Source organism: Thermohalobacter berrensis (genome assembly GCF_003609645.1).
In the GTDB taxonomy this organism is placed as follows: Bacteria; Bacillota; Clostridia; order Tissierellales; family Thermohalobacteraceae; genus Thermohalobacter; species Thermohalobacter berrensis.
In genome coordinates, this window is the sequence record NZ_MCIB01000006.1 from 1 (window position 1) to 57,671 (window position 57,671).

The following is a 57,671-nucleotide window of genomic DNA, read 5'->3' on the forward strand; positions in this document are numbered from 1 at the left end:
TGAATTGATTATTAAAGTTACAAAATGAAATAGATGTGGTATAATATTATAAAAAATTATTTATAATGCAGTATACAAGAGATATTGAAATAATATTTTGATAAATTAATTTATTTTATTTATTAAATTAGTATATATTAAATATATAGTATAGTAGGAGCGTGGCTACAGTGAAGGAAGAGATAAGCTCGGGAGGTGTGGTTGTCTTTGGAAATGCCATCTTACTATTAAGAAAATATAATGGTGACTGGGTACTTCCTAAAGGTAAGGTGGAAGAAGGAGAAACTCTTAGACAAACAGCAGCTAGGGAAGTATATGAAGAAGGTGGAGTAAAAGCTAAGATAATAAAATATCTAGGAAAGATCCAGTATACATTTAGAAATAATAGAGACGAAGAAGAACTAATCCAAAAAACAGTCCATTGGTTTTTAATGGAAGCTAAAAATATGGAATGTATTCCATTAAAAGAAGAGGGCTTTATTGATGCTAAATTTATACATGTAAACAGGGTAGTTGAATTGGCAAAATATGTTGATGAAAAAAGAATAATAGAAAAGGCTATTAATGAAATATAGATAATTTTATTTAAGTCTATTTAGGCAAGGAGTAGATGTAGGATGTCTTTTTCATCAAAAACTAAAAATGAACTTTCAAGAATAGAAGTAGAGGATAAATGTTGTCAAATTGCTGAACTTTCAGCCCTTATTCGAATGAGTGGTTCAATACAAATAAGTGGTCTTGGAAAAATAAGTATTAAGTTTACTACAGAAAATGCTGCAATAGCAAGAAGAATTTTTAGTTTATTGAAAAAAATATATGATATTCATACTGAAGTAAGGGTTAGAAAAAATAGACAACTAAAAAAGAATAATAACTATTTAATGATCATTAATAATCCTATTGTTACAAATAAAGTACTTGCAGATACAGGGATTTATGAAAAAGATAAAGAACAATATTTTAATATAAATTATGGTATTCCTGAAAGATTAATTGATAAAAGATGCTGTAGACGATCTTATATAAGGGGGGCTTTCTTAGGAGGTGGCTCCTTAAGTGACCCTGAAAAGACCTATCACCTTGAATTTGTAACACATAGCAGTAAACATGCAAAAGATTTATCAAATTTGATTAATTCCTTTGATTTGAATTCAAAAATTGTTACACGAAAAGAAAATTATGTTGTATACTTAAAAGAAGGAGAACAAATTGTAGACTTGTTAAATATAATAGGTGCTCACTCAGCATTATTGAAATTAGAGAATATTCGTGTATTAAAAGAAGTTAGAAATAATATAAATAGAATAGTGAACTGTGAAACTGCAAACTTAAGTAAAACTATTAATGCTGCATTAAGACAAATAAAAAATATTCAATATATAGATGAAGTCATGGGGATTGAAAACCTTTCCAAAGGTTTAGCTGATATAGCTAGATTAAGATTACAAAATAGAGAAGCAAGTTTAAAAGAGTTAGGGCAAATGTTAAGTCCGCCCGTAGGAAAATCAGGAGTAAATCACAGACTAAGAAAAATAGAAGAGATTGCAGATAAATTAAGAATGGAGAGGGGGGAATACGATGCAATCAAAGAAGATAGTAATAAAAAATGAAGCAGGGTTACATGCTAGACCGGCTGCTTTATTTGTTCAAACAGCAGGCAAATTTATTAGTGATATTAAGGTTAAAAAAGATAATAAAGAGGCAGACGCTAAGAGTATTATGGGAATAATGGCCTTAGGTGTATCAAAAGGTGATGAAGTTCAAATAATAACACGTGGAGAAGATGAAAAAGAGGCTTTAGAGGCTTTAATAGATTTATTAGAAAATAAATTGAAAGGAGAGTAGGAAATTCCTACTCTTTTTTATTGTTTTATTGCTAGCAAAGTATAACGAGCTTTGCTCGCTTTTTTTAATTTTTTGTCAAAAAAGATGGGAATGGAGTCCTAAATTCACGAAAAATGAAAAAAATACCTTTACAGATGAAAAAAAAGGAAGAATTTGTATTATAATAAATAGTGTAGAAACAAAATTAAATAAAAAGGTTGATTGTACATGAAACACCTACCGATGAGTAAACTTAATAAAAGTATAGGATTACATAAAATTAAATATAAAGGCAGTGTAAATATGGAAATGAAAATTTCACAAGAAATAATAAAAGAAGCAGAAACACTTATAGATAGTATGATTAGTAATTTATCATTTGCAGATAATATACCAGAAGATGAAGTAAAGGATATAGTAAAGGAAGTTGTTAATTATATTTTACAAAATAATGAAATTATAAATAGACTTTATGAAATAAAGAGTATCGATAAATATACATTTAAACATAGTATAAATGTTTGTGTATTATCTATAATAACAGGAATATATTTAGATTATGGAATATATGAACTGATAGACCTTGGTATAGGTGCTATTCTTCACGATATAGGTAAAACTAAAATACCAAATAGTATTTTAAATAAGCCTGGTAAACTTACAGACGATGAATATGAAATGATAAAAAAACATTCATCATATGGTTACGAAATATTAAAATATAATATTGGATTAGATGAAAAAATAAGCAGAGTTGCATTACATCATCATGAAAAAGTAAATGGTAGAGGTTATCCATATGGGAAAAGGGAAAATGAGATAGATACATACTCTAAAATAGTAGCAATAACTGATGTATATGACGCTTTAACCTCTAATAGGATTTATAGAAAGAAAATGAAGACCTTTCATGCAGTTGACTATATTATTTCCATGGCTGGATATCAATTTAACAAAAGACTGGTTCAAACCTTTGCAAAAAATATACCAATTTATTCAAAGTCTAAAGGTGTAATGTTAAGTAATGGTCATAAAGGGATTGTAATAGATGTTAGAGAAGAGTTTCCAACAAAACCAGTAGTTAAGGTATTGTATGATAGAGACTGTAAATTAAAAAATCCTTACAATATAGATTTACTTGAAAGTAAAGTTATAACAGTAGTAGATACCCTAGATGATATATAATATTACTTTTGTTATAATAAAGATAGTGATATATTCACTATCTTTTTCTCATTTTTGTGGGATACCACTATTAGGAGTGTATAATAATGACGAAGCATGAAAAAATTCTTAAGTATATTGAAAACCTAGAAGTTGGAACTAAAATATCCGTAAGAAGTGTAGCTAACAAATTAAATGTTAGTGAAGGAACTGCTTATAGAGCCATAAAAGAGGCAGAAAGTATGGAACTTGTAAAGACTATGCCGAGGGTTGGAACTGTAAGGATAGAGAAAACAGAAAAAGGAAATATAGAAAAGCTTTCTTTTGCAGAAGTAGTTAATATAGTAGAAGGAACTATATTAGGTGGCTCAGAAGGACTTCATAAGATGCTCAATAAGTTTATAATAGGGGCTATGACCGTAAATGAAATGAAAAAATATTTATCACCAGGGAGTTTACTTATAGTAGGAGACAGAGAAGAGGCCTATGATATGGCACTAGATAATGGATGTGCAGTTTTAATAACTGGTGGATTTGATTGTAGTGACTATATAAAAAATAAAGCAAACAAAAAGAAATTACCAATTATATCTACTTCCTATGATACCTTTACAATAGCAACAATTATTAATAAAGCAATATTTGATAGAATGATAAAAAAAGAAATACTACTTGTGGAAAACATTATGAATAATAATCCGCCATATTTACACGAAAATCAATCTATAGGACATTGGAAAAACTACGTTATGAATAAAAAGACAAGCAATTTTCCTGTAGTAGATAGACAATTATCAGTAGTAGGAATTGTTACTCCTAAAGAAGTAGCAGGTTATGATGATGAGGTGTTTATAAAGGATGTTATGATTAAAAATCCTATAACAGTTGCTAAAACTACTTCAGTAGCTTATGTTTCTCATCTAATGATATGGGAAAATATCGAAATACTTCCTGTAGTTGAAAACAAAAAATTAGTAGGAATTGTAACTAGACAGGATGTTATAAAGGCATTAAGACATTTTAAAAGCCAACCACATTTAGGAGAAACTGTTGAAGATTTAGTTATAGATAATTTTGAAGTAGAAATAATGAATAATGGGTTAAAATTTAAAGGTAAAGTAGTACCACTCATGCTAGACCAGCTAGGTGCAGCTAGCTGTGGAAATCTAAGCTTATTAATGACAACAGCAGGTACAATTACTATTAAAGAGAAAAAGCATTTAGATGTATTTCCTGATAGTCTTATGGTATACTTTTTAAAACCACTGCAAGTAGATAGTGAAATTGAAATTGTAACTAATATAATTGATATAGGAAGAAGTTTTTGTAAAGTTGACATTGAAGTAATACATCAAAAGAAAGTTGTTGCTAAAGCAATGATGTCAACTAAAATATTGAAAAAGTAAAAACTAGACTTCTAAATATAACAAAACAGGAAGTGATGTTATGTCTAAAGATAAGTTTGTTCATTTACATGTCCATACTGAATATAGTCTTTTAGATGGAGCTTCAAGAATAAAAAATCTTATATCTAGGGTAAAAGAGCTAGGAATGGATAGTGTGGCTATTACTGACCATGGTGCTATGTTTGGTATAGTACAGTTTTATAAAGAGGCTGTGCGCCAAGGGATAAAGCCAATTATTGGCTGTGAAGTATATATATCTAAAGGCAAGTATACTGAAAAAGACCCTAAAAGAGATAAGAACCAATACCATTTAGTCTTACTAGCCGAAAATCAAAAAGGGTATTCTAATCTTATAAAAATTGTTTCTGAAGGATATGTAAATGGATTTTATTATAAACCTAGAGTAGATAGTTCTGTTTTAGAAAAGTATAATGAAGGAATTATTGCATTAAGTGCATGTCTTGCAGGTGAAGTTCAACATCATTTACTAAATAATAATTATAAAAAGGCAAAGGAAGTGGCACTAAGATATAATAATATCTTTGGTCAAGGAAATTTCTATCTTGAACTACAAGACCATGGAATAAGGGAACAAAAAATTATAAACCAAGAACTTATTAAGCTTAGTAGAGAAACTAATATTCCACTTGTAGCAACAAATGATGTTCACTATATTAACAAAGAAGATGCAAAAGTACATGATGTTTTACTTTGCATACAGACAGGAAAAACAATAGATGAAGAAGATAGAATGAAATTTCCTACATCAGAATTTTATTTAAAATCTCTAGATGAGATGGAGAAGCTATTTCCTAAAGAAGCTATAGAAAATACAGTTAAAATAGCAGAAAGATGTAATGTTGATTTTGATTTTAATACATTACATTTGCCTGAATATAAGGTACCTGAAGGTTATACTAACTCCGAGTATCTAAGGAAATTATGCTATGAAGGCTTAGAAAAAAGATATGAAACAGTGACTGAAGAAGCCAAAAAAAGACTTGAACATGAGCTAAATGTAATTGAGAGCATGGGCTATGTTGATTACTTCCTAATAGTTTGGGATTTTATCAAGTATGCTAAAGATAATAACATAATGGTAGGTCCAGGAAGGGGCTCAGCTGCTGGAAGTCTTGTATCATATTGCCTTGGTATTATAGATATAGATCCTTTAAAATATGGTCTTATCTTTGAAAGATTTCTAAACCCTGAAAGGGTAACTATGCCAGATATAGATATAGATTTCTGCTATGAGAGAAGAGAGGAAGTTATAGATTACGTTGTTAGAAAATACGGAGAAGATAGGGTTGCCCAAATAGCAACTTTTGGTACCATGGCAGCTAGAGGAGCAATTAGAGATGTGGGAAGGGCCCTTAATATTTCATATGGAAAAGTAGATTTAATTGCTAAGCAAATCCCTATGGAATTGGGAATGACTATAGATAAAGCCTTGGGAATAAATAATAAGTTAAAAGAAATGTATGAGGAAGATGAAGAAGTAAAGGAATTAATTGATTTATCTAGGGCAGTAGAAGGTCTGCCAAGACATACTTCCACACATGCAGCAGGAGTTGTTATATCTAAGCTTCCTGTAACAGACTATGTACCATTATCTAGAAATAATGATTGTATTACAACACAGTTTACTATGACTGAACTAGAAGAGCTTGGATTACTAAAAATGGACTTTTTAGGATTAAGAACCCTTACTGTAATAAGGAATGCAATAAATTTAGTAGAACAAAATCATGGTATAAAAATAGATTTTTCAAATTCTAATTATGATGATCCAAATGTGTACAAACTATTTAGCAAAGGAGATACACTAGGGATATTCCAGTTTGAAAGTAGTGGTATGAGACAGTTTCTTAAGGAACTAAAACCTACATCTTTTGAGAATATAGTTGCAGCAAACTCATTATTTAGACCCGGTCCAATGAAACAAATCCCAACATATATTGAAAATAAAAATAATCCAGAGAAAATAAAATATCTACACCCTAAGCTTGAACCTATATTAAGTGTAACATATGGTTGTATGGTGTATCAGGAACAGGTTATGCAAATTGTAAGGGATATTGGCGGATTTTCCATGGGCCGTTCTGATTTAGTTAGAAGAGCCATGGGTAAAAAGAAAATGGATGTAATGGAGAAGGAAAGAAGACATTTTATTTACGGTAAAAAGAATGAAAGTGGAGAAATTGAAATATCAGGAGCTATAAGAAATGGTGTCGATGAAGAAATTGCTAATAAGATTTATGACCAAATGATAGATTTCGCAAAATATGCTTTTAATAAATCTCATTCAGCTGCATATGCAGTATTGGCATATCAAACAGCTTGGCTTAAATATTATTATCCAGTAGAATTTTTTGCTGCTTTAATATCTAGTGTAATGGGAAATTCTAATTCAGTATCATTATATATTCAAGAGTGTAAAAGGTTAAGAATTAAAATACTTCCCCCTGATATTAATGAAAGCTATAGAGATTTTACTGTTTCTGATGGTAAAATAAGATTTGGTCTTGCGGCAGTAAAGAATGTTGGAGATTCAGCTATTGATGCAATAGTTAAGGAAAGGGAAGAAAATGGAAAGTTTATAAGCTTTACAGAATTCTGCCAAAGAGTAGATATAAAACATCTAAACAAAAGAACAGTAGAAAGCTTAATAAAATGTGGTGCCTTTGATTCACTAGGTGTATATAGATCTCAACTTCTAGCTATATACGAAAAACTGTTAGATGGAATACATCAAGATAAAAAGAGAAATATAGATGGACAATTTTCTTTATTTGATTCTTTAGATATTTCAAATGGTCCGAATATGATAGAAGATGATTTACCAGATATAAAAGAATTTCCAGAAAGAACCCTTCTAGCCATGGAAAAAGAAATGCTTGGAGTATATATAAGTGGCCATCCACTTTCTTCCTATAGTAGTGAATTAAAAAGAATATCTACTGTAAATAGTAGTGAAATAAATGAAATTAGTGAAAATGTTGAAGAAAAAAATCATGCTTCTACCCTTAAAGATGGTAGTCGAGTTATTATGGGAGGAATAATTGTTGAGAAAAAGAACAAAATAACAAAGAATAATAATATGATGGCCTTTGCAACATTTGAAGATTTATACGGGACTGTAGATTTAATTATATTTCCAGCAACATATGATAAATATTCCAAGTATATTGAAGAAGACAATATTGTGGTAGTAGAAGGAAGATTAAGTATAAGTGAGGAAGAAAATCCTAAAATTATTTGTGAAAAAATAACCCCACTTGTAAAAACAAATAAAGAAAAATTATACTTGAAGGTGCCAAGAAATAAATCCCTTAATTTATTAAATAACTTAAAAGTAATATTATCTAGACACTCAGGAAATATTCCTGTATATGTATATATAGAAAAGGATAAGAAAACAATAATGGCTGATAGAAATTACTGGGTTAATGTTGAAGATGAAAACTTAATAAGAGAATTAGAAAAAATATTAGGTAAAGATTGTATAAAAGTATGTTAATATATATCTATAGAAGCTGTTGCTGCTATAACACATACTATATCATCTAAAAAAGTATTAACTTTATTTTTAGAAAGCATTTTTCTTATCATATCTATTTTTTCTTTTTGCAAATAAGAATAATATATTATTGCTTCAGGTGTAAATTCATATAAAATACTAATTGCTAATACTTTGTCTAAATCAAAATATGTATTTTTATCACCTATTAATTGCTGAAGGGGGTCCGGTAGCAAATTATTTTCTGCATAAATATCTAGAATGACTCCTAAATGAATAAAATCTTGAATTACTTTAATTGATAAAACATTAGAAACTAGTTCTTTGTATTTTGCTTTATTCTTTTCTTCTTCATCATTTTTGAGTATACTAATTAGGGAATATATTTTACTTAATGATACTCCCCTATCATTAAGTAATTTGTTAACAAGATTATTCATGTACATTCCTCCAAAAATTAATATATTTTTTGCTCTTATGTTATAATATGCAAGAAGGAACAATTTTGTTAATTATTCTGTATTAAAATGTTGAAATTAATTTTTTTTTAAGTTAGAATTATAAATTATAGAAAGACTGTATTGCGGGGGGCAGAAAATGTGGACTGCTGTACATGTAGTTGAAGGAAAAAAGACTGCTAAAGAAATAGAAAAAAGGCTGATTGAAGAAGGATTTTTAGTAAAAGTAGAGCCCTTCAGCAAGGATGGAAACAGAGAGTTATATAAGGTATTAGCGCCTGAGTTTGAAGCTGAGGAAGTTCAATCAGTTATTCTAGATTTAGGTTTTTAAGTAATCTATTTTACAATAGGAAATAAATTTTTTTGGACAAATCGGGACATAACATGTCCAACATGGCAAAAAAATAAGGAGGTAAGAAAATGAAAACAATAGCTGTCTTAACAAGTGGCGGAGATGCTCCAGGTATGAATGCAGCAATTAGAGCTGTAGTAAGGACAAGTATTTACAAAGGCCTAAAAGTAATGGGTATCAAAAAAGGCTATAATGGTTTAATTAACGGTAATATTGAGGAAATGAACTTATCTTCAGTGGCAGACATAATCCATAGAGGAGGTACAATTTTAAGAACTGCTAGATGTGAAGAATTTAAAACTGATGAGGGTCTTAATAAGGCATTAAATGTTATAAAGGTATTTGGTATTGATGGAGTAGTAGTAATAGGTGGAGATGGTTCATTCCAAGGAGCTAAAAAATTAAGTGATGCAGGAGTACCAACAATTGGTATACCTGGAACAATTGACAATGATTTAGCTTATACAGATTATACTATAGGTTTTGATACAGCTGTAAACACAGTATTAGATGCTGTAAGTAAGATTAGAGATACTTCTACTTCACACGGAAGAGCAATTATTCTAGAGGTTATGGGAAGAGATTGTGGAGATATTGCACTTTATTCAGGACTAGCTGGTGGAGCAGAAAGTGTAATAGTTCCAGAAGAAGGTTTTGATATTGATGTTGTATGCAAAAAATTAATTCAAGGTAAAAACAGAGGAAAACTACATCATATCATTATAGTAGCTGAAGGTGTAGGAAAAGCATATGAGTTTGGAAATGAAATCCAAGAGAAAACAGGTATTGAAACTAGAGTTACTGTATTAGGACATATTCAAAGAGGTGGAAGTCCAACAGCATTTGATAGAATCTTAGCAAGTAAGATGGGTTCAAGAGCTGTTGAATTATTACTAGAAGGTAAATCAGGCAGAGTAATTGGTGTTAAAGGTAATGAACTATTTGATAAGGAAATAAATGAAGCTTTAAAGGTTGAGAGGGAATTTGATAGAGATATGTATGATTTAACAAGAATACTTTCTATATAGGAGTGAGGGGAAAATGAAAAAAACTAAGATAGTTTGTACAATAGGTCCTGCTTCTGAAAAAGAAGAAGTATTGAGAGATCTTATAAAAAATGGTCTTAATGTAACAAGATTAAACTTTTCACATGGAGATTTTCAAGAACATAAAAGTAGAATTGAATCAGTAAAAAAGCTAAGAGAAGAATTGAATAAACCTGTCGCTATTATGTTAGATACTAAAGGACCTGAGATTAGAACAGGAAAGTTTAAAAATGGAGAAGCTGAGCTTAAGGAAGGTCAAGAGTTCACTCTAACAACTAGAGATGTTTTAGGAAATGAGGAGATATGTAATATTACATACAAAGGGTTACCTAATGATGTAAAAGAGGGTGACACAATACTAATTGATGACGGACTAATAGCTTTAAAGGTAAAAGAAATTGTTGATGGTACAGATATAAAGTGTATTGTTGAAAATCCAGGAGTAGTTAAGAACAAAAAAGGTGTAAATGTTCCAGGAGTAAAAATTAATTTACCTGCTATAACAGAAAAGGACAAAAATGATATTGAATTTGGAATAGAAAATGGAGTAGATTTTATAGCAGCTTCATTCATTAGAAAGGCTGCAGACGTATTAGAAATAAGAAAGATTTTAGAAGATAATAATGCAGATGATATTCAGATAATATCAAAGATTGAGAACCAAGAAGGTGTTGACAATATAGATGAAATTATAGAAGTGTCAGATGGTATAATGGTAGCTAGAGGGGATTTAGGTGTTGAAATACCAACTGAAGAAGTACCTCTAGTGCAGAAAATGATAATAAAGAAATGTAATGAGGCAGGAAAGCCAGTTATTACAGCAACACAAATGTTAGATTCAATGATAAGAAACCCAAGACCTACAAGGGCAGAGGTTACAGATGTTGCAAATGCAATTCTTGATGGTACAGATGCAATAATGCTTTCAGGAGAAACTGCAGCTGGTAAATACCCAGTTGATGCAGTAAGAACAATGGCAAATATTGCAGAAAGAACGGAGTCTTCATTAGATTATGAAGATATATTAAGGTCTAAGAAAGTTGGAAAAGATATTACAATAACAAATGCTATAAGTCATGCTACTTGTGAAACAGCAAAAGATTTAGGTGCTGCAGCTATTATAACTGCTACATCATCTGGTTATACAGCTAAAGCAGTATCTAAATTTAGACCAGAATCACCAATTGTAGCAGCAACAGCAAGTGAAAAAGTTGCAAGAAGATTAGCGTTAGTTTGGGGAGTTTATCCTGTTATTACAGAACAAAGTGGTTCTACTGATGAAGTTATAGATATTTCTGTAAAGAAAGCCTTAGAAAAAGGACTAATAAATAATGGTGATTTAGTAGTTATTACTGCAGGAGTACCAGTTGGAGTTTCAGGAACTACTAACCTAATTAAGGTTCATATAGTAGGAGAGGTACTAATTAAAGGTACAGGTATAGGTAAAAAATCTGCAGTAGGAAAAGTTTGTGTTGCATTGAATGCTAAAGAGGTAGAGGAAAAATTCAATGAAGGAGATATTCTAGTAACTACTTCAACTGATAAAGACATGGTAAAATATATGGAAAAGGCATCAGCAATAATAACTGAAAAGGGAGGATTAACTTCCCATGCAGCTATAGTTGGTTTAAATCTAGGTAAACCAACTATAGTAGGAGCAGAAGGTGCAACTGAAGAATTAAAAGATGGAGAAACTGTTACTGTAGATAGTATAAGAGGATTAGTATATAGAGGAGAAACAAAAGTATTATAAAAAAGAGGCCAATTTGGCCTCTTTTTTATAATATATTAGGATTATATTTATTGTTATTTTACTTTTTTTACATAAAAATTTATAATAATATTAAAGTTTTACCTGTTTTAACAATAAACATATTATTGGAGGGGACAAAATGGTAAGTGAAACTAATATAAGAGCAAGGTATTCAGAAACAGACCAAATGGGGGTTATATATCATGCTAATTATTTAAATTGGTTTGAAATTGGAAGAACAGAGTTTTTTAGAAAACTAGGAAAGGATTATAGGGAACTAGAAGAAGAAAATGTATTACTTCCTGTAATAGATGTAGGATGTAAATATATAAAAGCTGCAAAATATGATGATGAAATAATAATTAAGACTAAATTAGTAAAACTTAAAGGAGTAAGGTTAGAGTTTAATTATGAAATAATTAGAAAAGAAGATAATGTTCTTTTAGCAGAAGGATATACAAAACATGCCTTTGTAGATAAACAGTTAAAGCCAATAAATTTCAGAAAGAAGTATAAAGATATATGGAATAAGCTTAAAGAAGTTTTAGAATAGGAGGTAGCTAATGTTATTAAAATTAATTCTTCTCTTTACATTAACTCCTTTAGTTGAATTATTTTTCCTAATAAAGCTTGCCCAGATTACAAGTACATGGACAACTATTGGAATAGTATTTTTAACAGGGATTGTAGGGGCTTATCTAGCAAAAAGTCAAGGAAAATTAATTTTAACTAGAATAAAAATAGAATTAAATGAAGGAAGAATACCAGGTAACCAATTACTCAATGGATTATGTGTATTAATTGGAGGGGCATTACTTTTAACCCCTGGAATTATAACTGATGTTTTTGGTTTTATGTTAGTTATTCCAGGAACAAGAGAAATATTTAAAACAATTATAAGAAGGAAATTTAAGAAAATGATAGAAACAGGTAATATAAACATTTATTTTAGGAGGTAATTAAATGGAAAAGAGGAGACTGGGAAGGACTAATTTTGAGATTTCTGTAATAGGTTTTGGGGGAATTCCTATTCAAAGAGTAGATAAAAAAACAGCTATAGCTTTAATAAAAAAAGCAAAGGAAGAAGGAATTAACTTTATAGATACTGCAAGGGTATACGGAAAAAGTGAAGAACTTATTGGATATGCCCTAGAAGAATGTGGAAGGGATAATTTTATATTAGCAACAAAGTCCATGGAAAGAGATTATGAAGGAATGAAAAAGGAAATTGAAATTAGCTTAAAGAATTTAAAGACAGATGTAATTGACCTATACCAAATACATAATGTAAAAAGTAAAGAGGAATACAAAAAAATAATGTCTGAAGATGGAGCATACAAAGCATTATTAGAGGCTAAGGAAAAGGGATTAATTAGGGAGATAGGAATAACAAGTCATAAGCTACATATTTTAGAAGAAGCAATTGAAACAGGTAAATTCTCTACAATACAGTTTCCATATAGCCCTGTTGAAAGACAAGCAGAGGATTTATTTAAAAGAGCTAAAGAATTAGATATTGGGGTTATAGTAATGAAGCCTTTAGCTGGTGGTGCTATTAAAAATGCAGAGTTATCTTTAAGGTTTATAGTTGAGAACTCCAATGTATCAGTAGTAATACCTGGAATGGCTAAAATAGAGGAAATAGTAGAAAACTCTTCTGTTGGTAATAATTATAGACCATTAAGTGAAGAAGAAAGGGAGATTATATTAAAGGAAGCTGAAGAATTAGGAAGTGAATTTTGTAGAAGATGTGGCTACTGTGGACCATGTCCACAGGGAATAGATATTCCACTACAATTTATTATGGAAGGATATTATTTAAGATATGACCTTAAAGATTGGGCATTAGAAAGGTATAAGACACTTAAGGCAAAGGCAAGTGATTGTATAGAGTGTGGAAAATGTGAACCAAAATGTCCATATGACCTACCTATTAGAAAAATGTTAAAAAGGGTAAGTAAAAACTTAGGATAAGGTATAACATTAAATTTAATGTTAATAATACATAATAAAATTTGATATAATAAGGGCAGACTGATTCTAATTTATGTGGCACACCTTTGGTGTGTCTTCTTTTTTGAATAAGCAAAAGAAGAATAGAGGTGAATGATAATGGATTTACCAGTTAAGAAAAATAATATATATGATGTTGAGATTACAGATCTAAATCATAGAGGCCAAGGAGTAGCTAAAATAGAAGGTTTTACTATATTTATAGACAACGGAACTATTGGAGATAAGGGTAAGGTAAAAATAGTTGAACTAAAGAAAAATTACGGGATAGGTGAAATGATTAGTATTACAGAACCATCAAAGGATAGAATACAGCCAAAGTGTCCAATTTCATTTACCTGTGGAGGGTGTCAACTTCAAGATTTAGATTATAGGTCCCAACTTAATATAAAGACAAATAAAGTCAAAAAGGATATTGAGAAAATAGCTGGATTTGAGGATGTAATAATACATGATACTTTAGGAATGGATAGTCCATATAGATATAGGAATAAAGCACAGTTTCCTGTAGGTTTAAAGGGTAAAAAAATATCAATAGGTTTCTATAGAAGGGGTACCCATGAGATAGTTGATACAAAGTCATGTATTATTCAGCATGAAATTAATGATGAAGTAATTAAGATAGTAAAAGATTATATGAAAAAGTTTAATATAAAGCCTTATAATGAAAAAACAGGTAAAGGGATAATAAGGCATATATTAACTAAAACAGCTTTTAAAACTGGAGATGTTATGGTAGTAGTAATAACTAATGGTAATAAATTACCCTACAAAGACGAGTTAATAAAAGAGCTAAAGGATAAGGTAAAAAATTTAAAAACAGTAGTACAAAATATAAACACCAAAAGAACAAATGTTATATTAGGACCTAAAAGTAGAGTATTATATGGTGATGGAAGAATAGTAGATTATATAGAAAATCTTAAATTTAATATTTCAGCAGAATCGTTCTTTCAAGTAAACCCTATGCAGACAGAAGTATTATATAATAAAGCATTAGATTATGCTAACCTAAAAGGAGATGAAACAGTATTTGACTTATACTGTGGTATAGGAACCATATCATTATTCCTTGCAAGAAAAGCTAAAAAAGTCCATGGAATAGAAGTTGTAGAACAGGCAATTCTTGATGCAAGGGAAAATGCCAAGATGAATAATATAGATAATGTTGAATTTTACACAGGTAAAGCAGAGGATATTTTCCCTAAATTATACAAACAGGGTATAAAAGCAGATGTAGTTGTTGTAGACCCACCAAGAAAGGGATGTGATGAGTCGGTTTTAGATACAATAGCAAAAATGCAGCCGAAAAGGATAGTATATGTATCCTGTAACCCATCAACTTTAGCAAGGGATTTAAAATACTTAGATGAGAAGGGATACAAAACATTAGAAATACAGCCTGTAGACATGTTCCCTCATACTATGCACGTTGAGTGCTGTGTGTTGATAACTAAAAAATAAATTTTAAATAGTTTTTATAAATCAATTTGTTCTAGAAGTAATCCATTAGTAAATTCCATAACTATCAGATTATTACAAAGTCTTGCTAACGTATTACGCAAGGCTTTTTTTATTTTTCAGGGTTGTTTTTACCACTCTAACACCGCTAGGGAATGAAGGTTGATGAACTTCCACCTTTCCTAAAATAAAACTGACTATTTATTAAGAGTAGTATCTTAAAGGGTACTTATAAGACCGATTATGTAAAGAGAGTAGAAACACCTAAGACCGAAATTCTTCCTAGGGTCTTCTTCAGATTCTATCTCAACATGGATACTCTGGCTTTGGCTAGGGATTCCTACTACTAATCCCATATTGGACTTTAACTGTCAAGTTATCGCCCATTCTAGTTGCATTTTAAAAATTTTGTCATTATACAAAGATGACGAAATTACCATTTCTTTAAGTTGAAATATTCCTAAAATTCATAATACAATAAATTCATAAGATCCAAAAAGGAGTGATTGTACAATTATGAGGAACAATTTACTTATAGCCCAATCAGGAGGGCCAACCTCTGCAATTAATGCAACACTATCTGGAATATTAAAACTAGCAAGTATTAGTGATAAAGTAGATAATATATACGGTGCAAAAAACGGTATAGAAGGTGTTCTCAAGGAAAAGTTTATAGACCTAAATGATTTAACAAAGGATGTAAATAATCTTAATAAACTATCACTTACACCAGGAGCAGCCCTTGGATCTTGTAGATATAAACTAAAGGATATTAATAATAGCCATGAAGAATGTAAAAAAATTATAGATATATTTACCAAATACAATATTTCATACTTTATATACATTGGTGGAAACGATTCAATGGACACAGTTATGAAGTTATCTCTGTATTGCAAGAAAAACAACATAGATACTATAAAAATAATAGGAGCTCCTAAAACAATAGACAACGACCTAGAAGAAATAGATCATACCCCTGGATTTGGATCAGCTGCAAAATATATTGCAACTACATTTGCTGAACTTGAAAGAGATATTTCGGTATATGAATTAAATAGTGTAACAATAGTTGAGGTAATGGGTAGAAATGCAGGCTGGTTAACAGCTGCATCAGCACTTTCAAGAATTAACGGAAATAGTGGACCAAGTTTGATTTATTTATGTGAAAATGTATTTGATGAAAATAAATTTGTAGAAGATATTAAAGAAAAACTAAAGACAAAAAAAATATAATAATTGCAATAAGTGAAGGATTAAAAACTAAAGATGGAAATTACTTATCATTTAAAAATAAAACTAATAAAATAACTGACGTATTTGGACATGCATATATTTCAGGTGCTGGAAAATATTTAGAACAATTAGTAGAAAAAGAAATAGGTTGTAAAGTAAGGTCAATAGAACTAAACCTTATGCAAAGATGTTCCATGCATATTGCAAGTGCAACGGATATTAGAGAATCTTCAATGCTTGGAATGAAGGCCATTCAATTGGCATTGGAAGGAAATACCGGTCAAATGGCATCTCTAAAAAGAGTGAAAGCTAATGATTACAAAATAGAGTATACATCAGTTCCCATAGAAAAAGTAGCAAACAGGGAAAGAAAAATTCCAAAAGAGTGGATAACTCGAAATTATATTAAGGATGAATTATTTAATTATCTTTTACCCCTTATTCAAGGAGAAGTAGATATTAATTATTATAAAGGTATACCAAGTCAATTTATATTTTAAAACCTTGTCTGTTTTAAAATTGTCCATATTTAATAATGACAATAATGATTATTTTTAAGTTAAAATAATGAGTTAAATGTAATATTATTAAAGAATAAGGAAGGGAGGGTAGGTATTGTGAAGTATTCAGCAAGATTAATTCAAATATTGTTGCTTCTACTTAGTTCAGACAAACCTATTTCCTCTGGAATTCTTGCGGAAAGTATACAAACGAGTAAACGGACTGTATTTAGAGAATTGGAAAAAGCAGATGAATACTTAAAAGAATACAATCTTAGACTAGAAACAAAACCCAAAATAGGGATTAGTATTTTGGGGAGTGAATCTGATAAAAACAAATTACTAGCTGAATTAAATAAACTAGAGTATAGTGATCCCCACGATAAAGAAGAACGCCATAATAGACTAATTTTAGAATTATTAAAACAAGAGGAACCACAAAAGACATATTATTATTCAAGTTTATTAAAAGTTAGCAATGGAACTATTAATAATGACTTAAATATTATAGAAAAGTGGTTTTTAGAGAACAATATAACTTTAGTTAGAAAGCCTGGACTTGGAATTTATCTAGATTATAAAGAAGAAGACTATAGAAAAGCATGTATAAGATACGTATATCAAGATACACATGACCCGATTAATAAACTAACCCATTTAATAGAACCTAGCATTGTAAATAAGGTAATCGCATCAATAAAAAAATAAAAAACAATAGACTAAAAGATATTTCTGAAAGTTCTTATAAAGAACTGATAATATATATATCTATAGTGACAAAGAGGATATTAATAGGAAAGAAAAATACGAAAGAAAAAAATATAAACTTAGATATCAAAAGTATGAAGGACTATGAGCTTGCAATACAGTTAATTTCATTGCTTAGTGAACAGTTCTCAATAGAGTATAACACTACAGAAATAATAGATTTATATATATACATTAAAGGTTCTAAATCACAACATATAAATGAAGATATATTTGACACAGACCATGACCTTAAATACATGATATATGAGATGATTAACCAATATGACAGTACTATTGCGTATCAACTTAAACAAGACAAAGATTTTATAAAAGGACTAATAGCTCATTTAAAACCTACAATTGTACGTTTGAAACATGGGATTGAAATTCAAAATAGATTTTTGAAAGAGATAAAAAGCATGTATCCTAAGATATACGAAAAAGCTCAAAAAGTTGCAAAGGTAATAGAAGATAGGTTTAACTTTAAAGTTCCTGAGCAAGAGATAGGTTTTCTTGCTATACACTTTGGAGGAGCTGAGGTGAAGCTAAAAAGAGATTTAAGATTTACTAGGAAAGTAGATGTAGGGGTTATTTGCTCTAGTGGAATAGGGATATCTACTTTATTATCTTCAAGAATATCTCATATTTTCCACGAAAAAGTAAGGGTGGAAACTCTTTCAACTAGTGATTTATCATCTGAGAAAATGCAAGGTATTGAAATATTAGTATCTACCTTTGATTTGAATAACTCTAAATACAAATATATTAAAGTAAATCCAATGCTTAGAGAAGAAGATGTTTTGTTAATTGCAAAAAAAATAGAAGAAGTATCCCAAAACAATAAGTTAGACATAGATGCTGACAAACCAGATATACTTAATAAGATAGATGAAATAACTTTAATAAGCAAGGAAATAAGCTCTATTCTCAAAAGTTTCAATTTATATACTGTAGATTCACATATTAAATTTGACAAAGTTATGAAGTTTGTAAGTTCAGTAATTGGAGAAGATGAAAAAAGCAAAAATTATATATACAATGATTTAAAGAAAAGGGAAGAATTATCTACTGAAGTTATACCAGAGTTTGAATTTGTACTACTACATGCAAAGACAAAAGGAGTAGATGAATCAAAATTTATATTAATAAAACCTCAGGCGTCAAGTTACTTTAAAGATGAATACTTCTCAAAATCAAAGGTAGTTGTAGTTATGTTAATACCAAAGAATGACCCAAGAAGGGTACCTGCAATTTCAAGAATAAGTAATGCTTTATTTGAAGACGAATTTTTTTTAGAAGATGTAAAAAATGGAATAAAAGAATCTGTAAAAAGCTATATAGAAACAATATTAACAGAATATCTTGCAGAGCAGATAAAAAACCTATAGACATAAAGGAGGGGATGTAAAATGCTAAAAAAAATGTTAGAAAACAACATAAATGTGGTAAAAGAGGTATCAAATTGGGAAGAAGCTATTAAAATAGCAGCTATTCCTCTAAAAGAAGGTGGATTTATAAAAGAAGAATACATTGATGCTATGATAGAAAATATAGTTAAAAATGGTCCATATGTAGTTATTATGCCAGGACTTGCTATACCACACTCAAGACCTGAAGATGGGGTATTAAAAACAGGAATATCACTTTTAAAGTTACATCAAAGTGTAAAATTTCCTGAAGGTAAAGATGTAGAGTTACTTATTGTACTAGCGGCAAACGATTCCCACATGCATTTACAGCTAATATCTGAGTTAACTAATTTACTTATGGAAGATGATGTAATGGAAAAACTATCTTGTGCAAAATCAAAAGAAGAGGTATTAAGATGCATATGCTAGATAAAATAAAATCATATAAATTTTTAGTTAACTCACTTGAAGTAAATGCAATTTATTATGAAAAAGATATAGAAAATATATTTATACCTTTACTTAAAAAATTAACAGATATGAAAAAAAATAAATCTAAGAGACTTTTAGTTTATTTAGCAGCACCACCTGGAGTTGGTAAAAGTACAATATCTTCATTTTTAGAATATCTTTCAAAAGAAAGTGAAGAAGTTGAAGAGATCCAAGCAATTGGACTTGATGGGTTTCACTATCATCAAGAATACATTAAAAACAATAAAGCAGTAGTAAATGGAGTAGAAGTGCCTATGGTAGAAGTTAAAGGATGTCCAGAGACATTTGATTTAGATAAATTAAAGTCAAAAATAAAAGCTTTAAGAAATGGAAACGTTAAGTGGCCAATATATGATAGAAGCTTACATGATGTAGTGGAAGATCAAATACTAGTTACTAAAGATATTGTGTTAATTGAAGGCAATTGGCTTTTATTAAATGAAGATGGATGGAGGGATTTGAAAGACTACTGTGATTATAGTATTTTCATAAAAGCAGATGAATTTATGGTGAAGGATAGGTTGATAAATAGAAAAATAAAAGGTGGATCATCAAAAGAGGATGCAACTAAGTTTTATGAAAAAAGCGATAGTAAAAATGTAAAAAGGGTACTAAATAATAGTCTAGATGCTGATTTAGAGCTAGAATTATTAAACAATGGAAAATATATAATAAGGGGGCAATTTAATTGAAAAAGAAAAACATGAGATCAAAAGTTCAAGCTTTCGGAGGATTTTTAACAGGAATGGTTATTCCAAATATGGGTGCATTTATTGCATGGGGATTTATAACAGCACTATTCATACCAACAGGATGGGTTCCTAATGAGTACTTTAGTAAGTTAGTCGGACCTATGATAAATTACTTACTTCCACTGTTACTTGCATATACAGGTGGTAAACTTGTAGCAGGACAAAGAGGTGGAGTAGCAGGAGCTATTGGTACATTTGGATTAATAGTAGGCGCAGAGATACCAATGTTTCTAGGGGCTATGATTATGGGGCCATTTAGTGCATATATAGTAAAGAAATTTGATGAAATGATTGAAGATAGAATACCAACTGGATTTGAAATGGTTATAAACAACTTTTCACTAGGTATAATTGGATTATTACTTTGTCTGTTCTCTTATTCATTAATAGGTCCAGTAATACTTCAAGCAAATAAAGCAGTAACTGTAGCTATAGAAGGATTAGTAAAAACAGGATTCTTACCACTTTTATCAGTTATTAACGAACCAGCAAAGGTATTATTCTTAAATAACGTAATTGACCAAGGTATTTATTATCCATTAGGAATGCAAAATACTTTAGAAGCTGGGAAATCGATTTACTTCATGGTTGCTTCTAACCCAGGACCAGGTTTAGGTTTATTACTTGCATATTCTTTATTTGGAAAAGGAACATCTAAGAAAACTGCTCCAGGAGCAATAATAATACACTTTTTAGGTGGTATACATGAAATGTACTTCCCTTATGTATTAATGAAGCCAATACTAATAATAAGTATGATACTTGGTGGAGCTTCTGGTATATTAACATTTAGTCTATTCAATGTAGGTTTAGTTGCAGGACCAAGCCCAGGATCAATATTTGCATATTTAGCATTAACACCAAAAGGAAACTTCATAGGAGTTATAGCTGGGGTATTAGTAGCTACAGCAGTGAGTTTCTCAATAACATCATTAATATTAAAATCATCTAAACAAACAGAAGAAGAGTTTGAAGAATCAGTTAAAAAGTCAAAAGAAATGAAGCAAGAAGGAAAAAAATTATTAAACCCAGCGTTAGTACAAAAAGAAGTTAGTAATTCTCCAATAAATTTTGTAGCATTTGCTTGTGATGCAGGGCTTGGAAGTAGTGCAATGGGGGCTAGTGCATTTAGAAAAAGAGTAGAAAAAGAAGGTCTTTCAATAACAGTTAAAAACTTTGCTATTGAAAAAGTACCACAAGAAGTCGATGTAATAGTAACTCATAAAAGCTTGTTAGATAGAGCAAAACTTGCTTGGCCAAACAAGAGAATAGTTACTATAGAAAACTTTATGAAAGATAGCAATATAGAACAATTATTAGAAGAATTATTAGCACAAAAGCAAAATGCTTAAAAGGGAGATGTTGACTAATGAAAACTAGGGCAGCAGTTTTAGCAGGTAAAAACAATATATATATAAGAGAGTTTGAATTACCAGAAATAAATGAAGATGAACTACTTGTAAAGATAGTATCAAATAGTATTTGTTTATCAACATATAAAGCCTTAATTAGGGGAGAAGAACATAAAAGAGTTCCAGAAAATGTTTCAAAACATCCTGCAATTACAGGACATGAATTTGCTGGAATTATAGAAAAAGTAGGAAGTAATTTAAAAGACAAATTTAAAGAAGGTCAAAGATTTGTACTTCAACCAGCTATGGGACTTGAATCAGGTTATTCAGCAGGATATAGCTACGAGTATTTTGGCGGAAATGCAACATATTGTATTATTCCCAAAATAGCAATTGACTTAGGTTGTGTACTTCCTCTTAATGGAACATACTTTGCAAATGCATCATTGTCAGAACCTATGTCCTGTATAATAGGAGCATTCCACGCAAGTTATCATACAAAGCCATATGTTTATAAACACGATATGGGAATAAAAGAAGGTGGAAAATTAGCACTTTTAGGTTGTGCTGGTCCTATGGGATTAGGTGCTATAGAATATGCTATTAATGGACCTGTAAAACCAAAATTAGTTGTAGTTGTAGATATAGATGAAGAAAGACTAAATAGAGCAGCTAGCTTAATAACAGTTGAAGGAGCAAAGGAAAAAGGGGTTGAATTAATATATTTAAATAATAAGGATATAGATGCAGTAAGTGAGTTAAGAAAATTATCAGGTGGGAAGGGATATGACGATGTATTTGTATTTGCACCTGTTAAGCAATTAATAGAAGTCGCTGATGATATATTAGGTAATGATGGTTGCTTAAACTTCTTTGCTGGCCCAACAGATAATAACTTTAAGGTGCCATTTAACTTCTACAATGTTCACTATGAGGGAACTCATATAGTTGGAACATCAGGTGGATCTACTGGAGATATGTTAGAGTCTATAGAATTATCTGAAGAGGGATTAATAAATCCATCATTTATGGTAACACATATAGGGGGATTAAATGCAGTTCCAGAAACTATAAGAAACTTACCTAATATTCCAGGTGGAAAAAAACTAATTTATCCTCATATAGAAATGGAATTAACAGCTATTAAGGATTTTGAAAAATTAGGTGAAAATGACGAGTTATTTAGGGAGTTAGCAAAAATATGTAAGAAAAACAACAATGTTTGGTGCGAAGAAGCAGAAAAGTTTTTATTAGAATTCTTTGAAAATAAATAATAATGGGATGTCTAAAAATAGAAAATAGATTCTAGGGCTGAGAAACCCTTTTAGCTCTTTGTCAATAATTGGCGGTGGGTATTCTAATAGAATACCTGCCTTTTTTTATTAGGACACAAAGGGACGGTTCTAGGACACAAAGGGACGGTTCTAGTGTGTTACTTTAAGTTGTTATCACCTTTAACCATCACAAGGGTAATAAGGAGACTTTTTGATTATCACAAATTAAAAGGAATGTAATTATTATATGTAGAGGAGTTAATTAAAATGAAAAAGAGTGAAAAAATAAAGAAGTTGTTGATACTATAGATAATCAAAATAGTAACGTAAATTTTTATTATATAGCTAATAGATTTCCTTATGGTATAATCATAGAAAGAAGCTATTGAATAAGTAGTAGTGGAAGAAGCTATTCTAAACGATGATGAATATACCATTTTAATAAAAAAGGATGATAAAATAAAATGAATATAAATAATTTTGAGAAATACGTTAATGAAATAATTTTAGATAGGGGATATAATTACTATACTTATGGAAATGTACTAGAAAAGTATGAGAAGGAAAATAATGAATATATTTTTATAGTTGCAGGAAGTCAAATTTATGAAGTAATAGTTCAGTTGGATGAAAATGGTGAAATTCTTTCTTCATATTGTAATTGTCCGTATGATTTTGGACCTATATGTAAGCATCAAGTAGCAGCTTATTTTGAAATACGCAACCATTTAAAAAGCCAACCAAACAATGAAAAAGTAAAAGATGAGGTAATGAAACAGCCAGAAATAGAAGATGTACTAAATAGTCTTTCTAAAGAAGAGTTAATAAATATTATTTTAGATATAGTTAAAAGGGATGAAACTATAAAAGATAATATTGTTTTTAGATATTCAGATAATTCTAAATTAAACCTGCCTGGTCAATGTAAAAAAATAATTAATTCAATTGTTAGAAAATATACAAGGAATGAAGGTTTTATACTATATAGAGAAGCTTATGGATTTGCAAGTGAAATGAAAGATTTACTAGAACAGATTGGAGAAATATACCAAGCTAATGATAATCCTGTATCAATATTAGATGCTACTCTTATAGTGTTGGAAGAGTCTATAAAAGCCCTTGGTTATGCAGATGATTCAGATGGATATATAGGTAGCCTAATATCAGAGATATTTGAGTATATACAAGAAATTGCATATGATTCAAAAAAATTAGATACAAATTTAAGAAGAAAAATGTTTAAAAAGATATTAAACCAAGCTGATAAAGAAATTTTTCATGATTGGGATGATTACTATATTGATATAATTAATATATGTTCAGAGTTTGCAGATATTGAAGAGTTAAGAAATGATTTAAGAAGAAAAATAGAATATTTTGTTAATGAAAATATTAATGATAGATATTCCGAATATAGTATAGAAAGAATGCTTTTAATATTGTATAACATAATAAGGGAATATGGACCTAAAGAAGAAGCAGAGAAATTTATAAAGAAAAACATGAAATTTACATCATTTAGAGAGTTAGTTATAAATAAGTTTATGAAAGAAAAGGACTATTCAAAAGTTATAGAATTGGCGTTAGAAGGAGAAAGAAAGGATAAAAAATATAAAGGGTTAGTGGTAAAGTGGAAAAAATAAGATATAAGGCTTATAAAGAACTTTCACTTAAAAAAGAACAAGAAAAGCTAGCAAAAGAACTATTATTTAGTGATAGTTTTGAGTATTATAGAGAATTAAAAGAATTACACAAAGAGGATTGGGAAATTTTTTATACTAAACTAAAAGAAGAATTAAAAAGCCATAACAGTTGGTATTTTAGGGATAAATATCTAAAGGTTATAACTTTTGAAAGGGACTTACCTGAATTAATGGAATTTGTACGGGAAAATCCCAGATCTATAGAAGAATATGCAAATATGTTAGTTGATAAGTATAAAAATGAGGTTATAGATATCTATAAAAAAAGTATAATGTTAGAAGCAAGCTCATCTTCAAAGAGAAGCCATTATAGACAAGTATGTAGAATGCTTGAAAAATTTAAAAAGATAGCAGGAAAGAAAAAGCAAGGAGAAATGATAAATGAATTAAGTATTAAATATAAAAGAAGACCAGCATTTTTAGATGAGTTAGAAAAAATTAAATAATTGAAAAAAGTAAATTTTTAACATGCAGAGGGATAGTGAAAAGAATATAAGGGGACTGTCCCTTTGTGTTCTTTTATGGGGGAATTTCATTAAAAAAATCTATTAAGCACAAAAAAATAAGGGAAGAGGGTAAAAGGATCAGGCTTCACAAATTCACATAACATGAAAGGTAGTAGAAATCTTGGTTATAAATTTTATATGATAGTCTATGCGATATTTTTTAATCTAAAATATAATAACCATGCATGTTGAGTACATGGCCCTTATAAAGAATGCTACAGTTTAAAATAATATTAATTAAATAGGGAGGTAGATACTTAATGAAATTTTGTTGGGGCACAATAAAAGTTAATGACATGGAGGAGTCTCTAAAATTTTATAAGGAAATAGTTGGTTTAAAGGAAAATAGAAGGTTTAATGCTGGACCAGGAGTAGAAATTGCTTTTTTAGGAGAAGGTGAGACTCAAGTTGAATTAATATGTGATGAAAAAAATAAACAAGTTAATATTGGACCAGATATTTCTTTAGGCTTTAAAGTAAACTCAGTTGATGAAATGATGACATTTGTGAAAGAAAAAGGTATAGATATTCACAGCGGCCCATTTCAGCCTAACCCACACATAAAGTTTTTTTATGTATTAGACCCAAATGGATTAAAAATTCAATTTGTAGAATTTATTTAACATGACAAGGGACATATTTATTGTAAGTAATTCAATTTTTAGGCCTGAACCTACAATGATGCTTTTAGATATATTGCTAGTTTTTCAGAACAATGGAAAAGGAAAATAATTTTTTGGAGGTGAAACAATATATTTGTTTTGCGAATAATTTTGATTTTAATAGGTTTGACATTTATGGGTTTTGGATATGCAATCTATTTTAAAGGAAAATATAATTTAATTAATAGTTTTAAAAATGATAAGAAAAGTGGAAAATTAGATGATTCCTTTGCTAAAAGAGTTGGTATAATCGAGTTTATAGGCGGTATAACTTGTGTTGCTATAGGAATAATTAATATGTTCTTGGAGGATAGTTTTACATTGATATCGTTTGTTTTTTCCATAGTAATTATTATTACAGCATTAATCTTTAATCAAGTAAAATCTACTAAGAAAAATAATAGAGCATCATAACTGAAAATATTTCATAATTTCAAATCATGAATTGTAGACAAAAATCAACTTTTTATGAATTTGTGAAGCCATCCCCTATGCTTTCAAGAAAAGTTATTACATAATATGAAATTAGTCGATAATAGTTTGAAATCTGCTTTAGATAATATTAATAAAAACAAGCAGATAGGATGGTTTGGTGAGAAACAGTTGTTACCATATCATCTTTCAGCAATGATAGCACATGAAACTATGCATATTGGGCAAATTATTGCTTTCTGTTATACATTAGATATTGATATACCTGACTATGTAAAGGAAAGTTGGGCATTATCAGGTAAATAATCAGTAAAAAACAAGATAATTATTGTAAAGTACCTTGTTTTTTAGGGAACAATGGGATGTTTTGTTTGTCACTTAACTTTTGTGACAAACGAAACGTCCCATTGTCATATTTTTAGTAGCTATAATTCCTTTCATCAGCTTCTGCATCTTCTTTGGTTTTATGAATAGTACCACGTGGATGCTCAGGTGGTGCATATATAGCGTATAATTTAAGTGGTTTACTACCTGTATTGATTAAATTGTGCCATTTACCAGCAGGTATCATGATCGCATAGTCATCATAAACCCTTGCTTCAAAATCTAAATTATCTTTACTATCTCCCATTCTTACGATTCCTTGACCTTCCTCAATACGTATGAATTGATCAACTGTAGGATGAATTTCTAAACCTATATCTCCTCCTACTTTGATACTCATTAAGGTAACTTGCAAATTCTCTCCTGTCCATAAAGCAGTACGATAATTAGTATTCTGCTTAGTAGCTTCATCAATATTAACTACAAATGGTTCTGGACCATAATCTTTTAATTCAATTGGTTGTTTCCAAAAGTCTGAATTATACATTGGTGTATTAAACCAATAAGGATATGGACATCTTCTATAATATAAGTTATACATTGGTGTGTAAGGACATGGATACGGTCTATAAAAATTATACATATTGCTCATTCCTTTCATAGGTTTTATAACATAATATGCTCTATGTTTAGAGAAGGTGATTTAATTCATAATTGTTTAGACCTAACCCTGTTGATTATATTCTGGTTTAATTAGATAAATATTATTTGATAATTTAGAAATTAAATTTTCTTGATATTTCTATACTCAATATGTTAAAATAAAAAGCGATATTCATTTTCAAAAAATATAAATTAAAAGGAGGCATTTACATGAGAGTAAAAGCACTAGCATTAGTATTAGTATTAGTTGTTGCTTTAATGGCTGGTTGTACATCAAATGAGGAGACATCATCAACAAATGAACCAGCAGACACAGTTTCAGCAGCTTCAGTAGTAACAGATGAGGCTTCATTATTAAAGGCAATGAGTAAAGATGGAACATGGATCATTATATTCGAAGATGATTTTACAACTGATAAAGAGCTTGTATTAGAAGGTGAATTCACAAACAAAGATAAACCAGCACGTAAAATAGCTCTTTATACTCAAGATGAAAACAGAAATATAACTGCTTCTTATACTTTAACTGCTCCAAAGTTAACTATAAAGAGTGAAAATACTACAATTAAAGGTGGTACTTTTGTAGGAGACGTTTATGTTGAAGCTAATGGATTTACATTAACAGAAGCAACAATAGAAGGTAATGTATATTTTGCTAATGAAGAAGTTAAATCCACATTTAAACTTGGAGAAAATGCTACTGTAACTGGAGCTACTGAAGTAAAATAATTGAAATTTCTATAATTTTAGAATAGATATGTAAAAAAGCAGTTAATCAGTTGTTTAACAACTGATTAACTGCTTTTTTTATGTGACAGGAGGACGTTTCCTTTAAAAGAAGTCAATTACAGACCTTACCCCATTATTTTATAGGGGTAATCTATTAAGTTTTAGGACACATAACAATAATTTTGTATGGTGTAGTTTGGGCAGGAATACTCCTAGTAGTTGGACCATATACAACGATTAGATTACGGTTTGCAGGATTTCCAGTAAACACCTGATCATTTTCCAGTATTATCTGAGTGAATGGACTAATGTTTAACTTCAATGTACCATCACTACTTACCAACTGTTCATTAAAATAGTCTACTTTAACATTATGACCTGGTATAAGTTTTGATATAACAATTGCTCGAAATTGAGGTGGGAAAATTAAAGGGACAGGGGCATTTATATCATAAAATCCAATTACTGCATCACCTACTGCCATTGTTACATGGTCTACAAAGTAAGTAGTCGGGGTAATTTCAAAGTTTACAATACTACCATCTCTTTTCTGAACAGTCATTAGTTTATAACATCCTATTGATTCTCCAGTTCTTACCCTAAAATCATCAATTCTAGTAATAATTCCGTAGAATGAACCGAAAGTTGTCATTTCCATTCCTCCACATTCACCTAAACTTTTTCTATATAGATTATTCATACTTTGGGCGTTATGTTACTTAGATATATTCCATATTGTATATTGTATATTTCAAATAGGTCCAGGATTTAGTCTAGACCCTAAAATATCTATGGGATACACATGTTAAAAGCCCCTGCATATACTAATTCTAGAATGGAGATAAAAGGGGTTATAGTATGTGGGATAATAGATATTTAGTGGGCATAATGAAATCATTTATACCACCTTTTGCTAAGGTTATAGTATTGGACACACCTTTTAAAAGACCAGCAGTAAAAATGGTAGACTTAGATGGAGATGGTGTATTAGAATTAGTTGGTGCTTACAATTGGCAAAGTGAAAATTATATTATTGTACTAAAATATAGTTATGGGATTTGGCAAGTGATAGATATCATTAAAGGAAAGGGATATAATATCACTTATTTTGGCGTTGCACCAATTACTAGTAGATATAAAAATAACCTAGTAGTGGGATGGCAAGTTGGGGCAATGTGGTCAGATCTTAGTGTTTATGAATGGACAAATATGGGAATGAAAGATTTAATTGAGGGTAATAAATACTATAGCATGATAGAAGTAAAAGATATTAAAAGTACACAAGGAAGAGATGGGATATATGAACTAGCCCTATGGATTCATGATACTGGAGAGGCTTATAAGGTAGAGATATATAGATGGGTAGATAGTAAGTTCACATTGGCATTAGATGTTTATCCCTATTATTTTAAAAAGGTAGCCAATTATTATAAAAAACTTTTGAAAGAAAAGGATTCGACCACCTATTGGTATTATTTAGCAGATGCCCAAATTAAAATAGGTAATACTCAAGAAGCACTTAAGTCTATTGATAGGGCTTTAGACTTTGAATATCCCTATCCATCTAGAGAAGAATTAATGCAATTAAGGGATCAGTTATGTGAGTATGAACCTTTTTCTATTTAGGCCTACCTTCTAAAGCTTAATAACCTGCATTAATTTGCAGGTTTTTTCTTCATTTTATAGTTATTTAACCAAAATATAATATATTTGTAAATAATCAAAGGGAAGAAAAGATTAATAATTTAAATTGTCAAGGATGAATCAATATAAAATATATTTAATAGTAAAATAATTGCGATTAAATTATACATGTTCTAGGGTATAATCAATAAAGAAAGGAGGAATTAGTATCAATTTCAAAACTAAAGAAATTTTATTGATGGGTTTAACTGCTTCTTTAATGTTTGTAGTAGGATATTTTTTATTTATAAGTGGAACTGTTTTAGGAATTCCGGGTGCTAAGTTTTTTATGTTTGCTCCTTTTTTTAGCTTTATGTTAACTGTAATAGTTAGTTGTTTAAGAAAGATAGGGGTTGTTTCATTAATAAGTTGTGTATTTGCTTTTATTATGTCTTTTATATCTATATTTATGGGATTAGCTATCCTTGTAAGCGGAATTTTTACAGATATTATAGCTTTAATTCTATTTAAAGGATACACTACTAAAAAGAAAATCGTTTTTGCTATACCTTTTTATCCGTTTTTTTCTTTTATCACAGCTTCTATAGTAGTTAACTATGTAACTGGAAATAAGTTATTTATGTTAGCGCCTAACCCTTTAACTTTAATTGCACTTTCTATAATAATATATACTCTAGGGTTTATAGGTTCTAATGTTGCCACGAAAGTTGTGGTTTCACGTATATTACAAGTTAAAAATAGAAAAACAATTTAAAGTTAGACTATTAAGCATAGAAATTTTTATATGAATAGTGATATCATTAATTTTACTTATATATTATATTAGAAAAGAATTATTTATATAAAGGACATATCATATTTTATTTCTATACCATAACTCAAGTAATCATAAAATAATAAAAAGAATAGGGGAATTTATTATGAATATAAGTATAAACAATTTGCTATTAGCTTTTGGCCTTACATTATTTGCAGGATTATCTACGGGAATAGGAAGTGCCTTAGCCTTTTACACTAAACAAACAAATAAAAAGTTTCTATCAGCAGCTTTGGGATTTTCTGCAGGGGTAATGATTTATGTTTCTATGATTGAAATTTTTGCAAAAGCAAGGACATCATTAGAAGCGGTTTATGGCTCAACAAAAGGATACTGGATTACTACAATTGGATTTTTTGCAGGGATTGCTTTAATTGCAATAATAGATAAATTTGTACCAAGTGTTGAGAATCCCCATGAAATGCGTGATGTGAATGATATGACAGAGGAGAAAACAAATGATGTTGACTTACTGAGAATGGGATTATTTTCAGCTTTAGCTATAGCAATTCATAACTTTCCTGAAGGATTAGCTACCTTTACAAGTACTTTACAGGATACAACTTTAGGGATTAGTATAGCTGTTGCTGTTGCAATACATAACATACCTGAAGGGGTTGCAGTTTCAGTACCAATCTATTATGCTACTGGTAATCGGAAAAAAGCGTTTTTATATTCCTTTCTTTCTGGATTATCTGAGCCAATAGGTGCAATTGTAGGGTATTTAATATTAATGAGATTTTTTAATGATACTATGTCTGGCTTAATATTTGCCGGAGTTGCGGGAATCATGGTTTATATTTCATTAGATGAATTATTACCTACTGCAGAGAAATATGGTGAACATCATATCACAATTTATGGACTTGTTTCTGGAATGGCTGTAATGGCATTAAGTTTATTAATGTTTGCATAAGTATGAAATAGTCAGATATTTGCCTTTTATACTATAAAGAAAGACCCTACATTAAACTTGTAGAGTTTTTCTTTTTAACATAACTAAAGGTAGAACTAATTATGCTTACACATAATACAATATATGGTATAATATAACAAAAATGAAATTATTTAAAAGACAGGAGTTGTTAATGAATAAAAGGCTTAAAGTATTTATTTTATTTTTAACTATAATAGTTGGTTTTACGTACTATATTCAATATAAGAATAAAATAAAAGTTAAAGAAAAGCTAGAGAATAAATACGATTATTCATTAGAGAAAAAAGAAACTGCTAAAAAAGTCCTTGAGGCCTATCAAAATTATGAAATTTAAGTGTTTAAAATTATTATAGAGTTTATTAAAGGTGGTTACAAGAATGAATAAAAAGTGGATTTATTTGTTATGTATTGTTGTATTAATATCATTTATATTTTATAAACAATATTTTGGTAAAGACAATCTTATAAAACCTCCTCAAATAAGTGTAAAATCAAGCTTTGGAGAAGTAAAACCTGTATTAGGGCCTTATTCATGGGAATATAGGTCTTTATTGGGTGGTAAAAAGTATGTTCAAGCCAGTTCACCAATACCACCAGAATTAGTAAAGGATAGAAATCCACTAATAGTTAAATCTGGAGGAGAGTTAGAAATTATCACTATTTATAAGCCTGCTAGACTTAGTGTAAGCATATGGCAAAACAATAATAAAATGTCCCCAAAATTAAATGGAAATAAGATAGTAGCACCAAAGGAAAAAGGAAAATATGTTTATAGTGTATCTATAAAATGGAAACAGGGTATAGCTAATTATGCTTTTCTAGTGGAAGTAAAATAGTTATAATGTTTTTTTGCATTTTAATATATGGTATTGATAAGGACATTTATATTATAATTTCAATAAATTAAGAAAGAAGGGATTAAGATGAAAAAACTTATATTAATATTTACAATCTCTATTTTAATTTTAAGTATAGCAGGCTGTTCTGTTAAAGATAATGAAGTATTTATTAAAGATTTTAAAGAAACATCATTACATGAGTTTTCAATGACAAAGTTTATTAAAGATATAGCTAAAATACCACTATCAAATTCTAATAAGAATCTAATAATAGAAGAATTTAAAATGGGACTTACTAAAGACAAAAAAATTAGACTTATGATAATTAAAATAGCTGAAGAATCAAAATTTCAAAATAAAAGATATTCTATTTTTTATAACAAAGATAATAATTATTTAAAGGTAAAAGAAAATAAAATTGACAAAAATGAAGCAAGAGGAAGATTATTAGCAAAGAATTTTTTTATGAAATTTGACAGAGCAAAAAATTTTATGAGATTCCCCGAAGGTGATTATAAATACTATAGTATTGATTTAATGGGTTATAATATAAATTTGGAAAATGGCAAAAATAAAGATCTTTTTGTGATAGATAGTAAAGGTGTTTATAAACCAAAAGCTAAAGAAGTAGAAGGAATTTGCATTTTTGTATATGGTGAGCCATTAGAAAGAACAGATAGACCAAAGTTTTATGTAATAAAATAAGAAATTACTAAATATAAGCTTATTCTGATATAATGAAATAAATTAAGATTTCTACAAAATATATGTAATTGACGAAGCAATGTATAGATAAAAAATGAAAGGAATAAGTTTTTGTAATGACTTAATTGGAAGTTAGTAGTTTTAAAGAGTTAAAATCCCTATAAAACTGGGTAAGTTTAAAGTGAGGATAGTTTTAAATGAAGGGGAATTATATTATGCTTAAGAAGAAATTCTATGAACAGATTATAGAACTTATACCTGACCCAATTTTTGGTATAGACAAAGAGAGAAAAATTATTTTATGGAATAAGGCTATGGAAGGGTTAACAGGAGTTAAAAAAGAAGAAATATTAGGAAAAGGTGATTATTCCATCTGTATTTATGGAGAAAAGCGACCTACTCTTGCCGATTTAGTATTAGAACCTAATCCTGAAATAGAAAAAGAATATGTAAATTTTAAGAGAAATGAAGATGGAAGTGTAGAAGGAGAAGCATATAGTAAAAAACTTGATTATTATGACTGGGGAAAAGCCGTACCTCTGTATAATAAGAATAAACAAATTATAGGTGCAGTGGTTATATCAAGGGATATTAGTGAGAAAATAAAGTATCAGAAAAAAATAGATAAAATACATAAAAGGTATGAAATCCTTTTTAAGAAAAGTCCTGATGCTATATCATATTTTGATAGAAACCATAAAATACTAGATGTTAATGATACTTTCCTTGAAAGTTTTGGTTATACAAAAGAAGAATGTCTTGGTAAAAATTTAGATGATGTTGTAGTACCAAAGGAAAAGAAAGATGAGGCAGTTGCAAAAACTAATGAGCTTTTTGAAAAGGGAGAATTAGACATAGAAGCAATTCGATATACAAAATCACGGAAACCAATTTATGTCAACATTAGAGCTATGTTAGTAATAATAGATAATGAAATAATTGGTGGATATGGAATTTATACAGATATAACAGAAAGAGAGAATTATAAAAAAGATTTAGAAACTACAAATGATGAATTAGAAGCTACTATTGAGCAGCTATTAGCAGGAGAAGAAGAATTAAAGATTCAGTATGATGAAATACAAAAGTACGCTGAGAGGTTAGAAGAATTAAAACAAAAATATGAAATTGCTGTTGAAGGAACCGATAGTGCTATTTGGGAAATAACTGTTGAAGATGAAGTTATACATTTTTCAGAAAATTTCGCAAAAATTATAGATATTGATTTTAAAGAAAAAAACATATATGAAGTTATAGATAAAATAGTTTATTTAGAAGATAAAAAAGAGCTTTTAAGTGAGCTTGAGAAATATAAAAAGGGTGAAAAAGAAAAAATTTATTCTCAAATACGTATTATAGATAAAGATGGACAAGTTAGATGGTATTTAATAAGTGGAAAAGGTGTAATGGATAGGGAAGGAAAAATGAAAAGTATAAACGGAGTTTTAGTAGAAATTTCCCAACTAAAAAAACAAGAACAATATATTGAATTTTTAGCTGAGCATGATCCATTAACCCATCTTCCTAACAGAAGAAAGTTTATGAAAATATTAAATGAAGAGATTGAAAAAGGCAGAAAGGGAGCTCTCTTTTTGTTAGACCTAGATAATTTTAAAAATATCAATGATACATTAGGACATGTATATGGGGACAAGCTATTAAGAAAAATAGCTGAAATATTAGAGGATATATCCTGTGAAAGGGTAACCATTTTTCGCTTTGGAGGAGATGAATTTTTAGTACTTCTTAGAAATAATGAAAACCCTTTAGAGATAGAAGGATATGCAGACAAAATTTTAAAGAGTTTTAAAGAAAAAATTGTATTAGATGGAATAGAAAACCCTATAACAGCAAGTATGGGAATAGTTCGATTTCCATATGATGGATTTCAGATGGATGATCTTTTAATGAAGGCGGATATTGCTATGTATAATGCAAAAGAATCAGGTAAAAATAAATACCTTTTCTTTAATGAAGAAATGACTTTAGCCTTTAAAGAAAAGATAAAAATTGAAAATATTTTAAGAAAAGCAATAAAAGAGGAAGGTTTTACATTACTATATCAGCCTATTATAGAAGCAAAGACTGGTGAAATAGCATACTATGAAGCATTGTTAAGGTTAAAGGATACAAACATTTCTCCAGGTATCTTTATACCTATAGCAGAGGAAACAGACTTAATTTTAACTATAGGAAGATGGGTTATAAAACAAGCTATAAATCAATTAATTAAATGGAAAGGTGAAGGCTATAAAACTAAACCTATAGCCATCAATCTTTCACCAAAACAGCTGTATGATGACAATCTTTTTAAATTTTTACAACAAATCTTAAAAGAAAATAATATTGACCCTTCTATGTTAGAAATTGAGATTACTGAAAATGTACTTATAGAAAATAGAGAAGAAACTATAAAAATCTTAGAAAAACTAAAGAAATTAGGCTTAACAATTGCCCTAGATGATTTTGGAACAGGATATTCCTCACTAAATTACTTAACATTTATTCCTGTTGATAAAATTAAGCTTGATAAATCTTTAAATGATAAGTTTTTAGAATATGAAAATATTGAAGTTTTAGATAGTTTAATATCCCTTACACATGCTTTAAACTTAAAGGTTGTAGCTGAGGGAATAGAAGAAATAGACCAATATAAAAGATTAGAAAAAGGGGAATGTGACTATGTACAAGGATATCTTTTTAGTAAACCTTTAAGTGAAGAAGAAGTAAGTAAAATGTACGATAAAAATTATTTGAATTTAATTAAAGGATGAAACAATAGCTAAGTTAGATAAATATTTAAGTATAAATTGAGGTTATTTTTTTTACATATTACTTAAAAGAAAATACAAAAATAACTCCCTCTGCATTGTTAGCAGGGGTTTTTTATTTATCTATTTTTAATCTAAACTACTTAAGAAATACTTGGAAAATATTACTGCTAAAACAATGTAGAAAAAAACAGGAAAATGTCGAAAAACATAGAATACCATAAGTAATGATTATATAAAATTGTTGATTCTTATAGCACAAAATATAAGGGGGCAAAAATTTATGTTCAGTAATAAAAATCTAAAATCTATAAATAGAGTTTTAGATGAATATTTTATGAATAATTTTACCCAAAAAGAATACAAACAAATTTCAAAAAAAAACATATTAAATAAGGTTGAATATTTAATTTTTAATGCACAAAAAAATAAAGCAAAAGTACAAGATATTTTAAAAGCTATGCCAAATCCAGTTTTTGTTAGAGATAATGATAGAAATATAGTCTTTTGGAGTAAGTCTATGGAAGAACTTACAGGATATACAGAAGAGGAAGCAATAGGAAAGAAGTGTAATGAAATTTTTCAAGCATCTATTTGTGAAAATTGTGCAGTGGAAAAGTGTATAAGAATGAGAGAATGTATTAAGAAAGAAGAAATTACCATAAAAAATAAAAATGGTAAAAAGATTAATGTATTAGCATCTGCATCAGGATTATATGATAGTGAAGGAAACCCAGAGGGAGGTTTGGAAATTCTTAGGGATATAACAAGTGAAAAAGAACTTTTAAACAGTATTAGAGAAGCAGCATTAAATGTAAGTGCAGCCTCGCAACAACTTTCTGCATCGTCAGAAGAATCAACTAGTTCTATAGAGGAATTAGCTAGTTATACTAATCAAGTTCTAGACATAACTATGGCTGGAAAGAAAATAAGCGATAATACAAGTAAAATGGCTAAGAAAGGACAGGAAGCATCTAATATAGCTATTGAGAAAATAGATATGATTGAAAAAGCAGTACAGAAATCCAATAACACAGTATTAGAGATGAATGAATATGGAAAAGAGATACAAAAGATATTAGGTTTAATTACGGGAATAACAGAACAAACCAACTTATTAGCATTAAATGCAGCTATAGAGGCAGCTAGAGCAGGAGAATCAGGAAGAGGCTTTGCAGTTGTAGCTGAACAAATAAGAAAATTAGCTGAAGAGTCGAAAAATGCAACTAGTCAAGTACAAACTATTATTGAGCAGGTATTACAAGGAGCTGATAGTTCCTATAAATCGATGAATGCAGTAAACAACTCAGTTAAAGAAGGAATAGAAGCATTACATAATACAGTAAAGCAATTAAAAAATATTAAGGATGGGGTAGGAAAAACTGAAAAATACATGGAGGATATTGCAAAAAGTGCAGATAGAATAAATGCATCTACCCAAGAGCAATCTGCAGCAATGGAAGAGATAGCAGGGTCAGCAGAAGATTTATCAAGACTATCTGAGAACTTAAATAAGGAAATAGAAAATTTTGAATTATAATTAACCTGATAATAGACTTATCAAGAGCTAACTGAAGGAAAAGATACTCTAATTAAGGGTATCTTTTTTTTATTGCAAAAGAAAGTATATTTATCGTGGCTTATAATACCGGAGATGAATAGGTTACAATAGTGGATTAAGCTTTATCAATATTTATAATATTAATGGAAATAAAAGGATATAATTAATAAATATAGAAAAACATATAGAAGTCAACTAAATATTGTTGCAAATAAAAATACTAAAAATAAAAAGGAGATGGTTTATTGTATGAAAGCATTAGTTATATATTATTCACTAGAAGGAAATACAAAAATGATTGCTGATGCCATTAAAGAAGAGATAGATTGTGACATAGCAAGATTAATTCCTAGAAAAGATATACCTAAAAAAGGGTTCCTAAAATATTTCTTTGGTGGAAAACAAGTATTATTACGTCAAAAGCCTAAATTAAAATCATTTAATAATAATTTTGAAGCTTACGATTTAATTATTTTTGGAAGTCCTGTTTGGGCAGGTTCATATGTACCAGCATTTAATACTTTGTTTTCACAAGCAAATATTATAAATAAAAAAATTGCATTATTTTGTACCTATAGAGGAAATGAAGGAAAAATATTTAAACGATTTAATAATAAATTAATAGGAAACGAAATAATAGGACAAATTGGATTTGTAAGTCCTTTAGAAAATAATGCAGTAAAAAATAGTAATAAGGCTAAACAATGGATACGTCAATTTATAAAATAAATAAGTCATGGGAAATCTAGGATTAATTATAAAACATTATAGAATTAATAAATCAAGCACTAGAAAAATATTCAAACACAGATTTATTAAACTTTTTTATTGTTGGAGGTTCAAATTCAGACATTGAATTAGGAAATTATTTTAATTTTAAATCATTTGGAATTAAACTTAGTAGTGATAGTTGAATAAAAGTAGAAACATTAAAAGATGTAATAAAATATATTTAATATAAAGGGGGAATTATGTTGAAAAAGTGGTTTGTATTTATTTTTGTTTTAATAATAAGTTTATCAGGATGTCAACAAGAGATAAGTCTTAATAAAAAGCTATCAGAAAAAGTTAAAATTGTTGAAGAAAAAGATTATTTATTTTCTAAATTAGAAGTAACATATGAAGATTATAAAGAAGCAACGAAAGATATCATTTCAGATTCTTGTTCATATATAGAGAATAAGTTGATATATGGTTATACAGATAATGGGAAGAAAATAGAGGTTAGAGGAATAGATTTGAAAGGTTTATCAAAGGAAGAATTTAAAAAGCATAAACAAAAATGGAATGAATTAGTTAAAAAGTTTAACTTAAAATTAGATGACGATAAAGTTACAATAAGAATATCTGGTTCATATGATGCAAATGTTAATGATAAGGATTATAAGTATGTTTATTCTCAACAAATAAGAGAAAGTAATGATAAAGAAAATTCAGTTTATATAATTAATAAGAGATATACTTTTGAAAAACAAGATGATTCATGGAAAATAATAAATATTGATTCTTATATATCATCATATTCAGATAAATTAAAGGAAAGTGGGCTTTCTAAAAATGAGTTAATTAGCAAAATGAAGTATGGTACACATAACAATAAAGCAGTTGAATACATCCTATCTTTTGCTTTAAAAGAATAATTATATGAACAAAAGTGGTCCTGGATTATATGCTTAATAGTGTGACAAACGAAACGTCCCTATGTCATTCGTCCCTATGTCATTAAACAAGGTGCTGAATAAATATCAGCACCTTTTAAAGTTAACTATTTTATTATATTTCCCGTCTCAACTAAATTTTTAGTATTTACTTCAATAGATGTATTGTTATTTAACATTTTAACATTTGCTGTTCCTTTTTCACTATTAATTTTTTCTATCCATACTGGGGTGTTATTGTAAAGTACTTCAATATTATTAGGAGAATTTAATATCTCATTAGCTCTTTGTACATCCATAAAATTACCTCCCTTCAAGGATATTATTTATTAAAATACCAATAAATATGTGGATGTAAAATGGATTATATTAAACAAATTTTATGTAGTTATTATAGAAAAAAGGACAATAGATTCTTTTAGAGAATTTGTTATGTAGAAGATATTAAAATATAAAAAGGAGAAATAGCTATGGATAGATTAATATTATTTTTACTATTTTTGAAGCTTTAAGATACATTTATAATTCCGCATACAATAATGAATTCTGTAAATATAATTATTTTTGGTAATGAGATAAGCTTTTATTTAAATTATTTAGTTTTATTTTTAGCAGTATTATACTTAATATCTGTAATAGGAAGTATTAAAAAAAATAAAAAGTTTATGAAAATGACTTTATTATTTGTACTAGTAGAGTTTATATATATTATTTGTGTATTAATGTATGTAATAATAAAAAAATGGACTATTGGTGTTGCTATAATACTTGTGATATATCTGCTAATTAATCTTTATATAATGAAATATATAAAAAGAAATTGGCTAAGTAATAATTTTTGACAATGAAATTACAATAATATACAATTTTTTCTGCAAGTTTTTGGTAGGTTGGGAATCTTTATGTATAAAAATCACTATACATATCCTTTAATAGGAGGTGTTATATGGAAAAGATAAATAAAAAATCTCTTGTAAACGGGATATTAATGATAATATTATTTTTATGCATTATTACAGGGATTTACTATATCAGATATTCATCTTATCCCGATATTAAATTTATTAAACTTTATTTTGCCATAGGAATTTTAGGAAGTATTCCACTAATATTTAAGCTTTATAGATTTGGTAGTATTTTTTTACTTGCCTCTATTGTTGGATTTATTGCAGATTGTATTCTTTCTTATAGAAATCTATTAACACCAAATATGAAAGCTGGCTTTTACAATTTTTTTATTATTGTTATAGGATTTATAGCAGGTATTTTTGTAGAAATTATATATAAAAAGCAAAATAAATATTAAAAATAGATATGATATAAGATGAAAGATTTAAATTATTTAGCTTCTTAGGGGGAAGTAGGATGTTTAATATAATAGACACTTTTCCTAAGTTTAAAAAAACTTTGAAAAAAATTTGGATGCAAATATAGATAAGAAAATTGAGTTGTGGGAAAAGGATTATATTAATTATATGAAGTTAGAAAAATAACTATCATAATGGAATATTAAGGTTATATCAAGAAGGTTTTGCCCAATACTTTCAGCATATTTTATTAAGTAAAAGAACGTATTCAAGGGGTAAAAGCTGGATAGAAAAATGCTTAGAAAAGGAAAGAGACTTAAAGAAGTTATTTTTAAGTAAACTAAATGAAATTTACTCTATGGAAGATATAGCAAAATTGGATTATAGGATAATTGAAAAGAGATTACTTGATTTTTTACAAAGTTAATAGAAAGCATTATTTTAAATATGTTTTTGTATTTAAAAAAGGCTTTTGCAATAATGTGAAAGTCTTTTTTTATTTATAAAGAAAAATAAAAGGGAATACATAAATAAATGGATGGTGAGAATTTTAAGATAATACCTAAATTTTGGGATGAAGTTTGTGGAAGCTATGAGGGAAGATGCTCCTGAATTAGAGTTAGGGGATCCTACTAAAGATGACTACAAGTGTGAAGTATGGATACCAATAGTTGAGAAGGTAGAATAACAAATAGAGGAGAAGCTCATTACAAAAGAATATTGACAAAAATTTCCACAAGTGATACAATTATGTTATAAGATTAACGATAATATAATAACAATAAAATATTCGTTATTGTGTTAATTTATGTATAAAAAAAATTGAGGGAATATATCCCTCAAATTGTAGATAAAAAATAAGTTTTTACATTGCATTTTTAAATATTTGGATTACTTGTTCTAATGTCGCAGTACGTGGATTAGTTAATTGGCAAGCATCTGCCATTGCATTTTTAGCCATAACTTCAAAATCTTCTTCTTTAACGCCTAAAGCTTTTAGGCCTGATGGAATACCGATTGAACTAGAGAGCTTTTTAATAGAATCAATAGCTTTTTGAGCTGCATCATAAACAGATAAACCTTCAACATTTTCTCCCATAGCAATTGCAACATCTCGTAATTTGTCAGCACAGCCAATTAAATTAAATTGTTCTACATGAGGTAAAAGAATAGCATTACATACACCATGTGGCAGGTCATAATATCCCCCTAATTGATGGGCCATGGCATGAACATATCCTAAACTGGCATTATTAAATGCCATTCCAGCTAGGAACTGAGCATAAGCCATTTTTTCTCTTGCTTCCATGTTCATACCGTTGGCAACTGCAACAGGTAAATATTTGGATATTAATTCAATTGCCATCAGAGCAGCTGAATCTGTGAGAGGAGTTGCAGCTGTTGAAACATAGGCTTCTATTGCATGGGTTAAAGCATCCATGCCTGTAGCAGCCGTTAATGCTGGTGGCATTCCTGCCATAAGGTCAGGATCATTAATTGATATTTTTGGAGTTACTCTCCAGTCTACAATTGCCATTTTAACTTTTCTATTAGTATCAGTAATTATACAAAAACGAGTCATTTCAGAGGCAGTTCCAGCAGTTGTATTTACTGCAATAAGAGGAACCATTGGATTAGTTGATTTGTCTATGCCTTCATAATCATGAATTTTACCACCATTAGATGCTAATAATCCAACTCCCTTTGCACAATCATGGGAGGAACCTCCACCTAATGAAACTATTGTATCACATTTTTCTTCCTTCCATACTTTAAAGCCTGCTTCAACGTTTTTATCAGTAGGATTAGGTTGTACCCCTCCAAAAATTACAGCTTCTAAGCCTGAATCCTCTAGAATATTTTTAACTTTATCAGCCATACCAAGTTTAACTAAACCAGAATCGGTTACTATTAATACTTTTTTTCCACCTAAAGTTTTTACTTTATCGCCTATCTCATTAATAGTTCCCCTTCCAAGTAAATTTACAGTTGGAATATAATAAGCACTTATTGTCATATAAATCCCCCTTTATAATATAGAAAATTAATAGATTATAAATAAGACTTTCCTTTTATGTATCCTTAATATAGTAATTAATTGTATTCACCTCCTTGTAAAATAGAGTAATTGTAAAGTGTTAGAGATATCATATTTTAACTATTATATATCTGCAAAAAATATGCCGATTATTATATACTTCAAATAGTCGGAATAGTCAGAAAATTAACAAGTTAAGTGTTCACTTCTGGAACAAAATCTATAAAATATAGTGTTCTAAAATGTTACGATGTTCCATAATTGAACTAAAAAAAGTGAGTCAAAGGATAATATCCTGACTCACTGACTTTTTTCTTCCATAAATTCAATTTTACCCTCATTTATAAAATGTTTAATTGATTTAATTGGAACTCCAGTTTCTAAGTATATATCCATTATGCTAGCTTGTCTATTTTTAAATATATACTTTTTTACTATGTCATACTCATTCTGACATTTATCACAGAGGGATTGTGTTTTAAACTTTTTTATAAAAAAATTCTCACATAATTGGCATATACCCCGTTGCACCTTTATCACCTCTTTTATATTTTACATCGGTGCCATTTAATTTATATTTTTATAAAGATAACTTATTTTAATAAAAGGTTTTTTACTATTAGTTTATATTATTTTATTTCTAAAATCTATAGGTATTGGAACTTATTTGAAATGATACTATATATCTAATTTAGTAAAATTTATCCGACTGGTGGTTTATAAGAGTCCTTTACAATACTTTTCCTAAATAGAACCCACCAAGGAAGATGGTTACAATTAAGATAAAATGTAATATAAACCAACCTGTCCTATCATATCTTAATATATCATAATCTAAAGGCTTTCGTTTTTCATCTGGAATAATGTAAATACTAACCCACTCAAAGACTAATAAAAAAATCCACCACCATGTATAAGAATCCCAGAAATCCCACTTTGCATTATACTCAATTAGATCCGTAAAATTTGCTGCCAATGTTTCAAATAGCATTCCAATGTGTATTAATGCCCAGTAAAAAGGAATTTTCCATACAAAAGGTTTTGGACTATAATAAATTCCTAATATTACGTAAAAGGGAAATATAGTTAAAATAACATAAAAAGGCATTATCGATATAGTAGGGAATAATCTGTATGGAAATGAATATAAACCTATTCTAACAAAAATATAACATAAAATATTTCCTACAATACCGGAAATAATAAATATCAAACCATATCTTTTCCAATCGACTCTTAATATGAAATAAGAACCAATTAAAGATAGGGCTAAAGTTATAAGGGTTATATAAGTTTCAATATTGGGTTGTATATTCAAGAGAAATCCTCTCCCCTAACATTGGTTTTAAAATTATTTCTAATTAAAAAACTTATTTTAAAATAAGTATAAGCTAATCCAAATTTTTTATGCAGTTTTATTATTAGCTATATATTTGTTAACTTATAAAACTAAATAAAATGACCATATATCTATTATTTCACTTTGGTAAAAATATATAAAAAAACTGAGGCAAAACCTCAGTAATAAAAAAAATCATGCTAGAAGATATGGTTTTAGGTAACCTCTAAATTCAGAAAGTGGGATTTTAATTATTGGAAGTTTAGCTTCAGTAGGAGCAACTTCATGGAAACCAAAAAACAAACCAATATATCCATTTTCTAAGAAAAATGGCTGGTCTGGTGCAATACCTTTAAATTCTTCAATTGTTTCAGGAAAATATCTTGTAGGGTTTGCCAATAAATAACGTCTTATTACATTATTTATTAAGGAGATATAGTCGACACCTTCCTTAAATAAATCATTTAAGCTTAAAGATCTTCCAGTTTTAATATTATAATTATAGGTTGTTCTAATATAGGAATCATTTCCATTTATATATTCGTGATATACTATTGATAAGCTTATTATGTTATTTTTATTATAAGTTAACTCATATATATTTGAGATTATTATAGGATCAAATGGCCTTCCTTCCTCTTTAGCCTTTTCATATTCTTCTTTAGCAGCTACTTCCATTTGGTTTTTAAATTCTAATATATCACTGGATATAGAATTATTTATATTATCTTGTATATTTTTATCTTTAATTCCCTTTAAAATAGGAATTCTTAAACGTTCAATAATATATTCATTTTCAAAATTTATATTTTTAGTTTGTATATTCAAGGGATTTGAATAGCGTTGAAGATGTGGTCTATAATTGGGATAATATCTTTTATAGTTTAAATGATTATAGGGATAAGATATATATAAATTATTTTTCATAATTACCCTCCTATTATATAAATAAAGATGTTATAATTTAATATATGATTTTTAAGTTTATAAGGTTAATTTAGCTAAAATAGGGTGATCAAAAAATAAAAACTGGAAGCTGAAATTATTCAGCTTCCAGTCTTACTTTATTTATGGTAGTGATAACGTATATATTTACAATAACAAGGAATGAACCTAATGTTGCTAGTAGTTTAAAAGCAAAATTAAGAGAAAACAAATCCCCTATATGCCCAACTAAAGGGAATATAGTAATCATAAAAAAGCTAAAAATCATACTAGCTACAGAGAGTATTGTAGCTCTATTCTTACTAGGTATTTGTTTGTTTATATAATCACTTACAGCAACAAAAATTATACTTTCTACAATAGTGATTAATATAAAGAAAATATAGGAATAATTTGTAAGGACTATTCCCCATATACAACCTATCGATATTATAGGCATAAATAGTAATATACCCTTTTCCTTTATTAATTTTTCTAACCTATAGACTTGAGTTGAAACACCTGCACTAAGTAAAGAAGCAACAGCAAACATAATTCCTATTTGAAGTTCACTATATCCATTACCTTTAAGATAGTTTTGAATATAATAAAATAGACAGGTTCCAAAGGTTAATATGATTTCACAGAAAATAATTAAAAAGCTTAATCTATTGTTGTTTTTTATAAGGTTATAACTCTCTACAAACTGATTTTTTATATATTTAAAGAGATTTATTTTTTTATAATTATTGTCTTTAATATCAGGTTCTGTAAAAGTTAAAGACTGAATAAGTGAAATTACACCTATAAAAATTGTCAACAGGAAAACTAAAGTATAACTCATAGTTGCTAAATATCCTCCAGCTAGATATGCTACTAATTTACCAACTTGAAAGAAGACTTCTTGCATTCCTTGTACTTTCATATAAATATTTTCCTTATTAATCTCTTTAAGAGAGTCATATACAAGGGCATCTCCTGCTCCAGATTCTAAATTATATGATAAAGCACAAAATACAAAGGAAAGAGCAAATAAATAAAAATTGTTTGCCAAAAGCAATATAGAAACACTTATAATTAAAAATAATCTACCTAATATTCTACTTGTTTTTCTACCATATAAGTCTGCAATCATGCCAGTAGGTACTTCCATAAGGAATGAAGTTATATGGAAAACAGCCTCAATAATTCCCAGTTGCAACAAAGACATTCCCTTTGCTCCTAAATATATCATCCATACCTCTTGAGCTAGATCAAGTGTTTTTAAAAAAGTAAATATATAGTTAAAAGGTATATTTCTTTTTAATTTACTTATATAACTCATTTTAAATATTCTCCCTTCTCAAAAAACATAGAAAGCCCCAAGTAAATCAATACTTAGGGCTTTTATTACATAAAAATAATTATCTAATTATTAAGGTTAGATGAATGAGTAAAGATTTACTTAGCAGTGGTTGACATAATTCATGTTTTTAGACATACTTTCCCTATTAAGTCTAAAAACATGAATAATAGATTCAACAAAATGCAGATAGCTTAATAAGGCAACCTTTACTGCTAAGTCCAAATCTTACACCTCCATAAAATACTATATACATTATATAATATTTAGAAAACATATACAACTTGTGGAATTATTTCAATATATAATCATATTTTTCTAAAACCCATTTTGGCAATTCCATCCTGGCAGTTTTAAGTGGGTCAACTACTTGACAAACCTTTAAATCACCTAAAAGGGATAAAAGCATGCCTGCCTCATGGAGGTCTATTCCAACTTCTTCATTTAAAAATTTATGCATATTTTTAGTAGCTAGATTTCCTGCTTCATCTAGTGTTTCTGCTGATGCAATAGTCATAATGTCACTACCTTCTATTAACATAGGTAATGGGTAGTTAACATCCTTTAATACAGTTACTTTTATAGTGACTTCTCCAGAAATCTCAAGACCACAAATTACTACTTCACCATCACCCATTACTCCATGAAGGTCACCCATTGCAAGTAGTCCACCCTTAACATTAACTGGTAAATATAGAGTAGAACCTTTAACTATCCTTTTACAGTCCATATTTCCACCATGTTCACCTGGAGTACCTGTTGGGATTTCATCTTCTTTTGGTGCTGTACCAATTACGCCTATCATAGGCTTTATTGAGATTCTAATTTTGTCATTAAATATTGCCTTTCCATTTTCAATTGAAATTATTTTAGTTTTTTCTTCTGGAATAATATCACCTAGTACTCCATGATTAGGAGCAGTTGTCATTACACCTTTTTCATCAACTTTAATATCTAATACTTCTACTTTTAAAACATCACCTGGTTTTGCATCTTCAATATATAAAGGTCCAGTTGCTGGATTTATTAAATCCCATCCTACAGAACTAAAAAGCTGTTCCTCTTTTTGGATTGAATTACTAAAACAATCATATGTTTTAAAAACGACTTTTTCTCCAGATTTAATAGTTTCCACAGGTTCATTATTAGGTGACATTTTTAAAACTGTTGTTTTGGTTGAAATTTTTTTCAAAATACATCTCCCCCTATGAAATACTTTTATAATTATCTGTTATATAGATATATTCTAGAAATATCAATAAATTCCTTGAATCACAGGAGATTAATGAGTTTCCTTGTCATACATCAATAAATGTTAATTAATTAACGCAAAAGCAATAGAAAATTGACACAAATTGATAAAAATTACGTGATGTTGAAAAAGTAAGTTATTTTAAAAGCAAAACATTTTCCTGTGTTATATATTTGATTTTCAATAATAGATTGGATTTGACCAAACAATAATACATTGTTAAACTATAAACAAGCAATTGTTAAAATAATAACAAATTAGGAGGGCTGCAGATGTCAAAGAAAGTACAACAGAAAAAAGATGTTAAATCTAAAATCGATGAACTAGTTGCTAGAGCCAATAAAGCCAGAGAAAGGTTTATGGAGTTAAACCAAGAACAGGTTGATACTATTGTTAAAGAAATGGCACTTGCAGGCTTAGATAAACATATGGAATTGGCTAAAATGGCTGTAGAAGAGACTAAAAGGGGAGTTTATGAAGATAAGGCTACTAAAAATATATTTGCAACTGAGTATATATACCATAGCATAAAATATAACAAAACAGTAGGAGTAATTGAAGAAAACAAAGAAGAGGGATATTTATTAGTTGCAGAACAAATAGGTGTTATAGCTGGAGTTACTCCTGTAACAAATCCTACTTCTACTACTATGTTTAAGGCTATAATTGCAATGAAAACTAGAAACCCAATTATATTTAGTTTTCATCCTTCTGCACAAAAGTGTTCAGTAGAGGCTGCAAAAATAGTTAAGGATGCTGCTATAAAGGCTGGGGCACCTGAGGATTGTATTCAATGGATAGAAGAGCCTTCAATTGAAGCAACTAACCATCTTATGAAGCATGAAGGTGTATCCTTAATATTAGCTACAGGTGGGCCAGGAATGGTTAAGGCAGCTTATTCGTCCGGAAAACCAGCACTAGGAGTTGGAGCAGGAAATGTACCTTGTTACATAGAGAAAACAGCAGATATTAGACAGGCTGTAACAGATTTAATACTTTCAAAAACTTTTGACAATGGAATGATTTGTGCTTCAGAACAAGCTGTAATAATAGATGAAGCAATATATCATAATGTAGTACACTTAATGAAAGATTACAATTGCTATTTCTTAAATAAAGATGAGATTAAAAAACTAGAGAAGTTAGCAGTTAATAAAGAGAAATGTGCTATAAATCCGCAAATAGTTGGTCAAAGTGCATATGAAATAGCAAAATTGGCAGGTATAAACGTTCCAAAGGACACAAAAATATTAATTGCAGAACTAGAAGGGGTGGGATCTAAGTATCCATTATCTATGGAAAAGTTAAGTCCAATATTAGCTTGTTATAAAGTTAAAGACTATAAAGAAGGTATAAAGAGATCAATAGAAATGACAGAGTTTGGTGGACTAGGCCATTCAGCAGTTATTCACTCAAATGATGATGATGTTATTGCTAAGTTTGCTAAAAAAGTGAAGGCAGGTAGATTAATAGTAAATGCACCTTCGACACATGGTGCTATTGGAGATATATATAATAGCAATATACCATCACTAACATTAGGATGTGGAACTATGGGTAATAATTCAACTACAGATAATGTATCAGCAGTAAATCTTATAAACGTAAAAAGAGTTGCAAAAAGAAGAGTAAACATGCAGTGGTTTAAGGTACCACATAAAATATACCATGAATTTGGGTCTATACAATATTTAACTAAGATGCCTAATATAAATAGGGCAATAATAGTTACAGATAAAGTAATGGTACAACTAGGATATGTTGATAAGGTTATGTATCATTTAAAGAAGAGAATGAATACTGTTGCAGTAGAGGTATTTACAGATGTAGAACCAGATCCTTCAGTTGAAACTGTGATTAAAGGTGCTGAATTGATGAGGGATTTCAAGCCAGATACAATAATTGCCCTTGGAGGAGGATCAGCTATTGATGCTGCTAAGGGTATGTGGCTATTCTATGAACATCCAGGGCTAGATTTCAATGCATTAAAGCTTAAGTTTATGGATATAAGAAAGAGAACTTTCAAATTCCCTAAACTTGGTAAGCTTGCTAAAATGGTAGCTATACCAACTACATCTGGTACAGGTTCAGAGGTAACAGCATTTACTGTAATAACAGATAAGAAGAATAATGTTAAGTATCCTTTAGCTGATTATGAATTAACTCCAGATGTTGCTATATTAGATCCGGACTTTGTTATGACAGTACCACCAAATGTTACAGCAGATACTGGTATGGATGTATTAACACATGCTATAGAGGCCTATGTTTCTGTTATGGCTACTGACTTTACAGACGCATTAGCTTTAAAGGCAATTAAGTTAGTATTTGAATATTTACCTAAGGCATATAAAAATGGAAAAGATAAAGTTGCAAGGGAAAAGATGCATAACGCATCCTGTATGGCAGGAATGGCATTTACTAATGCATTCCTAGGTATAAATCACTCATTGGCACATAAATTAGGAGGGGAATTCCATATACCACACGGTAGAGCAAATGCTATTTTATTACCACATGTAATAGAATACAATGGAACTAAGCCAAGTAAGTTTACTGCATTCCCTAAATACAAAGAATATATAGCAGATAAGAAGTATGCTGAAATTGCTAAAGTATTAGGACTTAAGGCAGATACAGTTGAGCAAGGGGTTAAATCTTTAATCGAAGCTGTAAAAGGCTTAATGAAAGAATTAAATATGCCGATGTCAGTAAAAGAGTGTGGAATAGATGAAAAAGAATATTTTGCAAAGCTAGATGAGCTTGCAGATAGAGCCTTTGAAGACCAATGTACAACTGCAAATCCAAGGTTACCATTAGTATCAGAGTTAGCTGATATATATAGAAAAGCCTATGGAAAAGTAGATAAAAAATAATTAAGCAGCCTTTTGGCTGCTTAATTATTTTTATACTTTAAATAAAATCAAAAAAGCATTAAAGACCAATGGTTTTTCATACTATATATTAAATAAACCAGATTATAAAAGGGATTTATACTCAATTGATATTAAATTATCTGATAATAAGCATTATATTTTGGTAACCAATAGTTCTACATTAGAATCAGATAGTATATTTTATGGCTATATACAAAGGGGAGATAGTATAAAAGGAGAAAAAATAAAATGGTTTATATACAAAAACCCTAAATTATCAGAAGTCTTTAAAGAAATACGTATAAAGGATTTATAGTAAGTAAAAAAGAGCTTAAATATTTAAGCTCTTTTTTAAAAATGAATGTATTATTGTATTTAGTTATTTAATACTTTTTCTTCTTGCCTATTAATTAAAAGGAAACTAGTGTACTTAAATAAAACATATAGTACAATTAAAACAGCTAATGTTTCCTCGAAAGCTACAATATATTTAAAGAAAGATATTTTATTATTTATACTAATAAAAAAAGCATTTGTCTTTTTTATTGCTATAGCACTTATTACACATGGAAATGTAAAAGCTGAATAACTTGGATAAAACTTAGTTTTTAGCATTTTAGGCATATATATAAGAACAGAAAATAACATAACTAAAGATAACAATGTAAGTAAGTTAACTATAATCATATTTTTTTCTTGAAAGGAACTCATATATCCAGCTAGACATAGGCTAGCAGGTGCAGCAAAAATTGTAATTGTAGGTAAAGCTGGTTCTTTAATAGATTTAATTAAAAATACTCTATATATTACTATAGGTAATAAAATTAAATAGGATATAAAACCAAACCAAAAGATAGGTTTGCCAAGGTTTATAGCATTATAAGCTGGTGCAGTTACACTACCTACAACAATCCCAACATATACTACAAAATAGCTTGGAAAAACTTTTTTTATATCAAACTTCAAAATAAATTTTTTTGTAAAATAGATTATTAATATACTATGAATAACAAGACCTAAAACCCAAGCTAAATAAGCTATAGAAGGTATAGATGTTTTTATATATGTTGATAATATCATTATTCCCATAGAAAAAGTAGGAGAAACACTGGCAACAACGGGATTTTCTAAGCTTTTAATGACTGTTTTAGTATCAAAAGATAGTTTTAAAATAAGGAGTATAAAAATTACAAATGAAATATATCCGAAAATATTTTTATAATTATTACCATATGATGCTACTAAATTTCCAGTTGCCGCTAAAGCTAACATTAATCCAGCTATAGGTATAGGGGTTTTCTTAATTATTTCCACCATGTTTTCACCCCATTATTCATCAATATTTTCCAATTCTAATTCACGTACGATTATTTCAGCTGCTTTTTCAGCCACTTCACCTGTAAAGGAAATACACTGTTTTTTATGTTCTCCTGAAGCCATATCCATCCCTTTAGTATGTACATGACAGCATAAACAACCGTGGTTATCTCTAAAGCTTTGTTGAAGTTCATTGGCTAATTTAAGGGTTTTTTCAACCTTTGGATCGCCACCTTTTGTCCTTCCAAAGAAATAGCCTAATGACAATATCCCTCCAGATACAGCACCACAGACACATTTAGATTTTCCAATTCCTACTGGGAAACCAGATGCCATAGCTATCATTTCATCAGGCATATTAATTTCAAAATTATTTTTTATTGAACTAACAATAGCTTCTGAACAATAAAAATCTCCTTTTCTAAATAAATTTTCAGCATCATTTCTGATTTTTTTAATACTTACTCTTTTTTTCACTATAATTCCCCCTTTAAATTACTACAACTTAATATATACCATATAATTAAGAATAATAGAAATAGAATATATCAATATTAGAAACTACTAGTATTTAAATTGTCTATACAAAAATAAAAAAGGCTTAAGTATAATAAATTTATTATACTTAAGCCTTATCTACATTTATAAAAGTTAAGCTATATTAGCGGGAATATATGTCTTCAAGTCGTAAACATGGTATTCTATTGGTAAAGAGTCAGTTACGATTTTACCTAGAAGAGTTTTATTTTCTTTTATCTTTTGTTTCAAGCCTTGAAAATCTACATTAGATAGAGTTAAATATCCTGTTTGGTTATCTTTTTTATTTACAATTAATTTTTCTTTACCAGTTAACTGACATTTAATTACGATATTTCCTTCATTATTTAATATCATTTTTCCAAGGATGTTTTTTGATTGATTGATAAGCTCTCCACAAAAAAAGCTTCCATCATTTAAAAGTAAGTAGTTTTGCATTTTAATACCTCCTTATTTTTGCCTCACTGGACAAAATTAATAAGTTAAACAATGGTGAATAAATATCCAGCGTTTTGTATATTATATCACATTCTACTATATTTTCAAGAGTTTTTAAAAATTTTTGTATAAAAATATCCATATTTAGGAGTAGCACAGTGCTCGAAATTTGTTGAAAAATTGTGAAATTTTATTGTATAATTATTCTAACAAGTAATAGATAATTTATTGGGAATATCCTAGATTGGAGTTATTTTCCTTTAAATTGGAAGGGGCGTACTTATCATGGGAAAATCAAGGGATGAAAAAACATCTACGAGAAAAAATCCTAATTCTCATATTAATAAGAAAAAAACTGACGATACTGAAATAAATTGTGTTTTATCTTCAAAAATAAAAAAAATAAATGATACGATTCAGAAATATCAACAAAAGGTAAATGAAATAGAACATAAGTATAAATGTTTTATTGAAAATACTCATGAAGGAATTGTTGTAAGCTAAGATGGTATAATTAAATTTGTTAACTCTGCAGTGTTACAAAATACAGGATATTCTAAAACAGAGGTCACTGGAATTTCAATTGCAAAATTTGTTCATCCTGATGATAAAAAAAGAGTAATTGAATCCCATCAAAAAAGGATTGCAGGAGTAGAAACTGAAAAAATGTATTCAGTTAGGGTAATAAAAAAAGATGGGAATATTATGTGGGTATCTATAAACTCAGCTAGAATTGAATGGGAAGGTAAGCCTGCTGTATTAAGCTTTCTACATGACATAACAGAGGCTAAAATACTGGAGGAAAAAGTTAAGCAGAATGAGCAATTTTTTAGGGCTGTTTTTGAACAATCTCCATCAGGAATTTTCATGTTTGATAATAATTATATTGTAACTCAATGCAATAATAGATTAGCACAGATATTAAATAGTTCAATTGAAAAAATAGTTGGTTTAAATTTAAAAAGATTAAAATATAAAGAGGTTATACCTTATTTTGATAGAGCTTTAAATGGAGAAGAGGTTATCTATGAAGGGCCATATTATTCCACAACAGGAGATTCGAAAATATGGATATTTATAAGAATATTTCCTATAAAAGATGAAAAAGATAATATAATAAGTGGAGTTGGAATAGTTGAGGATTTTACAGGTTTTAAAGAAACTCAAAAAGCACTGACAGAATCTAAGCAACGTTTTAGTCAGATTATTAATTTTCTTCCAGATCCTACCTTTGCTATAGATAAAAATGGCAAAGTTATTATGTGGAATAAAGAGATGGAAGAGATTACTGGTATTAAATCTGAAGAAATGTTAGGTAAGGATAACTATGAATATGCTTTACCCTTTTATGGAAAAAAAAGACCTATATTAATTAATCTGGTTTTAAATTCAAAAGAAGATATCGAAGATAATTATATTAGCTTTCAAAGGACAACACAAAATACACTTATTGGGGAATCCTATAGTCCTAAACTAGATATATATCTATGGGGAAAAGCTAGACCACTCTATGGTGTAAATGGAAATATTGTGGGAGCTATTGAATCTATTCGTGATATAACGACAATAAAGGATACCGAAAGAAAATTAACTTATCAGAAGAAATGTTTTGAAGCATTATTTAAAAACTCTACAGATGCTATTGTGTTTTTTGATACTAATCATAGGGTAATAGATATAAACTCAAGATTTACAGAATTATTTGGTTATACTTCTGAAGAATGTATAGGTAAAGATGTTGATAGACTTGTTGCTAATAAAGAAAATTACTTAGAGGCAAGAAAACTGACTGAAACAGTATTTAAAGGAAATATGGTGGAAACTCAATCAGTTCGTTATAATAAAGAAGGGAAACCAATTGATGTTAGAATAAAGTCTGTTCTTGTGGTGGTAAATGGAGAAGTAGTAGGTGGATATGGAATATACTCAGATATAAGGGAACAGAAAAAGTATGAAAGAAAGCTTAAGATTTTAAGTATACATGACCAATTAACAGGATTATATAATAGGACCTATTATGAACAAATAATTGAGAATCTTTCACATAGCAATCAATTTCCAATAACTATTGTTTCAACTGATATGGATGGTTTAAAACTTGTGAATGATACTTTAGGTCACAGTAAAGGAGATGAAATATTAAAAAATTATGCAAAGGTACTAAAGAGGTCTGTACGTCAATCAGACATATTGGCTAGAATAGGTGGAGATGAATTTGTTATAATACTACCTTATACAGATGAAGAATCTGGAGAAAAAGTTTTAAAACGTATTCGTGAAAATATAAAAGATTATAATAAAAAACATCCTAGGTTACAATTACACATATCAATGGGTATTGCAACTGCTAGTAATAAAGGAGTTTCTATATTAGAAACCTATAAAAAAGCAGATGACCTTATGTATCGTGATAAGCTTCAACGTAGAAAAAGTGCTAGAAGTCAAATAATTAGCACTTTAATGGCTGCACTTACTGAAAGAGATTATATAACTTCAGGTCATGTAAAAAGAGTGAAAAAGCTTTCTATTATCTTAGGTGAAAAACTAAATCTTTCTTCAAAACAGTTGTCTGATTTGACTTTATTGGCTGAATTCCATGATTTAGGTAAAGTAGGTATACCTGACAAAATATTATTTAAAGAAGGACCACTTACAGAGGAAGAGTGGGAAATTATGCGTCAACACCCTGAAAAGGGATATAGAATAGCAATGTCATCACCTGACCTGTCTGGAGTAGCAGATTTAATCCTTAAGCATCATGAAAGATGGGATGGGAATGGTTACCCATTAGGGCTTAAAGGTTTAGAAATACCTATTGAATGTAGAATATTATCTATAGTTGATGCCTACGATGCTATGACTAGTGAACGCCCATATAGTAGAAAGAAAAGTAAAGAAGAGGCAATAGAGGAATTAAAGCGTTGTTCAGGTAGTCAATTTGATCCTAAGTTAGTTAAGATTTTTCTTGATATTATTGGAGATAATAATTAAATATATTAACACTATAAATTGTATAGAATTTAATTTTATTATATAATGATTCTAAATATTTAAATAAGAGAAATGGAGTGTTAGAATGGATATACCAAAACTACAAATAGGAGACCTTACTGCCCCTGTACCTATTGTTCAAGGGGGAATGGGAATAGGAATTTCACTATCAAATCTAGCAGCAGCTGTAGCTAATTTTGGCGGTATTGGGGTGATTTCAGCAGCAGAACCAGGATTTAATTTTGATGGCTATAACAGAAATAAGTTGGAAACTAATCTAAAAGCTTTGAAGTACCATATTCAAAGGGCTAGAAAGCTTTCACCTAAAGGTATTATTGGAGTTAATATAATGACTGCTATTAATCACTTTGAAAAAATGGTAAAGGCTGCTGTTAATGAAGGTGTAGATATTATTTTTTCAGGAGCAGGACTCCCTATGAATCTTCCAAAGTTTGTAAAAGAATCTAAAACAAAAATTGCTCCAATTGTTTCTTCTGGAAGAGTTGCAAAGTTAATTTGTAGACAATGGGATAGAAAATATCAATATCTTCCTGATGCTATTGTAGTAGAGGGACCTGAAGCAGGAGGACATTTAGGCTTTTCAACAGAGCAACTTGAAAATATTAAAGATTTACCATTAACTAAACTTGTAAAGGAAGTTAAAGATGCCCTTAAAACATTTGAGGAAAAATATCAGCGTAGAGTCCCTATTATTGCAGGAGGAGGTATCCATGATGGAAAAGATATTGTAAAAATACTTTCAGCTGGTGCCTCAGCCGTTCAAATGGCTACAAGATTTGTTGCTACCTATGAATGTGATGCTGATGACAAATTTAAGCAGTCATATATTAATGCTGGTAAAGAAGATGTAATGATAATTAATAGCCCAGTAGGGATGCCTGGTAGAGCTATACGAAATAAATTTGTTGAAAAAGTCTATAAAAAACAAAAGCCTCAGAATATAAAATGTATAAACTGTCTAAAACCTTGTAATCCACAAAATACTCCCTATTGTATTGCTGATGCATTAATTAATGCACAAAAAGGGGAGTTAGATAAAGGTTTTGCATTTGCTGGGGCAAAGGTTTACAAAATAAATAGGATTACTTCTGTGAAAAAACTTATTGATAAGCTAATGGAGGAAGTAAAGTCTTATAAAAAAGATATGGATTAAATAATTAATAACAATTTCATAATAAAGAGAACTTAATTATAGCAGAGGGTTAAACCTCTGCTATTTATATGAAACAAATATATCATTTGTCTTTATTATTAAGGATTTTGAAAGGGGACAATAATTATGAAAATAAGATTTGGAATTTGGATAGTTTTACTTATAATTGAACTTATATGGTTTTCCAGTAAGCTTGTAGGACCTCATAGTATAGGCGATGTAATATATGTTGCTACTGTTGTTTTGACTACTTTAGTAGTCGGAGCTACAGGGTTATTTCTATTTAATGAAAATAATAAATAATATGTAAAGGGAACTCTGTAATTTCAGAGTTCCTTATTAAATCTAATATATAAGATTAAAATGGACCATAGAAGGGTCTTCTAAAGAAACCAAATCCGAAGAAAGGTCTAAATGGGAAAAATGGTCTGAAAGGCCTAAAAGGTCTGAATGGATAAAATGGTCTGAAAGGATAAAAAGGTCTACCATAATATCCTGGGAAACGACCGTATCCAAATCTATCATACCCATAGTCTCCAAAATATTGTTGAGGGGAATATTGTTGTGCATCATATTGATTATTCATAAGATCACCTCTCTATTAAAGTATGTATAATAATATATTCAAATTATGAAAAATTGTGACAACCTTATGAATTGCCTATTAAAATAAAGTATTATAAAAGTAAAGGAATTGGATAAAAAGCCCAATTCCTTTAAATATAATTAAAAGCACGTAAAGGATTCGATTCTATCTAGGTCAATTCCAAAATATATCCAATAGAAACCGACCCATCTATAACCAGCTATTGATCTTGGTCCTATAAAAATAGGGAAGAACCAGAAAGATCTACCATTATCTAGCCATACATAGGTATATCTATATAAACACTGCCTTATTGCACCTGGGTCAATTCTGTATGGAGTAAATGGTGCCCTTTCAGGAGTAAATGATGGAGGTGGTGAAATAGGTGGTCCACCAGGTGTAAATGGAGGTTGTATAGTAGGAGGTCGACCAGGTGTTGGTATGCCAGGTGTTGGAGGTATCCCAGGTCTTGAAGGTCTGCCAGGTGGTCCAAAAGGCGGTCTTCCAGGACGACCAAATGGAGGTTCTTGTTGTTGTATATAATAATTAGGATAGTAATGATTCATAGTAACACTCCTTTTAAAAAAGATACTACATTATATTATTTAAGATATACAAATGTGAGTTTGCAAATAAAAAAACGGTGAATTGATTTCACCGTTTTATAGATTAGAAACTATTCAATTTTATTAGTCAATGTTCCTATTTTTTCAATATAGCATTCAATTATATCTCCAGATTTTAAGAATTTAGGCGGTTCAAAGCCTAAACCTACTCCAGATGGTGTACCTGTAAGAATGATATCACCAGCCCTTAATTCCATTCCCTGTGATAAGT

General features: G+C 29.1%; 60 protein-coding genes (1 of these 60 running past the window's edge). 44 read left to right on the forward strand and 16 right to left on the reverse strand.

What is annotated here, in order from left to right; all coding sequences use genetic code 11:
* Nucleotides 1–170 precede the first annotated feature (170 nt).
* The 6 genes from BET03_RS04435 (at nucleotide 171) to BET03_RS04465 (ending at nucleotide 7,914) form a co-directional block, all read left to right on the forward strand.
* Nucleotides 171–575, forward strand: a complete 405-nt coding sequence (locus BET03_RS04435) for an NUDIX hydrolase (RefSeq protein WP_120167718.1) — start codon at nucleotides 171–173, stop codon at nucleotides 573–575.
* Nucleotides 576–617: 42 nt separating this feature from the next.
* Nucleotides 618–1,610, forward strand: coding sequence for a DNA-binding protein WhiA (whiA, locus tag BET03_RS04440; protein ID WP_120167720.1), 993 nt, complete (start codon nucleotides 618–620; stop codon nucleotides 1,608–1,610).
* Nucleotides 1,579–1,845 (forward strand): HPr family phosphocarrier protein, encoded by a 267-nt coding sequence (locus BET03_RS04445; RefSeq protein WP_120167722.1) that lies wholly within the window; start codon nucleotides 1,579–1,581, stop codon nucleotides 1,843–1,845. Before whiA ends, BET03_RS04445 begins: the two co-directional genes overlap by 32 nt.
* Before the next feature lie 222 nt (nucleotides 1,846–2,067).
* Nucleotides 2,068–3,009 carry an HD-GYP domain-containing protein gene (locus BET03_RS04455; RefSeq protein WP_183108719.1) on the forward strand — a complete coding sequence of 314 codons (942 nt, stop codon included), beginning with the start codon at nucleotides 2,068–2,070 and terminating at the stop codon, nucleotides 3,007–3,009.
* A gap of 86 nt (nucleotides 3,010–3,095) precedes the next feature.
* Entirely contained in the window at nucleotides 3,096–4,394 is a 1,299-nt protein-coding gene (locus BET03_RS04460; protein ID WP_120167728.1) for a DRTGG domain-containing protein, read from the forward strand.
* A gap of 40 nt (nucleotides 4,395–4,434) precedes the next feature.
* Entirely contained in the window at nucleotides 4,435–7,914 is a 3,480-nt protein-coding gene (locus BET03_RS04465; RefSeq protein ID WP_120167730.1) for a DNA polymerase III subunit alpha, read from the forward strand.
* On the opposite strand, the gene BET03_RS04470 is transcribed toward BET03_RS04465, so the two are convergent.
* Complete coding sequence (locus tag BET03_RS04470) at nucleotides 7,911–8,354, reverse strand: hypothetical protein (RefSeq protein ID WP_120167732.1); 444 nt, start codon at nucleotides 8,352–8,354, stop codon at nucleotides 7,911–7,913. The genes BET03_RS04465 and BET03_RS04470 overlap by 4 nt on opposite strands.
* Nucleotides 8,355–8,511: 157 nt before the next feature.
* On the opposite strand from BET03_RS04470, the gene BET03_RS04475 reads away from it, so the two are divergent.
* The 20 genes from BET03_RS04475 (at nucleotide 8,512) to BET03_RS04560 (ending at nucleotide 26,371) form a co-directional block, all read left to right on the forward strand.
* A complete protein-coding gene (locus BET03_RS04475) occupies nucleotides 8,512–8,703 on the forward strand; it encodes a hypothetical protein (protein ID WP_120167734.1) in 192 nt (63 codons plus the stop codon).
* A gap of 89 nt (nucleotides 8,704–8,792) precedes the next feature.
* Nucleotides 8,793–9,752, forward strand: coding sequence for a 6-phosphofructokinase (gene pfkA / locus BET03_RS04480; RefSeq protein WP_120167736.1), 960 nt, complete (start codon nucleotides 8,793–8,795; stop codon nucleotides 9,750–9,752).
* Between the two features lie 13 nt (nucleotides 9,753–9,765).
* Nucleotides 9,766–11,523, forward strand: coding sequence for a pyruvate kinase (gene pyk / locus BET03_RS04485; protein ID WP_120167738.1), 1,758 nt, complete (start codon nucleotides 9,766–9,768; stop codon nucleotides 11,521–11,523).
* Nucleotides 11,524–11,662: 139 nt separating this feature from the next.
* On the forward strand, nucleotides 11,663–12,076 hold the full coding sequence (locus tag BET03_RS04490) for an acyl-CoA thioesterase (protein WP_120167740.1): 414 nt from the start codon (nucleotides 11,663–11,665) through the stop codon (nucleotides 12,074–12,076).
* Nucleotides 12,077–12,086: 10 nt separating this feature from the next.
* Nucleotides 12,087–12,482 (forward strand): FxsA family protein, encoded by a 396-nt coding sequence (locus BET03_RS04495; protein ID WP_120167742.1) that lies wholly within the window; start codon nucleotides 12,087–12,089, stop codon nucleotides 12,480–12,482.
* 4 nt (nucleotides 12,483–12,486) lie between these two features.
* On the forward strand, nucleotides 12,487–13,497 hold the full coding sequence (locus tag BET03_RS04500; RefSeq protein ID WP_120167744.1) for an aldo/keto reductase: 1,011 nt from the start codon (nucleotides 12,487–12,489) through the stop codon (nucleotides 13,495–13,497).
* Between the two features lie 138 nt (nucleotides 13,498–13,635).
* Nucleotides 13,636–15,000 carry a 23S rRNA (uracil(1939)-C(5))-methyltransferase RlmD gene (rlmD, locus tag BET03_RS04505; protein ID WP_120167746.1) on the forward strand — a complete coding sequence of 455 codons (1,365 nt, stop codon included), beginning with the start codon at nucleotides 13,636–13,638 and terminating at the stop codon, nucleotides 14,998–15,000.
* Between the two features lie 513 nt (nucleotides 15,001–15,513).
* Nucleotides 15,514–16,233, forward strand: a complete 720-nt coding sequence (locus BET03_RS13905; protein ID WP_279230337.1) for a diphosphate--fructose-6-phosphate 1-phosphotransferase — start codon at nucleotides 15,514–15,516, stop codon at nucleotides 16,231–16,233.
* 179 nt (nucleotides 16,234–16,412) lie between these two features.
* The gene (locus BET03_RS13910; protein ID WP_279230338.1) at nucleotides 16,413–16,733 is read left to right on the forward strand and encodes a 6-phosphofructokinase; all 321 of its coding nucleotides are present in this window, start codon (nucleotides 16,413–16,415) and stop codon (nucleotides 16,731–16,733) included.
* Nucleotides 16,734–16,850: 117 nt separating this feature from the next.
* A complete protein-coding gene (locus BET03_RS04515; RefSeq protein ID WP_183108720.1) occupies nucleotides 16,851–17,441 on the forward strand; it encodes a BglG family transcription antiterminator in 591 nt (196 codons plus the stop codon).
* A 50-nt stretch (nucleotides 17,442–17,491) separates the two neighbouring features.
* Nucleotides 17,492–18,871, forward strand: coding sequence for a PRD domain-containing protein (locus BET03_RS04520; RefSeq protein WP_243096861.1), 1,380 nt, complete (start codon nucleotides 17,492–17,494; stop codon nucleotides 18,869–18,871).
* Between the two features lie 21 nt (nucleotides 18,872–18,892).
* On the forward strand, nucleotides 18,893–19,321 hold the full coding sequence (locus tag BET03_RS04525; RefSeq protein WP_120167753.1) for a PTS sugar transporter subunit IIA: 429 nt from the start codon (nucleotides 18,893–18,895) through the stop codon (nucleotides 19,319–19,321).
* Complete coding sequence (locus BET03_RS04530) at nucleotides 19,309–20,076, forward strand: nucleoside/nucleotide kinase family protein (protein WP_243096856.1); 768 nt, start codon at nucleotides 19,309–19,311, stop codon at nucleotides 20,074–20,076. Before BET03_RS04525 ends, BET03_RS04530 begins: the two co-directional genes overlap by 13 nt.
* Nucleotides 20,073–21,488 (forward strand): PTS mannitol transporter subunit IIBC, encoded by a 1,416-nt coding sequence (locus tag BET03_RS04535; protein WP_183108721.1) that lies wholly within the window; start codon nucleotides 20,073–20,075, stop codon nucleotides 21,486–21,488. Before BET03_RS04530 ends, BET03_RS04535 begins: the two co-directional genes overlap by 4 nt.
* A 17-nt stretch (nucleotides 21,489–21,505) precedes the next feature.
* Nucleotides 21,506–22,762 carry a zinc-binding dehydrogenase gene (locus tag BET03_RS04540; protein WP_120167755.1) on the forward strand — a complete coding sequence of 419 codons (1,257 nt, stop codon included), beginning with the start codon at nucleotides 21,506–21,508 and terminating at the stop codon, nucleotides 22,760–22,762.
* 464 nt (nucleotides 22,763–23,226) lie between these two features.
* Nucleotides 23,227–24,405, forward strand: a complete 1,179-nt coding sequence (locus BET03_RS04545; protein ID WP_243096857.1) for an SWIM zinc finger family protein — start codon at nucleotides 23,227–23,229, stop codon at nucleotides 24,403–24,405.
* The gene (locus BET03_RS13790) at nucleotides 24,393–24,911 is read left to right on the forward strand and encodes a hypothetical protein (protein ID WP_243096858.1); all 519 of its coding nucleotides are present in this window, start codon (nucleotides 24,393–24,395) and stop codon (nucleotides 24,909–24,911) included. Before BET03_RS04545 ends, BET03_RS13790 begins: the two co-directional genes overlap by 13 nt.
* 320 nt (nucleotides 24,912–25,231) lie before the next feature.
* Nucleotides 25,232–25,594, forward strand: a complete 363-nt coding sequence (locus BET03_RS04550) for a VOC family protein (RefSeq protein ID WP_120167757.1) — start codon at nucleotides 25,232–25,234, stop codon at nucleotides 25,592–25,594.
* Between the two features lie 150 nt (nucleotides 25,595–25,744).
* The gene (locus BET03_RS04555; RefSeq protein ID WP_243096859.1) at nucleotides 25,745–26,047 is read left to right on the forward strand and encodes a DUF3784 domain-containing protein; all 303 of its coding nucleotides are present in this window, start codon (nucleotides 25,745–25,747) and stop codon (nucleotides 26,045–26,047) included.
* Between the two features lie 105 nt (nucleotides 26,048–26,152).
* Nucleotides 26,153–26,371 carry a hypothetical protein gene (locus tag BET03_RS04560; protein ID WP_120167761.1) on the forward strand — a complete coding sequence of 73 codons (219 nt, stop codon included), beginning with the start codon at nucleotides 26,153–26,155 and terminating at the stop codon, nucleotides 26,369–26,371.
* 112 nt (nucleotides 26,372–26,483) lie between these two features.
* On the opposite strand, the gene BET03_RS04565 is transcribed toward BET03_RS04560, so the two are convergent.
* Nucleotides 26,484–27,032 carry a cupin domain-containing protein gene (locus BET03_RS04565; RefSeq protein WP_120167763.1) on the reverse strand — a complete coding sequence of 183 codons (549 nt, stop codon included), beginning with the start codon at nucleotides 27,030–27,032 and terminating at the stop codon, nucleotides 26,484–26,486.
* A 230-nt stretch (nucleotides 27,033–27,262) separates the two neighbouring features.
* Here BET03_RS04565 and BET03_RS04570 point away from each other — a divergent pair, with 230 nt between their 5' ends.
* Entirely contained in the window at nucleotides 27,263–27,781 is a 519-nt protein-coding gene (locus tag BET03_RS04570; protein WP_120167765.1) for a hypothetical protein, read from the forward strand.
* 154 nt (nucleotides 27,782–27,935) lie between these two features.
* Here BET03_RS04570 and BET03_RS04575 read toward each other — a convergent pair whose 3' ends face one another.
* The gene (locus BET03_RS04575; protein WP_279230339.1) at nucleotides 27,936–28,481 is read right to left on the reverse strand and encodes a hypothetical protein; all 546 of its coding nucleotides are present in this window, start codon (nucleotides 28,479–28,481) and stop codon (nucleotides 27,936–27,938) included.
* 158 nt (nucleotides 28,482–28,639) lie between these two features.
* Between BET03_RS04575 and BET03_RS04580 the strand changes: the two genes are divergently transcribed.
* From BET03_RS04580 to BET03_RS04625, 10 genes are all read left to right on the forward strand, one after another.
* Entirely contained in the window at nucleotides 28,640–29,407 is a 768-nt protein-coding gene (locus tag BET03_RS04580) for a hypothetical protein (RefSeq protein ID WP_120167769.1), read from the forward strand.
* A gap of 253 nt (nucleotides 29,408–29,660) precedes the next feature.
* Nucleotides 29,661–30,179, forward strand: coding sequence for a hypothetical protein (locus BET03_RS04585; protein ID WP_120167771.1), 519 nt, complete (start codon nucleotides 29,661–29,663; stop codon nucleotides 30,177–30,179).
* A gap of 166 nt (nucleotides 30,180–30,345) precedes the next feature.
* Nucleotides 30,346–31,158, forward strand: coding sequence for a zinc transporter ZupT (gene zupT / locus BET03_RS04590; RefSeq protein WP_183108722.1), 813 nt, complete (start codon nucleotides 30,346–30,348; stop codon nucleotides 31,156–31,158).
* 172 nt (nucleotides 31,159–31,330) lie between these two features.
* Nucleotides 31,331–31,513: a hypothetical protein gene (locus BET03_RS04595; RefSeq protein ID WP_120167773.1), complete on the forward strand. Its 183-nt coding sequence runs from the start codon at nucleotides 31,331–31,333 to the stop codon at nucleotides 31,511–31,513.
* Between the two features lie 43 nt (nucleotides 31,514–31,556).
* Nucleotides 31,557–32,015, forward strand: a complete 459-nt coding sequence (locus BET03_RS04600) for a hypothetical protein (protein ID WP_120167775.1) — start codon at nucleotides 31,557–31,559, stop codon at nucleotides 32,013–32,015.
* Between the two features lie 87 nt (nucleotides 32,016–32,102).
* Nucleotides 32,103–32,723, forward strand: a complete 621-nt coding sequence (locus BET03_RS04605) for a hypothetical protein (RefSeq protein WP_120167777.1) — start codon at nucleotides 32,103–32,105, stop codon at nucleotides 32,721–32,723.
* A gap of 215 nt (nucleotides 32,724–32,938) precedes the next feature.
* Entirely contained in the window at nucleotides 32,939–35,497 is a 2,559-nt protein-coding gene (locus BET03_RS04610; protein WP_183108723.1) for a sensor domain-containing protein, read from the forward strand.
* 280 nt (nucleotides 35,498–35,777) lie between these two features.
* Complete coding sequence (locus tag BET03_RS04615; RefSeq protein ID WP_120167781.1) at nucleotides 35,778–37,034, forward strand: methyl-accepting chemotaxis protein; 1,257 nt, start codon at nucleotides 35,778–35,780, stop codon at nucleotides 37,032–37,034.
* 270 nt (nucleotides 37,035–37,304) lie between these two features.
* A complete protein-coding gene (locus BET03_RS04620; RefSeq protein ID WP_120167783.1) occupies nucleotides 37,305–37,784 on the forward strand; it encodes a flavodoxin family protein in 480 nt (159 codons plus the stop codon).
* Nucleotides 37,785–38,029: 245 nt separating this feature from the next.
* Entirely contained in the window at nucleotides 38,030–38,695 is a 666-nt protein-coding gene (locus tag BET03_RS04625) for a hypothetical protein (RefSeq protein ID WP_120167785.1), read from the forward strand.
* A 125-nt stretch (nucleotides 38,696–38,820) separates the two neighbouring features.
* On the opposite strand, the gene BET03_RS04630 is transcribed toward BET03_RS04625, so the two are convergent.
* On the reverse strand, nucleotides 38,821–39,012 hold the full coding sequence (locus tag BET03_RS04630; protein WP_120167787.1) for an H-type small acid-soluble spore protein: 192 nt from the start codon (nucleotides 39,010–39,012) through the stop codon (nucleotides 38,821–38,823).
* A 240-nt stretch (nucleotides 39,013–39,252) separates the two neighbouring features.
* On the opposite strand from BET03_RS04630, the gene BET03_RS13585 reads away from it, so the two are divergent.
* Nucleotides 39,253–39,555, forward strand: coding sequence for a hypothetical protein (locus tag BET03_RS13585; protein ID WP_120167789.1), 303 nt, complete (start codon nucleotides 39,253–39,255; stop codon nucleotides 39,553–39,555).
* A gap of 104 nt (nucleotides 39,556–39,659) precedes the next feature.
* Nucleotides 39,660–40,019 (forward strand): hypothetical protein, encoded by a 360-nt coding sequence (locus tag BET03_RS04640; RefSeq protein WP_120167791.1) that lies wholly within the window; start codon nucleotides 39,660–39,662, stop codon nucleotides 40,017–40,019.
* A gap of 866 nt (nucleotides 40,020–40,885) precedes the next feature.
* On the opposite strand, the gene BET03_RS04645 is transcribed toward BET03_RS04640, so the two are convergent.
* The 6 genes from BET03_RS04645 to BET03_RS04670 form a co-directional block, all read right to left on the reverse strand.
* Nucleotides 40,886–42,037 carry an iron-containing alcohol dehydrogenase gene (locus BET03_RS04645; protein ID WP_183108724.1) on the reverse strand — a complete coding sequence of 384 codons (1,152 nt, stop codon included), beginning with the start codon at nucleotides 42,035–42,037 and terminating at the stop codon, nucleotides 40,886–40,888.
* Between the two features lie 321 nt (nucleotides 42,038–42,358).
* A complete protein-coding gene (locus tag BET03_RS04650) occupies nucleotides 42,359–42,589 on the reverse strand; it encodes a hypothetical protein (RefSeq protein ID WP_120167793.1) in 231 nt (76 codons plus the stop codon).
* A gap of 199 nt (nucleotides 42,590–42,788) precedes the next feature.
* On the reverse strand, nucleotides 42,789–43,376 hold the full coding sequence (locus BET03_RS04655; protein ID WP_120167795.1) for a CBO0543 family protein: 588 nt from the start codon (nucleotides 43,374–43,376) through the stop codon (nucleotides 42,789–42,791).
* A 216-nt stretch (nucleotides 43,377–43,592) separates the two neighbouring features.
* On the reverse strand, nucleotides 43,593–44,324 hold the full coding sequence (locus BET03_RS04660) for a DUF3298 and DUF4163 domain-containing protein (RefSeq protein WP_120167797.1): 732 nt from the start codon (nucleotides 44,322–44,324) through the stop codon (nucleotides 43,593–43,595).
* A 115-nt stretch (nucleotides 44,325–44,439) separates the two neighbouring features.
* The gene (locus BET03_RS04665) at nucleotides 44,440–45,645 is read right to left on the reverse strand and encodes an MFS transporter (RefSeq protein WP_120167799.1); all 1,206 of its coding nucleotides are present in this window, start codon (nucleotides 45,643–45,645) and stop codon (nucleotides 44,440–44,442) included.
* A gap of 310 nt (nucleotides 45,646–45,955) precedes the next feature.
* The gene (locus BET03_RS04670; RefSeq protein WP_243096860.1) at nucleotides 45,956–46,855 is read right to left on the reverse strand and encodes an acetamidase/formamidase family protein; all 900 of its coding nucleotides are present in this window, start codon (nucleotides 46,853–46,855) and stop codon (nucleotides 45,956–45,958) included.
* A gap of 332 nt (nucleotides 46,856–47,187) precedes the next feature.
* On the opposite strand from BET03_RS04670, the gene adhE reads away from it, so the two are divergent.
* Nucleotides 47,188–49,791, forward strand: a complete 2,604-nt coding sequence (gene adhE, locus BET03_RS04675; protein ID WP_207666035.1) for a bifunctional acetaldehyde-CoA/alcohol dehydrogenase — start codon at nucleotides 47,188–47,190, stop codon at nucleotides 49,789–49,791.
* A 375-nt stretch (nucleotides 49,792–50,166) separates the two neighbouring features.
* On the opposite strand, the gene BET03_RS04680 is transcribed toward adhE, so the two are convergent.
* The 3 genes from BET03_RS04680 to BET03_RS04690 form a co-directional block, all read right to left on the reverse strand.
* Nucleotides 50,167–51,108, reverse strand: a complete 942-nt coding sequence (locus BET03_RS04680; RefSeq protein WP_120167803.1) for a TDT family transporter — start codon at nucleotides 51,106–51,108, stop codon at nucleotides 50,167–50,169.
* Nucleotides 51,109–51,120: 12 nt separating this feature from the next.
* Complete coding sequence (locus tag BET03_RS04685) at nucleotides 51,121–51,585, reverse strand: C-GCAxxG-C-C family (seleno)protein (RefSeq protein ID WP_279230341.1); 465 nt, start codon at nucleotides 51,583–51,585, stop codon at nucleotides 51,121–51,123.
* A 174-nt stretch (nucleotides 51,586–51,759) separates the two neighbouring features.
* Complete coding sequence (locus tag BET03_RS04690) at nucleotides 51,760–52,083, reverse strand: hypothetical protein (RefSeq protein ID WP_120167807.1); 324 nt, start codon at nucleotides 52,081–52,083, stop codon at nucleotides 51,760–51,762.
* Nucleotides 52,084–52,368: 285 nt separating this feature from the next.
* Between BET03_RS04690 and BET03_RS04695 the strand changes: the two genes are divergently transcribed.
* The 4 genes from BET03_RS04695 to BET03_RS13590 all read left to right on the forward strand — a co-directional run bounded on the left by BET03_RS04695 (nucleotide 52,369) and on the right by BET03_RS13590 (nucleotide 56,551).
* Nucleotides 52,369–52,587, forward strand: a complete 219-nt coding sequence (locus tag BET03_RS04695) for a hypothetical protein (protein WP_120167809.1) — start codon at nucleotides 52,369–52,371, stop codon at nucleotides 52,585–52,587.
* Nucleotides 52,588–52,596: 9 nt separating this feature from the next.
* Nucleotides 52,597–55,074 carry a PAS domain S-box protein gene (locus tag BET03_RS04700; protein ID WP_279230342.1) on the forward strand — a complete coding sequence of 826 codons (2,478 nt, stop codon included), beginning with the start codon at nucleotides 52,597–52,599 and terminating at the stop codon, nucleotides 55,072–55,074.
* An 85-nt stretch (nucleotides 55,075–55,159) separates the two neighbouring features.
* On the forward strand, nucleotides 55,160–56,248 hold the full coding sequence (locus tag BET03_RS04705; protein ID WP_120167813.1) for an NAD(P)H-dependent flavin oxidoreductase: 1,089 nt from the start codon (nucleotides 55,160–55,162) through the stop codon (nucleotides 56,246–56,248).
* A 126-nt stretch (nucleotides 56,249–56,374) separates the two neighbouring features.
* The gene (locus BET03_RS13590) at nucleotides 56,375–56,551 is read left to right on the forward strand and encodes a hypothetical protein (protein WP_183108725.1); all 177 of its coding nucleotides are present in this window, start codon (nucleotides 56,375–56,377) and stop codon (nucleotides 56,549–56,551) included.
* Between the two features lie 55 nt (nucleotides 56,552–56,606).
* Here the strand turns inward: BET03_RS13590 and BET03_RS04710 are convergent, their stop codons facing one another.
* The 3 genes from BET03_RS04710 to BET03_RS04720 form a co-directional block, all read right to left on the reverse strand.
* On the reverse strand, nucleotides 56,607–56,834 hold the full coding sequence (locus BET03_RS04710) for a spore coat protein (RefSeq protein WP_120167815.1): 228 nt from the start codon (nucleotides 56,832–56,834) through the stop codon (nucleotides 56,607–56,609).
* A gap of 140 nt (nucleotides 56,835–56,974) precedes the next feature.
* A complete protein-coding gene (locus BET03_RS04715; RefSeq protein WP_120167817.1) occupies nucleotides 56,975–57,400 on the reverse strand; it encodes a collagen-like protein in 426 nt (141 codons plus the stop codon).
* 110 nt (nucleotides 57,401–57,510) lie between these two features.
* Nucleotides 57,511–57,671: the 3' portion of a fumarylacetoacetate hydrolase family protein gene (locus BET03_RS04720; RefSeq protein WP_120167819.1), read on the reverse strand. It continues 736 nt past the right edge of the window; the window shows 161 of its 897 coding nt (coding positions 737–897); its start codon lies beyond the right edge, outside the window; its stop codon occupies nucleotides 57,511–57,513.

What these genes read in the sequence shown, in the direction of transcription:
- whiA (WP_120167720.1), top strand. Translation starts at nt 618, where the DNA reads ATGTCTTTTTCATCAAAAACTAAAAATGAACTTTCAAGAATAGAAGTA.
- BET03_RS04445 (WP_120167722.1), top strand. Translation starts at nt 1,579, where the DNA reads ATGCAATCAAAGAAGATAGTAATAAAAAATGAAGCAGGGTTACATGCT.
- BET03_RS04455 (WP_183108719.1), top strand. Translation starts at nt 2,068, where the DNA reads ATGAGTAAACTTAATAAAAGTATAGGATTACATAAAATTAAATATAAA.
- BET03_RS04460 (WP_120167728.1), top strand. Translation starts at nt 3,096, where the DNA reads ATGACGAAGCATGAAAAAATTCTTAAGTATATTGAAAACCTAGAAGTT.
- BET03_RS04465 (WP_120167730.1), top strand. Translation starts at nt 4,435, where the DNA reads ATGTCTAAAGATAAGTTTGTTCATTTACATGTCCATACTGAATATAGT.
- BET03_RS04470 (WP_120167732.1), bottom strand. Translation starts at nt 8,354, where the DNA reads ATGAATAATCTTGTTAACAAATTACTTAATGATAGGGGAGTATCATTA.
- BET03_RS04475 (WP_120167734.1), top strand. Translation starts at nt 8,512, where the DNA reads ATGTGGACTGCTGTACATGTAGTTGAAGGAAAAAAGACTGCTAAAGAA.
- pfkA (WP_120167736.1), top strand. Translation starts at nt 8,793, where the DNA reads ATGAAAACAATAGCTGTCTTAACAAGTGGCGGAGATGCTCCAGGTATG.
- pyk (WP_120167738.1), top strand. Translation starts at nt 9,766, where the DNA reads ATGAAAAAAACTAAGATAGTTTGTACAATAGGTCCTGCTTCTGAAAAA.
- BET03_RS04490 (WP_120167740.1), top strand. Translation starts at nt 11,663, where the DNA reads ATGGTAAGTGAAACTAATATAAGAGCAAGGTATTCAGAAACAGACCAA.
- BET03_RS04495 (WP_120167742.1), top strand. Translation starts at nt 12,087, where the DNA reads ATGTTATTAAAATTAATTCTTCTCTTTACATTAACTCCTTTAGTTGAA.
- BET03_RS04500 (WP_120167744.1), top strand. Translation starts at nt 12,487, where the DNA reads ATGGAAAAGAGGAGACTGGGAAGGACTAATTTTGAGATTTCTGTAATA.
- rlmD (WP_120167746.1), top strand. Translation starts at nt 13,636, where the DNA reads ATGGATTTACCAGTTAAGAAAAATAATATATATGATGTTGAGATTACA.
- BET03_RS13905 (WP_279230337.1), top strand. Translation starts at nt 15,514, where the DNA reads ATGAGGAACAATTTACTTATAGCCCAATCAGGAGGGCCAACCTCTGCA.
- BET03_RS13910 (WP_279230338.1), top strand. Translation starts at nt 16,413, where the DNA reads ATGCAAAGATGTTCCATGCATATTGCAAGTGCAACGGATATTAGAGAA.
- BET03_RS04525 (WP_120167753.1), top strand. Translation starts at nt 18,893, where the DNA reads ATGCTAAAAAAAATGTTAGAAAACAACATAAATGTGGTAAAAGAGGTA.
- BET03_RS04530 (WP_243096856.1), top strand. Translation starts at nt 19,309, where the DNA reads ATGCATATGCTAGATAAAATAAAATCATATAAATTTTTAGTTAACTCA.
- BET03_RS04540 (WP_120167755.1), top strand. Translation starts at nt 21,506, where the DNA reads ATGAAAACTAGGGCAGCAGTTTTAGCAGGTAAAAACAATATATATATA.
- BET03_RS04545 (WP_243096857.1), top strand. Translation starts at nt 23,227, where the DNA reads ATGAATATAAATAATTTTGAGAAATACGTTAATGAAATAATTTTAGAT.
- BET03_RS04550 (WP_120167757.1), top strand. Translation starts at nt 25,232, where the DNA reads ATGAAATTTTGTTGGGGCACAATAAAAGTTAATGACATGGAGGAGTCT.
- BET03_RS04560 (WP_120167761.1), top strand. Translation starts at nt 26,153, where the DNA reads ATGAAATTAGTCGATAATAGTTTGAAATCTGCTTTAGATAATATTAAT.
- BET03_RS04565 (WP_120167763.1), bottom strand. Translation starts at nt 27,032, where the DNA reads ATGTATAATTTTTATAGACCGTATCCATGTCCTTACACACCAATGTAT.
- BET03_RS04570 (WP_120167765.1), top strand. Translation starts at nt 27,263, where the DNA reads ATGAGAGTAAAAGCACTAGCATTAGTATTAGTATTAGTTGTTGCTTTA.
- BET03_RS04575 (WP_279230339.1), bottom strand. Translation starts at nt 28,481, where the DNA reads ATGAATAATCTATATAGAAAAAGTTTAGGTGAATGTGGAGGAATGGAA.
- BET03_RS04580 (WP_120167769.1), top strand. Translation starts at nt 28,640, where the DNA reads ATGTGGGATAATAGATATTTAGTGGGCATAATGAAATCATTTATACCA.
- zupT (WP_183108722.1), top strand. Translation starts at nt 30,346, where the DNA reads ATGAATATAAGTATAAACAATTTGCTATTAGCTTTTGGCCTTACATTA.
- BET03_RS04595 (WP_120167773.1), top strand. Translation starts at nt 31,331, where the DNA reads ATGAATAAAAGGCTTAAAGTATTTATTTTATTTTTAACTATAATAGTT.
- BET03_RS04600 (WP_120167775.1), top strand. Translation starts at nt 31,557, where the DNA reads ATGAATAAAAAGTGGATTTATTTGTTATGTATTGTTGTATTAATATCA.
- BET03_RS04605 (WP_120167777.1), top strand. Translation starts at nt 32,103, where the DNA reads ATGAAAAAACTTATATTAATATTTACAATCTCTATTTTAATTTTAAGT.
- BET03_RS04610 (WP_183108723.1), top strand. Translation starts at nt 32,939, where the DNA reads ATGCTTAAGAAGAAATTCTATGAACAGATTATAGAACTTATACCTGAC.
- BET03_RS04615 (WP_120167781.1), top strand. Translation starts at nt 35,778, where the DNA reads ATGTTCAGTAATAAAAATCTAAAATCTATAAATAGAGTTTTAGATGAA.
- BET03_RS04620 (WP_120167783.1), top strand. Translation starts at nt 37,305, where the DNA reads ATGAAAGCATTAGTTATATATTATTCACTAGAAGGAAATACAAAAATG.
- BET03_RS04630 (WP_120167787.1), bottom strand. Translation starts at nt 39,012, where the DNA reads ATGGATGTACAAAGAGCTAATGAGATATTAAATTCTCCTAATAATATT.
- BET03_RS13585 (WP_120167789.1), top strand. Translation starts at nt 39,253, where the DNA reads ATGAATTCTGTAAATATAATTATTTTTGGTAATGAGATAAGCTTTTAT.
- BET03_RS04640 (WP_120167791.1), top strand. Translation starts at nt 39,660, where the DNA reads ATGGAAAAGATAAATAAAAAATCTCTTGTAAACGGGATATTAATGATA.
- BET03_RS04645 (WP_183108724.1), bottom strand. Translation starts at nt 42,037, where the DNA reads ATGACAATAAGTGCTTATTATATTCCAACTGTAAATTTACTTGGAAGG.
- BET03_RS04660 (WP_120167797.1), bottom strand. Translation starts at nt 44,324, where the DNA reads ATGAAAAATAATTTATATATATCTTATCCCTATAATCATTTAAACTAT.
- BET03_RS04665 (WP_120167799.1), bottom strand. Translation starts at nt 45,645, where the DNA reads ATGAGTTATATAAGTAAATTAAAAAGAAATATACCTTTTAACTATATA.
- adhE (WP_207666035.1), top strand. Translation starts at nt 47,188, where the DNA reads ATGTCAAAGAAAGTACAACAGAAAAAAGATGTTAAATCTAAAATCGAT.
- BET03_RS04680 (WP_120167803.1), bottom strand. Translation starts at nt 51,108, where the DNA reads ATGGTGGAAATAATTAAGAAAACCCCTATACCTATAGCTGGATTAATG.
- BET03_RS04690 (WP_120167807.1), bottom strand. Translation starts at nt 52,083, where the DNA reads ATGCAAAACTACTTACTTTTAAATGATGGAAGCTTTTTTTGTGGAGAG.
- BET03_RS04695 (WP_120167809.1), top strand. Translation starts at nt 52,369, where the DNA reads ATGGGAAAATCAAGGGATGAAAAAACATCTACGAGAAAAAATCCTAAT.
- BET03_RS04705 (WP_120167813.1), top strand. Translation starts at nt 55,160, where the DNA reads ATGGATATACCAAAACTACAAATAGGAGACCTTACTGCCCCTGTACCT.
- BET03_RS13590 (WP_183108725.1), top strand. Translation starts at nt 56,375, where the DNA reads ATGAAAATAAGATTTGGAATTTGGATAGTTTTACTTATAATTGAACTT.
- BET03_RS04710 (WP_120167815.1), bottom strand. Translation starts at nt 56,834, where the DNA reads ATGAATAATCAATATGATGCACAACAATATTCCCCTCAACAATATTTT.
- BET03_RS04715 (WP_120167817.1), bottom strand. Translation starts at nt 57,400, where the DNA reads ATGAATCATTACTATCCTAATTATTATATACAACAACAAGAACCTCCA.